57 protein-coding genes, 3 tRNA genes, 1 other RNA gene and 1 pseudogene (2 of these 62 cut by a window edge) are annotated in these 56,064 nt (G+C 70.4%); 23 read left to right on the top strand and 39 right to left on the bottom strand.

All coding sequences use genetic code 11. From position 1 onward, the window contains the following. Together serB and ctaD are read right to left on the bottom strand one after the other, a co-directional pair. On the bottom strand, positions 1–914 hold the 5' portion of the coding sequence (gene serB, locus G6038_RS01125) for a phosphoserine phosphatase SerB (RefSeq protein WP_206024118.1). Its footprint begins 301 nt before the window's first position; 914 of the gene's 1,215 nt are visible here — the first part of the coding sequence; it begins with the start codon at positions 912–914; the stop codon falls past the left edge of the window. A gap of 174 nt (positions 915–1,088) precedes the next feature. Next, on the bottom strand, positions 1,089–2,843 hold the full coding sequence (gene ctaD, locus G6038_RS01120) for a cytochrome c oxidase subunit I (protein ID WP_165035479.1): 1,755 nt from the start codon (positions 2,841–2,843) through the stop codon (positions 1,089–1,091). Positions 2,844–3,102: 259 nt separating this feature from the next. On the opposite strand from ctaD, the gene G6038_RS01115 reads away from it, so the two are divergent. Genes G6038_RS01115 through G6038_RS01105 form a run of 3 tightly spaced genes read left to right on the top strand, consistent with a single transcriptional unit; the run spans position 3,103 to position 5,694 of the window. Next, a complete protein-coding gene (locus G6038_RS01115) occupies positions 3,103–4,095 on the top strand; it encodes an iron-siderophore ABC transporter substrate-binding protein (RefSeq protein ID WP_165035478.1) in 993 nt (330 codons plus the stop codon). A 31-nt stretch (positions 4,096–4,126) separates the two neighbouring features. Further along, positions 4,127–5,188 carry an ABC transporter substrate-binding protein gene (locus tag G6038_RS01110; protein WP_165035477.1) on the top strand — a complete coding sequence of 354 codons (1,062 nt, stop codon included), beginning with the start codon at positions 4,127–4,129 and terminating at the stop codon, positions 5,186–5,188. A gap of 29 nt (positions 5,189–5,217) precedes the next feature. After that, the gene (locus tag G6038_RS01105; protein ID WP_165035476.1) at positions 5,218–5,694 is read left to right on the top strand and encodes an NUDIX domain-containing protein; all 477 of its coding nucleotides are present in this window, start codon (positions 5,218–5,220) and stop codon (positions 5,692–5,694) included. Positions 5,695–5,802: 108 nt separating this feature from the next. Here G6038_RS01105 and nrdF read toward each other — a convergent pair whose 3' ends face one another. The 9 genes from nrdF to G6038_RS01060 form a co-directional block, all read right to left on the bottom strand. Further along, complete coding sequence (gene nrdF / locus G6038_RS01100; RefSeq protein WP_165035475.1) at positions 5,803–6,777, bottom strand: class 1b ribonucleoside-diphosphate reductase subunit beta; 975 nt, start codon at positions 6,775–6,777, stop codon at positions 5,803–5,805. 17 nt (positions 6,778–6,794) lie between these two features. Continuing rightward, positions 6,795–7,514: an NUMOD3 domain-containing DNA-binding protein gene (locus tag G6038_RS01095; RefSeq protein ID WP_165035474.1), complete on the bottom strand. Its 720-nt coding sequence runs from the start codon at positions 7,512–7,514 to the stop codon at positions 6,795–6,797. A 78-nt stretch (positions 7,515–7,592) separates the two neighbouring features. Further along, complete coding sequence (nrdE, locus tag G6038_RS01090; RefSeq protein WP_346772717.1) at positions 7,593–9,719, bottom strand: class 1b ribonucleoside-diphosphate reductase subunit alpha; 2,127 nt, start codon at positions 9,717–9,719, stop codon at positions 7,593–7,595. 139 nt (positions 9,720–9,858) lie between these two features. Further along, positions 9,859–10,287, bottom strand: coding sequence for a class Ib ribonucleoside-diphosphate reductase assembly flavoprotein NrdI (nrdI, locus tag G6038_RS01085; protein WP_100056708.1), 429 nt, complete (start codon positions 10,285–10,287; stop codon positions 9,859–9,861). A 69-nt stretch (positions 10,288–10,356) separates the two neighbouring features. Beyond that, positions 10,357–10,587, bottom strand: coding sequence for a redoxin NrdH (locus G6038_RS01080; RefSeq protein WP_165035472.1), 231 nt, complete (start codon positions 10,585–10,587; stop codon positions 10,357–10,359). A gap of 197 nt (positions 10,588–10,784) precedes the next feature. Next, positions 10,785–12,896, bottom strand: coding sequence for a xanthine dehydrogenase family protein molybdopterin-binding subunit (locus G6038_RS01075; RefSeq protein WP_165035471.1), 2,112 nt, complete (start codon positions 12,894–12,896; stop codon positions 10,785–10,787). Continuing rightward, positions 12,893–13,882 carry a xanthine dehydrogenase family protein subunit M gene (locus tag G6038_RS01070; RefSeq protein ID WP_165035470.1) on the bottom strand — a complete coding sequence of 330 codons (990 nt, stop codon included), beginning with the start codon at positions 13,880–13,882 and terminating at the stop codon, positions 12,893–12,895. The genes G6038_RS01075 and G6038_RS01070 overlap by 4 nt, the downstream gene beginning before the upstream one ends. Next, positions 13,879–14,427 carry a 2Fe-2S iron-sulfur cluster-binding protein gene (locus tag G6038_RS01065; protein ID WP_165035469.1) on the bottom strand — a complete coding sequence of 183 codons (549 nt, stop codon included), beginning with the start codon at positions 14,425–14,427 and terminating at the stop codon, positions 13,879–13,881. Before G6038_RS01065 ends, G6038_RS01070 begins: the two co-directional genes overlap by 4 nt. Before the next feature lie 140 nt (positions 14,428–14,567). Next, positions 14,568–15,128 (bottom strand): NAD(P)H-dependent oxidoreductase, encoded by a 561-nt coding sequence (locus tag G6038_RS01060; protein WP_165035468.1) that lies wholly within the window; start codon positions 15,126–15,128, stop codon positions 14,568–14,570. 90 nt (positions 15,129–15,218) lie between these two features. On the opposite strand from G6038_RS01060, the gene G6038_RS01055 reads away from it, so the two are divergent. Then, positions 15,219–15,845: a TetR/AcrR family transcriptional regulator gene (locus G6038_RS01055; protein ID WP_165035467.1), complete on the top strand. Its 627-nt coding sequence runs from the start codon at positions 15,219–15,221 to the stop codon at positions 15,843–15,845. Positions 15,846–15,850: 5 nt separating this feature from the next. Then, positions 15,851–16,642 (top strand): META domain-containing protein, encoded by a 792-nt coding sequence (locus G6038_RS01050; RefSeq protein WP_165035466.1) that lies wholly within the window; start codon positions 15,851–15,853, stop codon positions 16,640–16,642. Between the two features lie 15 nt (positions 16,643–16,657). On the opposite strand, the gene G6038_RS01045 is transcribed toward G6038_RS01050, so the two are convergent. Together G6038_RS01045 and G6038_RS01040 are read right to left on the bottom strand one after the other, a co-directional pair. Further along, the gene (locus G6038_RS01045; protein ID WP_165035465.1) at positions 16,658–17,206 is read right to left on the bottom strand and encodes a nucleosidase; all 549 of its coding nucleotides are present in this window, start codon (positions 17,204–17,206) and stop codon (positions 16,658–16,660) included. Continuing rightward, entirely contained in the window at positions 17,203–17,976 is a 774-nt protein-coding gene (locus G6038_RS01040; protein ID WP_165035464.1) for a fructosamine kinase family protein, read from the bottom strand. Before G6038_RS01040 ends, G6038_RS01045 begins: the two co-directional genes overlap by 4 nt. Positions 17,977–18,051: 75 nt before the next feature. Between G6038_RS01040 and nadE the strand changes: the two genes are divergently transcribed. After that, positions 18,052–18,891, top strand: a complete 840-nt coding sequence (nadE, locus tag G6038_RS01035; protein ID WP_165035463.1) for an ammonia-dependent NAD(+) synthetase — start codon at positions 18,052–18,054, stop codon at positions 18,889–18,891. A gap of 28 nt (positions 18,892–18,919) precedes the next feature. On the opposite strand, the gene G6038_RS01030 is transcribed toward nadE, so the two are convergent. Both G6038_RS01030 and moaA read right to left on the bottom strand, forming a co-directional pair. Next, positions 18,920–19,177 (bottom strand): MoaD/ThiS family protein, encoded by a 258-nt coding sequence (locus tag G6038_RS01030; RefSeq protein ID WP_165035462.1) that lies wholly within the window; start codon positions 19,175–19,177, stop codon positions 18,920–18,922. Continuing rightward, on the bottom strand, positions 19,170–20,231 hold the full coding sequence (moaA, locus tag G6038_RS01025; RefSeq protein WP_165035461.1) for a GTP 3',8-cyclase MoaA: 1,062 nt from the start codon (positions 20,229–20,231) through the stop codon (positions 19,170–19,172). The genes G6038_RS01030 and moaA overlap by 8 nt, the downstream gene beginning before the upstream one ends. Positions 20,232–20,349: 118 nt before the next feature. On the opposite strand from moaA, the gene glp reads away from it, so the two are divergent. From glp to G6038_RS01005, 4 genes are all read left to right on the top strand, one after another. After that, positions 20,350–21,591: a gephyrin-like molybdotransferase Glp gene (glp, locus tag G6038_RS01020; RefSeq protein WP_165035460.1), complete on the top strand. Its 1,242-nt coding sequence runs from the start codon at positions 20,350–20,352 to the stop codon at positions 21,589–21,591. Next, positions 21,588–22,628: a bifunctional molybdenum cofactor biosynthesis protein MoaC/MoaB gene (moaCB, locus tag G6038_RS01015; RefSeq protein ID WP_165035459.1), complete on the top strand. Its 1,041-nt coding sequence runs from the start codon at positions 21,588–21,590 to the stop codon at positions 22,626–22,628. Before glp ends, moaCB begins: the two co-directional genes overlap by 4 nt. After that, the gene (locus G6038_RS01010) at positions 22,621–23,067 is read left to right on the top strand and encodes a molybdenum cofactor biosynthesis protein MoaE (RefSeq protein WP_165035458.1); all 447 of its coding nucleotides are present in this window, start codon (positions 22,621–22,623) and stop codon (positions 23,065–23,067) included. Before moaCB ends, G6038_RS01010 begins: the two co-directional genes overlap by 8 nt. 175 nt (positions 23,068–23,242) lie before the next feature. Further along, the gene (locus G6038_RS01005; RefSeq protein WP_165035457.1) at positions 23,243–24,670 is read left to right on the top strand and encodes a DEAD/DEAH box helicase; all 1,428 of its coding nucleotides are present in this window, start codon (positions 23,243–23,245) and stop codon (positions 24,668–24,670) included. A gap of 25 nt (positions 24,671–24,695) precedes the next feature. Here G6038_RS01005 and G6038_RS01000 read toward each other — a convergent pair whose 3' ends face one another. The 3 genes from G6038_RS01000 to G6038_RS00990 all read right to left on the bottom strand — a co-directional run bounded on the left by G6038_RS01000 (position 24,696) and on the right by G6038_RS00990 (position 27,528). Further along, a complete protein-coding gene (locus tag G6038_RS01000; protein WP_165035456.1) occupies positions 24,696–25,724 on the bottom strand; it encodes a GTP-binding protein in 1,029 nt (342 codons plus the stop codon). 62 nt (positions 25,725–25,786) lie between these two features. Continuing rightward, the gene (locus G6038_RS00995; RefSeq protein ID WP_165035455.1) at positions 25,787–26,446 is read right to left on the bottom strand and encodes an MBL fold metallo-hydrolase; all 660 of its coding nucleotides are present in this window, start codon (positions 26,444–26,446) and stop codon (positions 25,787–25,789) included. Further along, positions 26,443–27,528 (bottom strand): S-(hydroxymethyl)mycothiol dehydrogenase, encoded by a 1,086-nt coding sequence (locus tag G6038_RS00990; protein WP_165035454.1) that lies wholly within the window; start codon positions 27,526–27,528, stop codon positions 26,443–26,445. Before G6038_RS00990 ends, G6038_RS00995 begins: the two co-directional genes overlap by 4 nt. A 264-nt stretch (positions 27,529–27,792) precedes the next feature. Here G6038_RS00990 and G6038_RS00985 point away from each other — a divergent pair, with 264 nt between their 5' ends. Then, the gene (locus G6038_RS00985) at positions 27,793–28,107 is read left to right on the top strand and encodes a WhiB family transcriptional regulator (protein WP_165035453.1); all 315 of its coding nucleotides are present in this window, start codon (positions 27,793–27,795) and stop codon (positions 28,105–28,107) included. Between the two features lie 55 nt (positions 28,108–28,162). After that, on the top strand, positions 28,163–28,711 hold the full coding sequence (locus G6038_RS00980) for a gluconokinase (protein WP_165035452.1): 549 nt from the start codon (positions 28,163–28,165) through the stop codon (positions 28,709–28,711). Here the strand turns inward: G6038_RS00980 and G6038_RS00975 are convergent. Beyond that, positions 28,695–29,972: a LuxR C-terminal-related transcriptional regulator gene (locus tag G6038_RS00975; protein ID WP_165035451.1), complete on the bottom strand. Its 1,278-nt coding sequence runs from the start codon at positions 29,970–29,972 to the stop codon at positions 28,695–28,697. The genes G6038_RS00980 and G6038_RS00975 overlap by 17 nt on opposite strands. A gap of 44 nt (positions 29,973–30,016) precedes the next feature. After that, on the bottom strand, positions 30,017–31,378 hold the full coding sequence (locus G6038_RS00970; RefSeq protein WP_165035450.1) for an MFS transporter: 1,362 nt from the start codon (positions 31,376–31,378) through the stop codon (positions 30,017–30,019). 218 nt (positions 31,379–31,596) lie between these two features. On the opposite strand from G6038_RS00970, the gene G6038_RS00965 reads away from it, so the two are divergent. The 6 genes from G6038_RS00965 to G6038_RS00940 are packed head-to-tail and all read left to right on the top strand — an operon-like array spanning position 31,597 to position 37,405. Beyond that, a complete protein-coding gene (locus G6038_RS00965) occupies positions 31,597–32,658 on the top strand; it encodes an aromatic ring-hydroxylating dioxygenase subunit alpha (RefSeq protein ID WP_165035449.1) in 1,062 nt (353 codons plus the stop codon). A 3-nt stretch (positions 32,659–32,661) separates the two neighbouring features. Next, the gene (locus G6038_RS00960) at positions 32,662–32,880 is read left to right on the top strand and encodes a hypothetical protein (RefSeq protein WP_240918239.1); all 219 of its coding nucleotides are present in this window, start codon (positions 32,662–32,664) and stop codon (positions 32,878–32,880) included. Positions 32,881–32,890: 10 nt separating this feature from the next. Further along, a complete protein-coding gene (locus tag G6038_RS00955) occupies positions 32,891–33,868 on the top strand; it encodes a PDR/VanB family oxidoreductase (RefSeq protein ID WP_165035448.1) in 978 nt (325 codons plus the stop codon). Positions 33,869–33,893: 25 nt separating this feature from the next. After that, entirely contained in the window at positions 33,894–35,093 is a 1,200-nt protein-coding gene (locus G6038_RS00950) for a cytochrome P450 (RefSeq protein WP_346772714.1), read from the top strand. 34 nt (positions 35,094–35,127) lie between these two features. Further along, entirely contained in the window at positions 35,128–35,913 is a 786-nt protein-coding gene (locus G6038_RS32005; RefSeq protein WP_050035440.1) for an IclR family transcriptional regulator, read from the top strand. After that, positions 35,906–37,405: an AMP-binding protein gene (locus G6038_RS00940; RefSeq protein WP_165035447.1), complete on the top strand. Its 1,500-nt coding sequence runs from the start codon at positions 35,906–35,908 to the stop codon at positions 37,403–37,405. The genes G6038_RS32005 and G6038_RS00940 overlap by 8 nt, the downstream gene beginning before the upstream one ends. Here the strand turns inward: G6038_RS00940 and G6038_RS00935 are convergent, their stop codons facing one another. The 17 genes from G6038_RS00935 to prfB form a co-directional block, all read right to left on the bottom strand. Next, positions 37,406–37,822 carry a hypothetical protein gene (locus G6038_RS00935; protein WP_165035495.1) on the bottom strand — a complete coding sequence of 139 codons (417 nt, stop codon included), beginning with the start codon at positions 37,820–37,822 and terminating at the stop codon, positions 37,406–37,408. A 326-nt stretch (positions 37,823–38,148) separates the two neighbouring features. Next, a tRNA-Ala gene (locus tag G6038_RS00930) sits at positions 38,149–38,221 on the bottom strand. Between the two features lie 77 nt (positions 38,222–38,298). After that, positions 38,299–38,374 (bottom strand) — tRNA-Ala (locus G6038_RS00925). A gap of 140 nt (positions 38,375–38,514) precedes the next feature. After that, the gene (locus G6038_RS00920) at positions 38,515–39,261 is read right to left on the bottom strand and encodes a DsbA family protein (protein WP_165035446.1); all 747 of its coding nucleotides are present in this window, start codon (positions 39,259–39,261) and stop codon (positions 38,515–38,517) included. A 37-nt stretch (positions 39,262–39,298) separates the two neighbouring features. Continuing rightward, positions 39,299–39,787, bottom strand: coding sequence for a MauE/DoxX family redox-associated membrane protein (locus tag G6038_RS00915; protein WP_165035445.1), 489 nt, complete (start codon positions 39,785–39,787; stop codon positions 39,299–39,301). 26 nt (positions 39,788–39,813) lie between these two features. After that, positions 39,814–41,022 (bottom strand): MFS transporter, encoded by a 1,209-nt coding sequence (locus G6038_RS00910; RefSeq protein ID WP_165035444.1) that lies wholly within the window; start codon positions 41,020–41,022, stop codon positions 39,814–39,816. Between the two features lie 61 nt (positions 41,023–41,083). After that, entirely contained in the window at positions 41,084–42,718 is a 1,635-nt protein-coding gene (gene pgm / locus G6038_RS00905; protein ID WP_165035443.1) for a phosphoglucomutase (alpha-D-glucose-1,6-bisphosphate-dependent), read from the bottom strand. A gap of 78 nt (positions 42,719–42,796) precedes the next feature. Beyond that, entirely contained in the window at positions 42,797–43,141 is a 345-nt protein-coding gene (gene crcB, locus G6038_RS00900; RefSeq protein WP_165035442.1) for a fluoride efflux transporter CrcB, read from the bottom strand. Further along, positions 43,138–43,491 carry a CrcB family protein gene (locus G6038_RS00895; RefSeq protein ID WP_165035441.1) on the bottom strand — a complete coding sequence of 118 codons (354 nt, stop codon included), beginning with the start codon at positions 43,489–43,491 and terminating at the stop codon, positions 43,138–43,140. Before G6038_RS00895 ends, crcB begins: the two co-directional genes overlap by 4 nt. 68 nt (positions 43,492–43,559) lie before the next feature. Continuing rightward, positions 43,560–43,928: a transfer-messenger RNA gene (gene ssrA, locus G6038_RS00890) on the bottom strand. A gap of 101 nt (positions 43,929–44,029) precedes the next feature. After that, the gene (locus G6038_RS00885) at positions 44,030–44,872 is read right to left on the bottom strand and encodes a DMT family transporter (protein ID WP_165035440.1); all 843 of its coding nucleotides are present in this window, start codon (positions 44,870–44,872) and stop codon (positions 44,030–44,032) included. 8 nt (positions 44,873–44,880) lie between these two features. Continuing rightward, a complete protein-coding gene (gene smpB / locus G6038_RS00880; RefSeq protein WP_006940611.1) occupies positions 44,881–45,354 on the bottom strand; it encodes an SsrA-binding protein SmpB in 474 nt (157 codons plus the stop codon). A 93-nt stretch (positions 45,355–45,447) separates the two neighbouring features. Continuing rightward, complete coding sequence (gene ftsX, locus G6038_RS00875; protein ID WP_165035439.1) at positions 45,448–46,353, bottom strand: permease-like cell division protein FtsX; 906 nt, start codon at positions 46,351–46,353, stop codon at positions 45,448–45,450. Between the two features lie 60 nt (positions 46,354–46,413). Beyond that, on the bottom strand, positions 46,414–47,103 hold the full coding sequence (ftsE, locus tag G6038_RS00870; RefSeq protein ID WP_010594670.1) for a cell division ATP-binding protein FtsE: 690 nt from the start codon (positions 47,101–47,103) through the stop codon (positions 46,414–46,416). A gap of 31 nt (positions 47,104–47,134) precedes the next feature. Beyond that, on the bottom strand, positions 47,135–47,569 hold the full coding sequence (locus tag G6038_RS00865; RefSeq protein WP_165035438.1) for a hypothetical protein: 435 nt from the start codon (positions 47,567–47,569) through the stop codon (positions 47,135–47,137). Next, positions 47,566–48,387 carry a mechanosensitive ion channel family protein gene (locus tag G6038_RS00860; protein ID WP_346772713.1) on the bottom strand — a complete coding sequence of 274 codons (822 nt, stop codon included), beginning with the start codon at positions 48,385–48,387 and terminating at the stop codon, positions 47,566–47,568. The genes G6038_RS00865 and G6038_RS00860 overlap by 4 nt, the downstream gene beginning before the upstream one ends. 83 nt (positions 48,388–48,470) lie before the next feature. Further along, positions 48,471–49,595 carry a peptide chain release factor 2 gene (prfB, locus tag G6038_RS00855; RefSeq protein WP_165035437.1) on the bottom strand — a complete coding sequence of 375 codons (1,125 nt, stop codon included), beginning with the start codon at positions 49,593–49,595 and terminating at the stop codon, positions 48,471–48,473. Between the two features lie 79 nt (positions 49,596–49,674). On the opposite strand from prfB, the gene hisN reads away from it, so the two are divergent. The 4 genes from hisN to G6038_RS00835 all read left to right on the top strand — a co-directional run bounded on the left by hisN (position 49,675) and on the right by G6038_RS00835 (position 55,315). Beyond that, entirely contained in the window at positions 49,675–50,460 is a 786-nt protein-coding gene (hisN, locus tag G6038_RS00850; protein WP_165035436.1) for a histidinol-phosphatase, read from the top strand. A gap of 100 nt (positions 50,461–50,560) precedes the next feature. Beyond that, positions 50,561–51,952 (top strand): acyl-CoA dehydrogenase family protein, encoded by a 1,392-nt coding sequence (locus G6038_RS00845; protein WP_165035435.1) that lies wholly within the window; start codon positions 50,561–50,563, stop codon positions 51,950–51,952. Positions 51,953–51,996: 44 nt separating this feature from the next. Further along, on the top strand, positions 51,997–53,205 hold the full coding sequence (locus tag G6038_RS00840) for an acyl-CoA dehydrogenase family protein (RefSeq protein WP_165035434.1): 1,209 nt from the start codon (positions 51,997–51,999) through the stop codon (positions 53,203–53,205). Positions 53,206–53,671: 466 nt separating this feature from the next. Then, the gene (locus G6038_RS00835) at positions 53,672–55,315 is read left to right on the top strand and encodes an acyl-CoA synthetase (RefSeq protein WP_165035433.1); all 1,644 of its coding nucleotides are present in this window, start codon (positions 53,672–53,674) and stop codon (positions 55,313–55,315) included. A gap of 53 nt (positions 55,316–55,368) precedes the next feature. Here the strand turns inward: G6038_RS00835 and G6038_RS00830 are convergent. Continuing rightward, positions 55,369–55,445 (bottom strand) — tRNA-Met (locus G6038_RS00830). Positions 55,446–55,577: 132 nt separating this feature from the next. Here G6038_RS00830 and G6038_RS00825 point away from each other — a divergent pair. After that, a pseudogene (locus G6038_RS00825) lies at positions 55,578–55,652 on the top strand (resuscitation-promoting factor); the annotation flags it as partial. Between the two features lie 88 nt (positions 55,653–55,740). Here G6038_RS00825 and G6038_RS00820 read toward each other — a convergent pair. Continuing rightward, positions 55,741–56,064, bottom strand: partial view of a UPF0182 family protein gene (locus tag G6038_RS00820; protein WP_346772712.1) — the 3' portion only. Its footprint extends 2,664 nt past the window's final position; the window shows 324 of its 2,988 coding nt (coding positions 2,665–2,988); its start codon lies off the right edge, out of view; it ends in the stop codon at positions 55,741–55,743.

Genomic DNA, 56,064 nt, shown 5'->3' with positions numbered 1-56,064 from the left:
TCGCCGACGACGCGGCCGGTGAGCTTGCCGTCGATGATCTCGAGCGTGTTGGCCCGGACGAAGTCCAGTTCGAGTTCGTGGGCGAGGCCGTCGATGACCTGCCGGAACCCACCGGAGACGACGCCGCATCGGAAGCCGAGCCGGCGCAGCGTGCGGATGGTGGTCCGGGCACCGGGGGTGAGCTCGAGGTTCTCGGCGACCTCGTCGATCACCGACGCGGGCAACCCGGCGAGGGTCGCCACCCGCTGGTTCAGCGACTCGGTGAAGTCGATCTCCCCGCGCATCGCGGCCTCGGTGACGGCGCGGACCTTGTCCTCCACGCCGGCGTGCGCGGCAAGCATCTCGATGACCTCACCCTGGACGAGGGTGGAGTCGACGTCGAACACGATCAGCCGCTTCGAGCGGCGGGCGAGACCGGCGCGCTCGACGGCGATGTCGACATTGAGGCCCGCGGCGACCTCGGCGAGCCCGGTGCGCAACCGGACATCGGCGTCGGCGCCGGGGTCGGCCGCGGTCACCATGAGTTCGAGACCTGTCACCGGATAGTCGGCGAGCCCCCGGATCGAGTCGATGTTGGCGCCCTGCCGCGCGAGCTCACGACCCACCGAACGCAACGCCCGGGCGCTGACGGGACTGCCGAGGACGACGACGGCGTGGGTGGACACGGTCGAGCCGATACCCGGCTCGACACCGGTCTGCACCTGGGCGTGCATGCCGATGGTGGCCATGGCGGCCTCGATCTCGTCCTGCAGGGCATCGGGATCGGCGGGGCAGGAGACCAGCACGCCGAGGGTGAGCCGGCCACGGATCACGACCTGCTCGACGTCGAGCAGGTCGACCTCGTGCCGGGTGAGCGCCGCGAAGAGCACCGAGGTCACGCCGGGATGGTCCGGCCCCGTCACAGTCACCAGCATCGCGGTGTCAGACGCCACCTACGTCTCCGATCCTTCGTCCGTCGCGGCACATGCTCACTCATTGTGCCAGGTGAACGGGGTGCCGAACGAGCTGGGGTCCACCCCGGAAGAATGCGCGAGGCCCCGCCCGTCGGGACGGGCGGGGCCTCGGGAAGCGTCGATCCGGTGTGCGGATCAGCGGTCGGCGGGGGTCCTCTCGGCGCCCTCGCTCAGCGCCACATGGTTGTGCTTGTTGCTGCCCGGACCGACGTGCGCCTCGGCACGGATGCGGTCCACCATGTGCGGGTAGTGCAGCTCGAACGCCGGGCGCTCGGAGCGGATGCGCGGCAGCTCGTAGAAGTTGTGCCGCGGCGGCGGGCAGCTCGTCGCCCACTCGAGGGAGTTGCCGTAGCCCCACGGGTCGTCGACGGTCACGACCTGCCCGTACCGGTAGCTCTTGAACACGTTCCACAGGAACGGCAGGGTCGAGGCGCCGAGCACGAAGGCACCGATCGTCGAGATGACGTTCAGGGTGGTGAACCCGTCCGAGGGCAGGTAGTCGGCGTAGCGGCGCGGCATGCCCTCGTTGCCCAGCCAGTGCTGCACCAGGAACGTGGTGTGGAAGCCGAGGAAGGTCAGCCAGAAGTGCCACTTGGCGAGGCGCTCGTCGAGCATGCGCCCCGTCATCTTCGGGAACCAGAAGTAGATGCCGGCGTAGGTGGCGAACACGATGGTGCCGAAGAGCACGTAGTGGAAGTGCGCGATGACGAAGTAGGAGTCCGTCACGTGGAAATCGAGCGGCGGGCTGGCGAGGATGACGCCGGACAGGCCGCCGAACAGGAAGGTGACGATGAAGCCGACCGAGAACAGCATCGGCGACTCGAACGTCAGGTGGCCCTTCCACATGGTGCCGATCCAGTTGAAGAACTTCACGCCGGTGGGCACCGCGATCAGGAAGGTCATGAACGAGAAGTACGGCAGCAGCACGGCGCCGGTGGCGTACATGTGGTGCGCCCACACCGCGATCGAGAGCGCGGCGATGGCCAGGGTCGCGTAGACCAGGCCGGTGTAGCCGAAGATCGGCTTGCGCGAGAAGACCGGGAAGATCTCGGAGACGATGCCGAAGAACGGCAGCGCGATGATGTACACCTCGGGGTGACCGAAGAACCAGAACAGGTGCTGCCACAGCATGACGCCGCCGTTGGCGGGGTCGAAGATGTGCCCGCCCAGGTGGCGGTCGACGAAGAGGCCGAAGAACGCGGCGGTCAGCAGCGGGAACGCCAGGAGGATCAGCACGCTGGTGATGAGGATGTTCCAGGTGAAGATGGGCATCCGGAACATGGTCATGCCGGGGGCGCGCAGGCACACGACGGTAGTGATGAAGTTGACCGCACCGAGGATGGTGCCCAGACCCATCACGCCGAGGCCGAGGACCCAGAAGTCACCGCCGACGCCGGGCGAGTGCAGCTCGCTGGTGAGCGGGCTGTAGGCAGTCCAGCCGAAGTCGGCCGCACCACCGGGGGTGATGAAGCCGGCGGTCACGATCGTCGCGCCGAACAGGTACAGCCAGTAGCTGAACGAGTTCAGACGCGGGAACGCGACGTCGGGGGCGCCGATCTGCAGCGGCAGGATGTAGTTCGCGAAGGCGAACACGACCGGGGTCGCGTACATCAGCAGCATGATCGTGCCGTGCATCGTGAACAGCTGGTTGTACTGCTCGTTCGACAGGAACTGCAGACCCGGGACCGCGAGCTCGGTGCGGATGAGCAGAGCCATCACGCCGCCGATGAGGAAGAACGCGAACGAGGTGACCATGTACATGATCCCGAGCATCTTGGGATCCGTGGTCGTGATCATCTTGTAGAAGAACGAGCCCTTGGGTCCCTGCCGCGGCGGGTACGGCCTCGCTGCAGCTATCTCCGGGACTGGCTGGGGCGCTACGGCAGTCACTAATCCTCCTGATTGCGCGCTCGACTCGCAGTGCGAGGCGAACGTTCTCTGGCTTGCGCTGATCGAATCGTAGACGGTGCGACCACCGCACGCTCACCGGGTCCTACTCAGTGTCGTACTCGGCGGTCGAGCATACCGGCGGGGGTCTGTGACCCACGCAACCCGGGGCCGTGGCACACCCCACCGACCACACGCTTTCGCCCGCGCACTAAGGTAAGCGTTTCCTAACTGATTGTGATCCCGAGAGACGAGGTTCACCGTGCATCTCCTCCCCGTGCGCCGTGGCATCGCAGCCCTGGCGACGACCCTCACCGCGGCCGTGCTGCTCGCGGGCTGTTCCTCCGGCGCGACGGCCGAGCAGACCCCCGTCACCGCCGGCTTCCCACGCACCGTCGAGCACTTCCGCGGAACGACCACCCTCGACTCCCCGCCGCTGCGGGTCGTCGCGCTCGACACGAGCTACGCGGACGCGACGCTGCTGCTCGAGTCCGACCTCGTCGGCTACGTCGACTACCGCACCGAGGGACTACCCGACTACCTCGGCGACGGCCGCGGGCAGTTCGCCGCCGAGGCCACGTCGGTCGGCACGGTCTCCGACGCGAGCCTGGAGAAGATCGCCGCCCTGCAACCCGACCTGATCCTGTCCGCCGACGTGCGCGACGGCGAGAACTACGACAAGCTCTCCGCCATCGCGCCCACGGTCTTCTCCGAGAGCACCGGGCCGACGTGGAAGGACAACATCCGCCTCGCCGCGCGGGCCCTCGGCAAGGAGGACCTCGCCGAACAGAAGATCGCCGACTACGAGGCCCGGGCGAAGACCATCGGCGACGAGATCAACGCCACAGCCGGCAACCCCACCGTCTCGGTGGTCCGCTTCGCCGGCGAGCCCACCGCCCGCCTCTACCGCACCACGTCGTTCAGCGGCATCGTCCTCGAGGACGCCGGCCTGGCCCGGCCCGCGAGCCAGGGGCCCGACCCGGCCGATCCGAGCAGCATCATGAACGCGATCAGCCCCGAACTCATCGGTGAGGCGGACGCGGATGTGATCTTCGTCAGCATGTACCGCGACGGGGAGGGCAAGTCCGACGCGGCGGCGCAGCCGTTCCTGTCCAACCCGCTGTGGCAGAACCTGCGCGGCCGGAAGGTGGACGTGGACGACAGCCTGTGGATGACGCCGGTGTCCATCCAGGGCGCGCACGAGATCCTCGACGACCTCGCCGAGGCGTTCGGGGTCGATCCGCACACCAGTTAACCTGGACCGTCCCCTAGACAGGAGTGGTCGTATGCCCGCAGCGTCCCGGTCTCGCGCCGCCACGTGCACCGTCGTCCTCGCCGCCGTCGCGGCACTCGGGTTGGCGGGATGTGCGGACGCGACCGACGATCCGGCGAGCAGCATCGTGCGCACCACCACCCGCATCGCCGGGGCCGCCGTCGTCGGGATCGAACGGGACACGACGACCGCGTGCGCGCTGCCCAGTCCCCTGGACCCGGGGCAGCCCGGCGGCGGTACCCGGTCGGTGATCCACACCGGCGGCGTCTCCGAGGTGCCCGCCGACCCGCAGCGGATCGTCGTGCTCGACGCCGCCGCGATGGACGCGGTGTGCGCGCTGGGCCTGTGGGAGCGGGTGGTCGGCACGACCACCGACGTCGCCCGGGCCGAGTACCTGGGCACGGGGATCGCGACGCTGCCGTCGGTGGGCACCACGTCGGCGCCCGACGTCGCGCTCATCGACGGCGTGGAGCCGGACCTCATCCTCGGCTCCTCCGCCGACCCGGAGCTCTACCGCCGGCTCGGCACCGTCGCGCCGACGGTGCTCGTCGGCTCCGACCCGGTGTTCTGGCGGCAGCAGTTCCTCCGCGCCGGCGAAACACTCGGACGCTCGCAAGCGGCCGGCCGCGTGCTCGACGACTACCGCGCCACCGCGACGGACGTCGGCAAGGCGGTGACCGCGTCGCAGACGCAGGCGTCGATCGTGCGGTTCACCGGCGACGGCGCCGTCGTCGAGGGCACCGCCTCGTTCGCCGGACAGGTCCTCGCCGACACCGGCGCCGCGCGCCCGCCCGCACAGCGGTTCGGTGTGCAGGACGGGCGCGCGGACGCCCCGCTCGACGAGGCCGACCCGGCCGCCGCGGAGGGCGACCTGATCTACGTCCGCTTCGCCGGCGAGGACGGCGTCGCGCACGGCAGCGAGGTGATGGACTCCGAGGCGTGGCTCGAGCTCGGGGCGGTCACCGACAGCCGGCTGTTCGCGGTGGACGACCCGGTGTGGTCCACGCCCGGCCCGGTGGCCGCGAAGGCCGTCCTGACCGATGTGCGCAACACCCTCAACGGCTATTCCAACTGAGTCGACCTCGTCGAAAGGCGCCCGGGGACATGCCTATTCCGGAGTTCGTCGCGCAACTGCGCGCACAGGTCGGCGCCGCGCCGCTGTGGCTGCCCGGCGTCAGCGCCGTCGTCGTCGACCCCGACGGACGGGTGCTGCTGACCCGTCGCGCGGACAACGGCCTGTGGGCCGTGGTCTCGGGCATCCTCGAACCCGGCGAGGAACCCGCCGTCGCGGCCGTGCGCGAGGTGCGGGAGGAGACCGGAGTCGACGCCGAGATCGTCCGGCTCACGAGCGTGGACGTGACCGCTCCGATCACCTATCCCAACGGGGACGTCGCGCGGTACCTGGACGTGTGCTTCCTGATGCACCCGGCGGGTGGCGCGGCCCACGTCGCCGACGACGAGAACCTCGAGGTGGCCTGGTTCGCGCCGGATTCGTTGCCGCAGAACATGACCGCCACGTCGGTGCTGCGCCTGGAGAAGGCGCTGCGGGACGTGCCGGAGGCGTGGTTCCGCCGCCCCTGACGGTGCGCCGGACGGTGCGCCGGACGGTGCGCCGGACGACCGAATGTCACACGTGCTCGATCGGATCGAACGCGTGTGACATTCGGCCACAGCGGGTGGACCGTGGGGTCAGAAGTCCCAGTCGTCGTCTTCGGTGACGACGGCCTTGCCGATCACGTACGAGCTGCCCGAGCCGGAGAAGAAGTCGTGGTTCTCGTCGGCATTCGGGGACAGCGCGGACAGGATCGCCGGGTTCACGTCGGTCTCGTCCTTGGGGAACAGTGCCTCGTAGCCGAGGTTCATCAGGGCCTTGTTGGCGTTGTACCGCAGGAACTTCTTGACGTCCTCGGTGAGCCCGGCCTCGTCGTAGAGGTCCGCGGTGTAATGGGTTTCGTTGTCGTACAGCTCGAACAGCAGATCGAAGACCCAGTCCTTGAGCTCGTCTCGCTCGGCCTGGGTGACCTGCTCGAGACCGCGCTGGTACTTGTAGCCGATGTAGTAGCCGTGCACGGCCTCGTCGCGGATGATCAGCCGGATCATGTCCGCGGTGTTGGTCAGCTTCGCCCGCGAAGACCAGTACATCGGCAGGTAGAAGCCCGAGTAGAACAGGAACGACTCGAGCATCGTCGAGGCGGCCTTGCGCTTGAGCGGGTCATCGCCCTTGTAGTAGTCGAGGACGATCTGCGCCTTACGCTGCAGGTTCTCGTTCTCCTCCGACCAACGGAAGGCGTCGTCGATCTGACGGGTGGAGCACAGCGTCGAGAAGATCTGCGAGTAGCTCTTCGCGTGGACCGATTCCATGAACGCGATGTTGGTCAGTACCGCCTCCTCGTGCGGGGTCACCGCGTCGGGTATCAGCGACACCGCACCGACCGTGCCCTGGATGGTGTCGAGGAGCGTCAGGCCTGTGAAGACCCGCATCGTCAGCTCCTGCTCGTATTCGGTAAGGGTGCCCCACGACTGGATGTCGTTGGACACAGGCACCTTCTCCGGGAGCCAGAAGTTGCCGGTGAGACGATCCCAGACCTCGGAATCCTTCTCATCGGGAACGCGGTTCCAGTTGATCGCGGAGACGCGATCAATCAGTTTGGGCTTGTCACGCATAGCAACTGTCGCTTTCTTCACTCATCATTGGTTCCGGCTGCATCCTCGATGCAGTACTGGCACGTGTCCTTGAAGACACCCTTGTTCGTGTGATATCGCGTATGTGCGCTGCGCCTACTCGAGGGCATCGGCCGCCCCTTTCGAACTGCCGACATCTTTGCGCGGGTCTCTGCGCTTGCGCGTTTCCCGAAGTTCGGGTTTCCTGCGCCCCGCCTCTGTTCAGAAAGTCGCGAACGCAATTCCTCTGGCATGACGCGTCCGAAGCTCGGATGGGACTCGCCGAACTTTCCGAAGTTCGGGTTCGAAGCCCCGGTGTTTGTGCCCTTTCGGGTATCCGACCACTTCGCACGTTGATCCTCGGAATGCTCACGTCCGAAAAACGGATTCTCTTCAGCGAACCGACTGGTCCCTTCCCTGCCCGTGGAACGAGTTCGAGCAGCTTCCCGCATCTCGTCGGTCCATACAACACCGGTCGGCCCGAGTCCTCCCTGCGACAGGTTGAGAAGTGGCTGGTCCTCACGGCGAAGGAGTGCGATCCAGGCGATCTCGGCTTGACCAAGCTCCTCCAGCCCCTCCACCCAATCTAGTTCGTCGGCAACAACGTCATTTCGATCCTGCTTCCTGAGCCAGTCGTAGAATGGCGTCTTCCGACCACCATAAGCAGTTTTGAAGTGCTGACGTAAGCGAACATGCGCGGTCTTAGTGGTGAGACCGAGATAGCGGTATTCGAACTCCATTCGCAGCCGAACCCCGTAGATCAAACCACCTGTTGCCGGTGTCACATTCGCTCCCGCCCCCAAGAGTGATTGCTGATATCACAACATGCAGGAAACGCAGTTTTCCACCTCAGTGCCCTCGAGCGCGATCTGCCGCAGCCGGATGTAGTACAGCGTCTTGATCCCCTTGCGCCAGGCGTAGATCTGCGCCTTGTTCACGTCGCGGGTGGTGACGGTGTCCTTGAAGAACAACGTCAGCGACAGGCCCTGGTCGACGTGCTGGGTGGCCGCCGCGTACGTGTCGATGATCTTCTCGTACCCGATCTCGTACGCGTCCTGGAAGTACTCCAGGTTGTCGTTGGTCAGGTAGGGAGCGGGGTAGTAGACGCGGCCGATCTTGCCCTCCTTGCGGATCTCGATCTTCGACGCCACCGGGTGGATGGAACTGGTGGAGTTGTTGATGTACGAGATCGACCCGGTCGGCGGCACGGCCTGCAGGTTTTGATTGTAGATGCCGTGCTTCTGGACGGACGCCTTCAACGCGCGCCAGTCGTCCTGCGTGGGAATCGCCACGTCGGCGTCGGCGAACAGCTGCCGCACGCGGGCGGTGGCCGGCTCCCACACCTGGTCGGTGTACTTGTCGAAGAATTCGCCCGAGGCGTACTTCGACTCGGGGAAGCCCTTGAAGTACGTGCCCCGCTCGACGGCGAGCCGGTTCGATGCGCGCAGCGCGTGGAACAGCACGGTGTAGAAGTAGATGTTCGTGAAGTCGACGCCCTCGTCGGAGCCGTAGAAGATGCGCTCACGGGCGAGGTAGCCGTGCAGATTCATCTGCCCGAGGCCGATCGCGTGGGAGTCGTTGTTGCCCTGCTCGATCGACGGCACCGAGTAGATGTGGGTCTGGTCCGACACGGCGGTCAGCGCCCGGATCGCCACCTCGATGGTGTGTGCGAAGTCCGGCGAGTCCATCGCCTTGGCGATGTTCAGCGAGCCGAGATTGCACGAGATGTCCTTGCCCACATGGCTGTAGGACAGGTCCTCGTTGAACGTCGACGGCGTGGAGACCTGCAGGATCTCCGAGCACAGGTTCGAGTGGGTGATCTTGCCCTGAATGGGATTGGCCCGGTTGACGGTGTCCTCGAACATGATGTACGGGTAGCCGGACTCGAACTGCAGTTCCGCCACCGTCTGGAAGAACTCGCGCGCCTTGATCTTCGACTTACGGATGCGCTTGTCGTCGACCATCTCGTAGTACTTCTCGGTGACGTCGATGTCCGCGAACGGCACACCGTAGATGCGCTCGACGTCGTACGGCGAGAACAGGTACATGTCCTCGTTGCGCTTCGCCAGCTCGAACGTGATGTCGGGGATGACGATGCCCAGCGAGAGGGTCTTGATGCGGATCTTCTCGTCCGCGTTCTCGCGCTTGGTGTCGAGGAACCGGTAGATGTCGGGGTGGTGGGCGTGCAGGTACACCGCGCCGGCACCCTGGCGGGCCCCGAGCTGGTTGGCGTAGGAGAAGGAGTCCTCGAGCAGCTTCATGATCGGGATGACACCGGAGGACTGGTTCTCGATCTGCTTGATCGGCGCGCCGTGCTCTCGGATGTTGCTCAGCAGCAACGCAACCCCGCCTCCGCGCTTGGACAGCTGCAGTGCCGAGTTGATCGAGCGGCCGATGGACTCCATGTTGTCCTCGATGCGCAGCAGGAAGCAGGAGACGGGCTCGCCGCGCTGCTTCTTGCCGGAGTTGAGGAACGTCGGGGTCGCGGGCTGGAACCGGCCGGAGATGATCTCGTCGACGAGGTGGGTCGCGAGCTGCTCGTCGCCGGCGGCGAGGGTCAGCGCGACCATGCAGACGCGGTCCTCGAACCGCTCCAGGTAGCGCTTGCCGTCGAACGTCTTGAGCGTGTACGAGGTGTAGTACTTGAACGCGCCCAGGAACGTCGGGAAGCGGAACTTCTTCGAGTAGGCGTGCTCGAAGAGCTGCTTGACGAACGGGCGGGAGTACTGCTCGAGCACCTCGGGCTCGTAGTAGTTCTCCTCCACGAGGTAGTCGAGCTTCTCCTCGAGGTTGTGGAAGAACACCGTGTTCTGGTTGACGTGCTGCAGGAAGTACTGGCGCGCGGCGGCGACGTCCTTGTCGAACTGGATCTCGCCGTTGGGCCCGTACAGGTTCAACATCGCGTTGAGCGCGTGGTAGTCGAGTCCCTTGAGGGATTCGTCGATCTTGGCGCTCGCTGCCGGCGCGGCTTCGGTGACGGTCACGGTGCTTGCTCCCACTGTGAGTAGACGGGTTCGCCGCGCACCCGTATCCCCGACGGTGACGCAGCGTTGATGGAATGGACGAGTGTGGGTGAGGTCGCGGTTACGCCGACTGCAACGACTGCGCCCAGAACTGTGCCAGGCCCTCGCGGACACGCTCGACGTCCTCGGCGGTACCCATCAGCTCGAACCGGTAGAGGTACGGGACCTTGCACTTCTGGGAGACCACATCCCCGGCGTAACAATACGATTCGCCGAAGTTGGTGTTGCCGGCGGCGATGACCCCGCGAATCAGCGCACGGTTGCGCGGATTGTTGAGGAACCGGATGACCTGCTTGGGCACGAAGTTCGTGTCCCGGCCGGTCGCGGTGGTGCCGCCGCCGTAGGTCGGCAGGATCAGCACGTACGGCTCGTGCACCTCGAAGGTGCCGTCGCGGTCGTGCAGCGGAATCCGGGTGGCCGGCAACCCCAGTCGCCGGACGAATCGGTGCGTGTTCTCCGAGGTGCTCGAGAAATACACCAACGAGGTCATGGATGTCTCACATCACTTCGCTCGGGTCCGGCGACCGGCCGCAGGGGCGGCGGGTCGGCGCGCGACGGGTCAGGCGGCGACGGCGAGGGCCTTGATCCGGTCCGGGCGGAAGCCCGACCAGTGCTCGTCACCGGCGACCACCACGGGGGCCTGCAGGTAACCGAGGGCCATCACGTAGTCCCGCGCTTCCGGGTTCTCCGAGATGTCGACGACGGCGTACTCGATACCGGCCTTGTCGAGGGCACGGTAGGTGGCATTGCACTGAACGCAGGCAGGCTTGGTGTAGACGGTGATGTTCATGGTTTCCCCTTTTCGACAACCTGACGACTGACTGCACAGCAGCGCCTCGAGGCCCGTCGTACCAGCACGATCCCGCTTCCCCGAGGGACCGGAAACGATCAAGCCTTCCAGCGCTCTAGACACTACACCTAGTGGCCGACAGATTCATAGAACGCGAGATGTTGTGAGTTACAGCCGTGATATTCCCAGGTCATTACTCACCGCGGAGGGCTGTCGGGCAGGTACGGGAGCACATCCTCGAGGTGCACCGGAAGCCGGCGCACCCGCGTCCCGGTGGCGTGCCAGAGGGCGTTGACGACTGCCGCGGCGCTGCCGACGATGCCGATCTCCCCGACCCCGCGCGACCCCATGGGTGTGGCGTGCAGGTCGTCCTCGTCGAGCCAGGTCGCGTCCACGTCGCCGATGTCGGCATTGGTGGGGATGTGGTACTCCGCGAGGTCGTGGTTGACCACGTGGCCGGTGCGGGGATCGCGGATGCTCTCCTCGTGCAGGGCCATCGAGATGCCGAAGCACATCCCGCCGATCAGCTGCGAACGGGCGGTCCGGGGGTTGACCACCCGGCCCACGGAGAACACGCCGAGCATCCTGGGTACCCGGATCTCGCCCGTGTCGACATCCACCCGCACCTCGGCGAAATGCGCGCCGAACGACTGGATGCGGTAGTGCTCGAGCGCGGGATTCTCTTCGGCGGTCGCCGATGCCTCGGCACCCGGTTCCGGTCGATCCCCGTGCCGCTTGCGGAACGCGTGGGCCGCGGCGACGATCGCCGTGCCCCACGACGAGGTACCGGAGGATCCGCCGGCGACGGTGGCGTTCGGTAGGGCCGAGTCACCGATCTCGAGATGGATGTCCTCGGGCCGGCAGCCGAGCGCGTCGGCCGCGACGAGGGTGAGCGTGGTCCATGCTCCGGTGCCGATGTCCGCGGCGCCGGTGCGGACGGTGAAGCGGCCGTCGCCGTCGTGCCGGACCGCGACCTCGGTGCCGGGGTTGACCAGATGCGGGTAGCTCGCCGCGGCCACTCCGGTCCCTACCAGCCACCGGCCGTCGCGCCGGGTGCCGGGCGTGCGGTCGGCGGCGTCCCAGCCGAAACTGCGGCTCCCCTCCCGCAGGCACTCCACCAACCGGCGCGAGGACCAGGGCCGGCCGGACTCGGGGTCGGTGGGCGGGTCGTTGCGGACCCGAAGTTCGATCGGGTCCATGCCGCACGCCACCGCCAGTTCGTCCATCGCGACCTCGCCGGCGAACATCCCGGGGGCCTCCCCCGGCGCACGCATCCAGTAGGGCGCGGGCACGTCGAGCGGGACGATGCGGTGCGAGGTGCGTCGATACGGCGAGGCGTACATCCCCCGCGACGACACCGCCGTCTGCTCCGCGTACTCGCGCACGTGCGAGGACTGCGAGAAGGCCTCGTGCACCACCGCTTCGAGACGCCCTTCCCGGCTCGCGACCAGGCGGACGTGCGAGACGGTGGGCGGCCGGTAGCCGACGTACCCGAACATGTCCTGCCGGGACACGGCGAACTTGACGGCCCGGCCGGGCAGCAGGCGCGCCGCCATCGCCGCCACGACGTCGTGCGCGTGCGGCGCCCCCTTGGACCCGAAACCACCCCCGACGTAGGGACCGATCACCCGCATCTGTTCGGGGCGCAGACCGAGAACGGGAGCCAACGTGGACACGACGCCGTGGGCACTCTGCGTGGAGTCGTACAACGTCAACGACTCGCCGGACCACTCGGCCACGACGGTGTGCGGTTCGAGGGGGTTGTTGTGCTCCTCCGGGGTGGAATACCAGCCGTCGACCACGACGCCGTCGCGCTCCGCGGCCTCGGCCGCTGCGGCATCGCCCTGTTCCGTGTCGGTGGGATAGCCGCCGTTGGCCTGTTCCGGGGCATAGCTGCGCGGGTGGTCGTACCGGAACGCGACGTCGTGCGGCGCGGACTCGTACTCCACCCGGACCAGTTCGCTTGCGTGGCGCGCGATCTCGGGCGTCTCGGCCACCACGGCCGCGACGATCTGCCCTCGGAAGGCGACGTCCGGGCTCTGCAGGACCGCATACTCGGCCTCCGAGGTGTCCGCCAGGCGGGGGGCACTCCACGGGGTGAGAACGGCGAGGACGCCGGGCAGGGCCTCCGCCTCGGCGATCTCGATGCGGGTCACCGTTCCCCGCGCCACGGTTGCCGTGACGGGGGCGAGGTAGGCGGGGTCGTCGACCGGATGCTCGTACGCGTAGGGCGCGTCTCCGGCCACCTTCAGCGGGCCGTCCACCCGCGCCGTCGACGTGCCGATCGGGCGCTGGGCCGAGTGGGTCATGCGACTGCCTCCGAGGTGAGTTCCCGCAGTACCGAGACGAGGGTGCGGCGCAGCAGCGGCACCTTGAACTCGTTGCCGTCGAGGGGCCGGGCATCGGCGAGTTCCGCGTCGGCTGCCGCAGCGAAGACGCCGTCACCGGGAGTGCTGCCGAGCAGGACGTGCTCGGCGCGGTGGGCGCGCCACGGCCGGTGCGCGACGCCGCCGAGGGCGATGCGGCATCCGGTGATTACGCCGTCGGCGACCGTCAGGTCCGCCGCCACCGAGACGAGCGCGAACGCGTACGACGCCCGGTCGCGCACCTTGCGGTACGTCGAGGCGGCACCTTCGGGCGCCGGGATCTCGACGTCCAGGATCAGCTCGTCGCGCTCGAGCACCGTGTCGCGCTCGGGGCGTTCGCCGGGAAGCCGGTAGAGCTGCTCGACGGGGATGCACCGCTCCCCCTGCGATCCGAGCACCGTCACCTGGGCGTCGAGTGCGAGCAGCGCCACCGCCATGTCGGACGGGTGGGTGGCGACGCACTGTTCGGAGGCGCCGAGGATGGCGTGGTACCGGGTGTAGCCACCGATCGCGGTGCAGCCGCTGCCCGGGGTGCGCTTGTTGCACGGGGTCGACGGGTCCCGGAAGTACACGCAGCGGGTGCGCTGGAGCAGATTGCCGGCGGTGGTGGCCATGTTGCGCAGCTGCGGAGAGGCGCCGGCCAGCAGGGCCCGGGCCAGGACCGGGTACCGGCGGCGGACGATCGGGTGGGCGGCCAGGTCGCTGTTGCGCACGTTGGCGCCGACGCGCAGCCCGCCCTCGGCGGTCTCCTCGACGACGTCGAGCGGCAGACGGGAGACGTCGACGAGGACGTCGGGCGCGGTGACGCCGAGCTTGAGGTGGTCCACCAGGTTCGTGCCGCCGGCGAGGAAGGCGGCACCCGGGTGGCCGGCGACCGCGCCCACCGCGGCGGCGGGATCGGCAGGCGTCTCGTAGCGGAACGTCTTCACGAGCAGTGCCCCTCCCCGCGCGCGACGTGGCGGAGCGCTTCGACGATGTTGGGGTAGGCCGCGCAGCGGCACAGGTTTCCGCTCATGCGTTCGCGGATCTCGTCGTCGGTCAGTTCCGGGTCCTGTGTGAGGTCCGCGGTGACGTGGCTCGGGGAACCCTTGGCGGCCTCGTCGAACATGCCGACGGCGGAGCAGATCTGGCCCGGCGTGCAGTAGCCGCACTGGAAGGCGTCGCATTCGACGAACGCCTGGGGCAGGTGCAAGGGCCCGTCGTCCGCGATGCCGGCGGCGGTGACGACGTCGGCGCCGTCGTGGGCGACCGCGAGCGACAGGCAGCTCACGATGCGCCGGGAGTCGAGCAGGACCGTGCACGCGCCGCACTGGCCGTGGTCGCAGCCCTTCTTGGGGGAGTAGATCCCGAGCCGGTCGCGCAGGGCGTCGAGGAGCGTGGTGCGCACGTCGACGGTGCAGCGGCGCTCACGGCCGTCGACGCGCAGGGTGATCGTGTGCTCGTGTTCGCCGGGACTGTCGCTCTCGTGCGCCATGGGCACCTCCGTCGCGGTGGGGACTGGCCGAGTATTCCCCGCAGCATGCCCCGGCAATCACGGCTGCGGGCGCGAATGGGGTACGGACAGCGACGGCCCCGGACCGTGCGTGGTCCGGGGCCGGTCGGGGTACGCACGGCTCAGGCGTCGACGAGCTCCCGGCGGGCGTCGGCGAGCTGGGCGAGCAGCGCGGAGATCTGCTCGGCGACCTCGGCGTTCTCCTTGGGGTGGGCGTCGCCGAACTTGTCGATGGTGCCGCCGATGGACAGCTGCAGACCCGTCCGGCTGCCGGCGATGCCGACCGCCTTGACGGTCTCCTCGAGCGCCCACTTCGCGCCGTTGCCGCTGGGCGAGGCGCTGATGACGGCGACCGGCTTACCGGCCAGGGCGCCTGCGCCGTACGGGCGGGAGAGCCAGTCGATGGCGTTCTTGAGCACGGCGGGGATGGTGCCGTTGTACTCGGGGGTGACGAGCAGGAGGGCGTCGGCCTCGCTCGCCGCGACGCGCAGCGCCCCGGCGGCGACGGGCGCGCCGGTCTCGCCGTCGAGGTCCTCGTTGTAGAAGGGCACCTCGCCGAGGTCTTCGTACACGGAGACCTCGACGCCCTGCGGCGCGACGGCGGCCGCGGTCTCGGCGAGGCGGCGGTTGACGGAGGCGGAGCGCAGGCTGCCGACGAGAGCGAGAACGCGGGTCTGGGACATGGTGGTGATCCTTCGGTCTGGGTGTCCGGGTCTGACCCCACTCTAAACGGACCACGGTCCACTTAAATTCCCGGGCGGTACTGTGACGTGGTGAACATTCCGTTGCTGCCGCTGGTCGGGGACGAAAGTGTCGAACGGTGCGACGCCGCCCGCAACCGGCGCCGGCTCCTCGAGGCGGCCTCGCTCCTCGTGGCCGAACGCGGCGTCGACGCGGTCACGATGGACGCCGTCGCCGCGCGCGCCGGCGTCGGCAAGGGCACCGTCTTCCGCCGCTTCGGCTCCCGCGCGGGACTCATGCGCGCCCTGCTCGACCATTCCGAGCAGGCCCTGCAGCAGCAGTTCCTCACCGGTCCCCCGCCGCTCGGGCCCGGCGCCGATCCCGTCGACCGACTCGTCGCGTTCGGTCGTGCCCGCATCCGTCTCGTGGAGGTGCAGGGCGAGGTGCTCCGCGCCGCCGAGAGTTCCGCCGAGGCCCGGTTCACCGCCCCGGCACGGGCCGTCAGCCTGACCCACCTCGAAGTCCTGTTGCGTACCGCGGGCGTCGACGGTGACCTCCCGCTGCTGGCCCAGTCCCTGTTCGCCCCGCTCGAGGCCACCCTGGTCCTGCATCAGTGGCGCGATCTCGGGTTTTCGCTCGACCGGCTCGCCGACGGGTGGGCGGACCTGGCCCGCCGCGTCGTCACGGCGCCGCCCGCCGCCGGGCGGGCGGTACCGTGACCGGCATGCGGCGGACTCTCGGGCTCTCGATTCTCTTCGCGCTGGCCGCGACGACGGCCGCCTGCGCGAGCGACGGCGCCGCCGCCCCGCCCCAGGACCCAGCCGTGCTCGTGGGGCGGGCGTTCGTCTCCACCGCCGTGTCGGGCCCGCAGATTCCCGGCGGCGGCCCCCTGGTGGTGGAGTTCCCCGATGCGGGCCGGATCGCCGCCACCGCCGGCTGCAACCGTTCGTTCGGCTCGGTGGAACTCGGCGACGGCGTGCTGCGCGCCGATCGGCTCGGCAGCACTCTCATGTCGTGCCCGCCGCCGCTCGACCGCGCCGACACCTGGCTGTCCGATCTGCTGGCCTCGGAACCGCGCTGGCGCCTCGACGGCGACGTACTCACCCTCGACGGTGGCAACGTGTCCGTCTCACTGCTCGACCGGAAGGTCGCCGACCCCGACCGCCCCGTCGTGGACACGCACTGGGTGCTCACCGAACTCGTCACGGCCGACGCGGTGTCGACCTCCCGCGCCCTCGAGGACGCCGCGCCCACACTGACCGTCGCCGGCGACGGCACGGTCTCGGGCAGCACCGGCTGCAACCGGTTCACCGGCACCGCCACCGTCGCAGACACCGTGGTGACGTTCGGGCCGCTGGCCACCACCCGCGCGGCGTGCCCCGACCCGGAGCTCGCGCGGATCGAGTCGGCCGTCCTGGGCGTGCTGTCCGGCGAGGTGCGCTACGCGGTCGAGGGCGCGGCGATGCGGCTGACCGCCGCCGACGGTGTCACCGGCCTCGGGTACACCGCCCGCTGACGAGCCGGCTCCGGCTCAGTACCGCTCGACCAGCCACTGCGCGAGTTCGCGGGCGCTGGCGTCGACCTTGGCCGGCCAGTCCAGCGCGCTCTCGTCGGCGTGGTCACTCACGTGCTTGACGAGCCGGCACTGCGCGCCCATGCGGGACGCGGCGAACGCGATCGCGAAGCCTTCCATGTCGACGAGGTCGGCGCGGGCGGCGAGCGCGTCCCGCACCTGCGCGTCCGAGACGAAGGAATCGCCCGTGGCGAGCACCGTCCCGTCCCCGTCGTCGAGTTCGAGCACGTCCTCGACCGGATAGCCGAGGCTGCGCAGCACCTCGCTGCTGATGTCGTGATTGATCACCGCCGAGGGCACGTAGAGGCCGCCGTGGTGCAGGTGCAGCGCCCCGGCGGTCCCGATGTTGACCACCACCGGCGGGGTCCCGAGCCGGTGCCGCGCCAGCGCCTCGGTCACCGCGACGGCCGCGTGCACCTTGCCGATGCCGGTGATCACCGTCTCGTAGTGCGCCGGCACGTGCGCTGCCTCGGACTTCGTGGCGGCGACGACGAGGATCTCGGTCAACTCTTCTCTCCCAGCGCGAGGGTCGCGAGCGCCGCCCGGTGCAGCGCCCGCCCGTATCCCGCACCGTAGCCCGCCGCGTGCACCGCCAGCGGATGCAGCTGGTGCATCGGCACGCGCTCGCGCCATCCGGCACGCAGCGGGCACGTGGCGTCGTAGGCCGCGACGATCTCGTCGAGCCGGGGGCAGCCGAACAGTTCCAGCATCGCCAGGTCCGTCTCGCGATGACCACCGTGCGCCGCCGGGTCGATCAGCACCACCCCCGCCGCGGTCCACAGCACGTTGCCGTTCCACAGGTCGCCGTGCAGACGGGCGGGCGGCGCACCGTCGTCGAACTCGCCGGCGGCGACGCGCGCGCAGGCCCGCTCGACGTCGGGCAGCTGCGTGGCGGTGACGCTGCCGGCGTCCACCGCGATCCGCAGGAACGGCTCGACCCGTTCCACCACGTAGAACTCCCCCCAGCTCGCGTGGACCGTGCGACTCATCGGCCGCTTGCCGATGAACAGCTGGCCGTCGAATCCGTCCGGCGAACAACCGAATCCGGCGGCACCCGTGGCATGCATACGCGCCAGGCGAACGCCGAACTCCCGCGCCGCCGCGGCGGTGGGGGCCGTCTCGGTCAACCGCTCGAGGTCGATGTGGTCGGCCCCGACGTCGCGGACACCGACAACGGGCATGCCGGCGTCCGCGAGCCAGGCCAGCCCGGCGGCCTCGGCGCGGAAGAAGTCGGGGTGGGCCCCGGCCCGGTGCTTGCGGAAGACCTCGCTGCTCATTGCCACGAGTGTGCCCGCGGCGCGCCGCGCATGTCACCCGAGCAGACCGTCGGACCTCCCGCTAGGGTTCGGACTATGGCGAACCTTCGCGAGCAGATCATCGAGGAACTCGGCGTCCGGTCGACGATCGAACCCCGGGCGGAGATCCGGTCCCGGGTGCAGTTCCTGAAGGACTACGTCGTGTCGACCCCCAGCAAGGGGTTCGTTCTCGGCATCAGCGGCGGTCAGGACAGCACCCTCGCCGGCCGGCTCGCCCAGCTCGCGGCGGAGGAGCTGCGCGCCGAGGGGCGCGAGGCCGAGTTCGTCGCGGTGCGGCTGCCCTACGGCGAGCAGGCCGACGAGCACGACGCGCAGGTCGCGCTGGAGTTCATCGGTCCCGACCGTTCGTTGCGGATCAACGTCAAGCCCGGTGCCGACGCGTCCGCCGCCGAGGTCGGGCAGGCGATGCACGAGATCTACGGCAACGGATCGCAGCTGAGCGACTTCGTGCGGGGCAACATCAAGGCCCGCGAGCGGATGATCCTGCAGTACGCGATCGCCGGCGCGCTCGGCTACCTGGTGGTCGGGACGGATCACGCCGCCGAGGCGGTGACCGGGTTCTTCACCAAGCACGGTGACGGCGGGGTGGACCTGACCCCGCTCGCCGGGCTGACGAAGCGGCAGGGCGCAGCGCTGCTGCGCGAGCTCGGAGCTCCCGACAGCACCTGGCAGAAGGTGCCGACCGCGGATCTCGAGGAGGACCGGCCGGCCCTTCCGGACGAGGTGGCCCTGGGAATGACGTATGCGGAGATCGACGACTACCTCGAGGGCAAGGACGTCACCCCGGAGCTCGCCGGGAAGCTCGAGCGGACGTTCCTGAACACCCGGCACAAGCGGACGGTGCCGGTGTCGCCGCTCGACACCTGGTGGCGCTGACGGCCACACCACCGCCCGGGCCGATCTGTCAGCCGCCGGCGAACGGCGGGAGGACGTCGACCACCGGGCCGGCGGCGCGTCCGAGGTCACGGGTGAGTTCGGAGTCGATGAGGAACGCGGCCACCGACAGCACCCGCGCCATCTCGGCGCCGTGCCGGTCGATCAGCGCGGTCTTGAGGGTGCCCAGGTCCACCGACGGCGCCAGCGCCACCGTCTCCTTCTCCACTCCGGCCGCGTCCGCCGCCGCCGCGAAGTACCGCACCTCGATACCCGTCGTTTCAGCCACCGATTGCTCCCATGCTGCGCTGCGGCGGGGTGAAGTCCGCCGCGTCGATGCCGTGCCCGGCCCACTTGTTCCACATTGCACCGCGCCACAACGCGGCCAGTTCGTCGTCGCTCGCCCCGCCCCGCAGCGCCGCCCGCAGATCGGTCTCCCGATCGCTGAACAGGCACGAACGCACGGTGCCCTCCGACGTCAGGCGGGTGCGGTCGCAGTCCGAGCAGAACGACCGCGTCACCGACGCGATGATGCCGACCGTCGCGGGCCCGCCGTCGACCGCCCACCGCTCGGCCGGTGCGGACGGGTCCTCGCGGCCGACCTCGGTGAGCATGAAGCGGCCGCCGAGCACGTCGAGCAGCCGCTGCGCGGGCACCATGTTCGCCCGGGCCCACTCGTGGTCGGCGTCGAGCGGCATCTGCTCGATGAACCGCAGCTGCACGCCCTCGTCGAGGCACCAGGCCAGCAGGTCCGCGGCCCCGTCCAGGGTCTGCGGCATCAGCACCGCGTTGATCTTCACCGGCGCGAACCCGGCCGCCTTGGCCGCCCGGATCCCCTCCAGCACCGAATCGAGCCGATCGCGCCGGGTCAGCCGGGCGAACCGCGCGCGGTCGACCGAGTCCAGGGAGATGTTGACCCGGGTCAGGCCCGCCTCGGCCAGCGCCCGGGCACGATGGGCGAGACCCACCGCGTTGGTCGTCACCGCCAGCGGGATGCCGGGGACGGCGCGGGCACACCCGGTGACGATCTGCTCGAGGTCCCGCCGCATGAGCGGCTCCCCGCCGGTGAAGCGCACCTCCCGGACCCCGAGCCGGTGCACCGCGACGGCCACGAGACGCACGATCTCCTCGGCGCTGAGCAGCCGCTCGCGCGGGATCGCCGGCAGCCCCTCCTCGGGCATGCAGTACGTGCAGCGCAGCGAGCACTTCTCGGTGATCGACACCCGCAGGTCGCGCGCGACCCGCCCGAACCGGTCCAGCAGTACGGGGGTGTCGGGCCGGTCGGAGACGTCGTCGGCCGCGGCAGGGCGCACCGCCGGGATCCCCACGTGCACCGCGGTCATCGGGCCTCCGTCCTCATGACCCTCAGTATGCCGTCGCGGGCCCCGTCGCGCGGGAGGAGCAGGAACACGACCGGACGAGGCCGCACGGCGCCGCGAGCGATGTGCCTAGGATTGGCCCATGACGGGCGGCAGGCGGTCGGTGGAGGACCATGCGCGACACGTGGCGACGTTGCTCTCCCCGTTGCTGATCCGCGGTACCGAACCGGTGCCGCTGCTCGAGGCGCTGGGCCGGGTGCTGGCCGAGGACGTTGTCGCTCCGATCGACCTTCCCACCTTCCGCAATTCACAGATGGACGGCTACGCGGTCGACACGGCCTCGCTCACCGCCGTGCCCGCGACCCTGCCCGTGCGTGCGGTCCTCGCGGCCGGCGACGGGGTCGTCGAGCACGTGCCCGGGACCGCGACCAAGATCATGACCGGCGCGCCGCTGCCCACCGGTGCCGACGCCGTCGTTCCGGTCGAGGACACCGCCGTTCCGGCCGAGGACACCGCCGTTCCGGCCGAGGACACCGCCGTTCCGGCCGAGGGGCGGCGACACCGTGTCACGGTGCAGACGCTGCCCGAGCCGGGGGCATACGTGCGCGAGCGCGGCAGCGACATCCGCGGCGGTCGCACGCTGCTGCCCGCGGGCGCGGTCGTCGCGGCCCGGCACGTCGCGGCGCTCGCCGCCGTCGGCCTCACCCACGTGTCCGTCCGCACTCGGCCGCGCGTGGCGGTGATCTCGACCGGCAGCGAACTGGTGCCCGGTGGAAGCGTTCTCGCCCCAGGCAAGATCCACGACTCGAACGGGCCGGCCCTGGCCGCCAGCGCGGCCGCCAACGGGGCGCTGGTGATCTCGGTGGATCGCAGCGGCGACGATGCGGAGGTGTTCGCGGCGAAACTCGCTCACGCCGCCTCCGTCGCCGAGGTGGTGTTCACCTCGGGCGGGGTGTCGAAGGGCGACTTCGAGGTCGTCAAGGACGTGCTCGGCCCGCGAGGTGCCGAATTCGTGTCGGTGGCGATGCAGCCGGGTGGTCCGCAGGGCACGGCACTGGTGGATTCCGTGCCGGTGCTGACCTTTCCCGGCAATCCGGTCAGCGCGCTGGTCTCGTTCGAGGTGTTCGCCCGGGCGGTGCTGCGGGCCGCTGCGGGACTGCCCGCCGTCGAGCCCGAGACCCGGCCCCTGTCAACACGTCTCAGCTCCGTTCCGGGCAAACGCCAGTTCCTGCGCGGTCGCCGCGACGGCGGCGCCGTGGTGGCGATCCCCGGCGCCGGGTCCCACCTGATCGCCGCGATGGCCACCGCGGACGTGCTGCTCGACATCCCCGCCGACACCACGGACCTCGAAACCGGAGAACTCGTGAAGGTACTGCCGCTATGACCGAATCGCACGACCTCACCCCGCCCGACGGCGGGGTCCTGAGTCACCTCGACGACCGAGGCCGCGCCCGCATGGTCGACGTGTCCGGCAAGGCCGACACCGCCCGCGTCGCGGTCGCCGCCGGCGAACTCGTCACCACCGCGGAGGTCGTGTCGCTGGTGCGAGCCGACGACATGCCCAAGGCGGACGTGCTCGCCACCGCGCGGATCGCCGGGATCGCGGCGGCCAAGCGCACGTGGGAGCTGATTCCGCTGTGTCACCAGTTGGCGCTGTCGTCGGTGAAGGTGGCCTTCGGGTTCACCGACACCGCGATCACGATCGAGGCGACGGCAAAGACGAAGGGCCCCACGGGCGTCGAGATGGAGGCTCTCACCGCCGTCGCGGTGGCCGGGCTGACGTTGCACGACATGGTCAAGGCCGTCGACCCCGCCGCGGTGCTGAACGGAGTGCGGTTGGTCTCGAAGGACGGCGGGAAGCGGGGGCACTGGCAGCGCGACGAGGCGGAGACCGCCATACCGGCGAAGGACGAGACCGTCACGCCCAAGGAGATCGTCGCGCGGGCCGGCGTGACGGCGACGGTGCTCGTCGCGTCCACGGGTGTGGCTGCCGGTACGCGGGAGGACAGGACGGGCCCGCTGATCGCGGACTTTCTCGAGGCGCGCGGCTTCACGGTGCGTGGTCCGCTGGTGTACGCCGACGCGGACATCGCGTGGGGGCTCGAGGACGCACTCGCCGGCGACCCGGCCCTGGTGATCTCCACCGGCGGGACCGGCGCCTCCCCCACGGACGCGACCCCGGAGGCGACGCTGACGCTGCTGGACCGCGAGCTGCCGGGGGTCGCCGAGGCCATCCGCCTGCGTGGCCTGCAGGCCACCCCGCACGCCTCGCTGTCACGCGGCGTGGCCGGGCTGGTGGGCCGCACGGTGGTGGTCAATCTGCCCGGCTCACCGGGTGGCGTCAAGGACGGGCTGGCGGTGCTCGAGCCGATTCTCGGCCACCTGCTGGCCCAGGTCGCCGGAGGAGGCGCGCATGAATGAGCTGCTGGCACGGATCTCGGCCGAGCCGCTCGACCCGGCGTCGGTGGATGCCGCGGTCGCCGGCCCCGAGCACGGGGCGGTGGTGCTGTTCAGCGGGGTGGTGCGCAACCACGACGGCGGGCGCGCGGTGAGCGCGCTCGAGTACCGGGCGCACCCTGAGGCGGAGCGATTCCTGCGCCGCTGTTGCGAACAGGTGGCGGCGGAGTCGGGACTGCCGGTTGCCGCGGTCCACAGAGTGGGCGATCTCACCATCGGCGATCTCGCGCTGGTAGCGGCGGTGGCGGCACCGCACCGGGCCGAGGCCTTCGCTGTGTGCGCCGAACTGGTCGAACGCATCAAGCGCGAGGTCCCCATCTGGAAGCGGCAGCGATTCGAGGACGGTCTGTCCGAGTGGGTCGGCCTCGACGCGTGCGCCGACGAGCATCCCGGCGTGGGGTAGGCTGCGGTAGTTCGGGCATCACGACGATGCTCACCGTCGTGGGATACCGGCGGACCGGGATCGTGCCCGGTTCCGCATGCAATACCGGCATCGGCTTTCCTTGCGGCGATCCACTGCGCCCTCCGAGATCGTCTCGGGGTGCGTGCACGCTGCATCGAAAGGCAGTTCTGTACCTATGACCGTTTCCTTCTCCGACCTCGGCGTCCCCCGGACCCTGGTGGCCTCCCTGGGCGACAGCGGCATCACGAGCCCGTTCCCGATCCAGGTCGACACGCTGCCCGACACGCTGGCCGGCCGTGACGTGCTCGGCCGCGGCCGCACGGGCAGCGGCAAGACGTTGGCGTTCTCCATTCCGCTCACCGCGCGCCTGGCCGGCCGCGCCACCCGCGAGGCAGGCCGCCCGCGTGGGCTGGTGCTGGCCCCCACCCGCGAGCTGGCCACGCAGATCGCCGCGGTCGTCGAGCCCCTCGCGCGGGTCGCCGGGCTGCGGGTGACCACCATTTTCGGCGGAGTGTCGCAGAACCGGCAGGTCGACGCGCTGCGCCGCGGAGTGGACATCGTGATCGCCTGCCCGGGCCGACTCGAGGACCTGATGCGGCAGAAGTTCGTCACGCTCGACGCGGTGGAGATCACCGTGCTCGACGAGGCGGACCACATGGCCGATCTCGGCTTCCTGCCCGGCGTGACGCGGATCATGAACGCGACCCCGAAGGACGGTCAGCGCCTGCTGTTCTCGGCCACGCTGGACAACGGCGTCGACAAGCTCGTCAAGCGGTTCCTGCGCAACGAGGTGCTGCACTCGGTCGACGAGGCGCACTCCCCGGTGGCGGCGATGACCCATCACGTGTTCGACGTCGACAACGCCGACACGAAGAAGGACCTCGTGCGGACCCTGGCGTCCGGTACGGGCCGGCGAATCCTGTTCATGCGCACCAAGCATCAGGCCCGCAAGCTGGCCCGCCAGCTCACCGAGTCCGGCATCCCGGCGGTCGATCTGCACGGCAACCTGTCGCAGAACGCGCGCGACCGCAACCTCGCGGCATTCTCCTCCGGTGAGGCGCGCGTGCTCGTGGCCACCGACGTCGCGGCCCGCGGCGTCCACGTCGACGACGTGGAACTGGTGGTGCACGTCGACCCGCCGGCCGAGCACAAGGCGTACCTGCACCGTTCGGGCCGTACCGCCCGCGCCGGGAGCACCGGCGACGTCGTGACCGTGGTGCTGCCCGAGCAGCGCAAGGATCTGGCCGTCATCATGCGCAAGGCCGCGATCAAGGTCACTCCGGTGCGGGTGACGGCGAAGTCGGAACACGTGCTGGACCTGGTCGGCGAGATCGCCCCGCACGTGAGCCCGTCGGTCAAGCAGGCCGCACCGGCCCCGTCCGGCGGCGGATCGCGACGGCCGGCCCGGCGCAGCGGCAGCGGGGCTGCGGCGCAGCGCAGCGCCCGGCAACACGGCGGCGGGGCCGCCCGGCAGCACGGCGGCGGGGCCGCCCGGCAGCAGGGCGCGTCGCGGCAGGAGCAGCCGGCGGCCCGGCAGGAACGCGCCGGCCAGGCCGGCCGCCGTCGTCGCCCGAATCACACGTCGGCGACCGCCGCACGGTAGGTAGGGCCCGCTTCCGGGCCCGCGCTCAGCGCGGGGTGAACCGGTGCACGGCCAGCATCGCGTCTGCCGGCACCGGTTCGGTCGGGACACATTCGGCGAGCCGGGCGCGGACCGCATCGGGGTCCAGATCGGCGCCGATCACGACGAGCCGGGTGGTGGCAGGGACGTCGCCCGTGCGCCGGACGGGGTCGAAGCGAATGTGGTCGCCGACGGTGTGCAGCAGGTAGGTGCGTGTGCGTCCCCCGGCGACGACGTGGACGTACCCCTTGATGCGGAACACCCCGGCCGGCTGCTCCTCGAGGAAGTCGACGAGGGCACGGGGGTGCAGCGGGACGGGGGAGTCGAAGTCGACGGCCTCGTAGCCGTCGTGCAGGTGCGTGTGGCCGCCGTCCTCGTCGTGTTCCTCGTACAGCAACCGGTCGAGGCTGAGTTGTTCGCCTGGTTGCGGCTCGGGGCGTTCGGGGATGTCGAACAGCAACGCCGGGTCGATGCGCCCGTGCACGGTCGACACGATCGCGGCGCGGTCGTTGAGGCGGCACAGCAGTTCGAGCAACTCGTCGTGGGCGTCGCCGTCGATGCGGTCGGTCTTGTTGAGCAGCACGAGGTCCGCGAGCGCGACGTGCTGATCGAGTTCGGGATGCCGGTCCCGGACGGTGCCGAACTCGGCTGCGTCGACGACGAGGACGAGGCCGCCGTAACCCACGAATTCGTTGCCCGAGCCGACGACGAGCCGGATCATGTTGCGCGGCTCGGCGAGTCCGCTGGCCTCGACGACGATGACGTCGATGCCGGAGGTACGGTGAGCGAGCCGATCGAGCATCGCGTCCATGTCCGCGACGTCGACGGCGCAGCACAGGCAGCCGTTGCTCAGCGAGACCATGGAGTCGACCTGCCCGGCGACCATCATCGAGTCGATGTTGACCGAGCCGAAGTCGTTGACGATCACGCCGATTCGCGCGCCGCGGTTGTTGCGCAGCAGGTGATTGAGCAGGGTGGTCTTCCCGGAGCCCAGGAATCCTGCGACGATCACCACGGGGATCCGCTTGTTCGCCATGAGGCGAGCCTAGCGGTGCGTCCCACCGGCCGGTCCGGGGACGGGACGCACCGCGGGCCTCGTCAGTTGCCCCGGCGGATCCATTCCTCGAGATGTGGGGACTCGGTGCCGATCGTCGTGCCGTCGCCGTGACCGGTGTGCACCTTCGTCTCGGCGGGCAGCGCGAACAGCCTGTCGCGGATCGAGCCGATGATGGTCGGGAAGTCCGAATACGAGCGTCCCGTCGCCCCGGGCCCGCCGGAGAACAGGGTGTCCCCGGTGAACAGCTCGCCCGCCTCCGGCAGGTACAGACACGTCGAGCCGGGCGAGTGCCCCGGCGTGTGGATGACCTCGATGTCGGTGCCCGCCACCGCGATCCGATCTCCGTCCGCGAGCGGCCGGTGCGCGACGCCGGGGTGGGTCATCTCCCACAGCACGTCGTCGGCGGGGTTGAGCAGGATCGGCGCGTCGAGCCTGTCGGCCAGTTCCGGGGCGACGGTGACGTGGTCGTTGTGACCGTGCGTGCACACGATTGCCACCACCTTCCGGCCGCCGACCGCGTCGATGATCGGCTGCGCGGTGTGCGCGGCGTCGACGATCACGACCTCGTCGTCGTCGCCGACGAGCCAGATGTTGTTGTCGACCTCCCACTCGCCGCCGTCGAGGGCGAAGGTGCCGTGGGTGACGACCCGGTCGATGCGAATGCGGTGCCTATCCCCCGTCGCTTCGCTCGCCCCGGTCACAGGACCACCACCGAACGCAGCACCTCGCCGCGGTGCATCGTCTCGAACGCCTTCTCCACCTGGTCGAGGGCGATGCGCTCGGTGACGAACTTCTCGAGCGGCAGCCGGCCCTGCTGGTAGAGGTCGACCAGCATGGGGAAGTCCCGCTCGGGCAGGCAGTCGCCGTACCAGGACGACTTGAGGGACCCCCCACGGGAGAAGAAGTCGATCAACGGCATCTCGAGGGTCATCTCCGGGGTGGGCACCCCGACGAGGACGACGGTGCCGGCCAGGTCGCGGGCGTAGAACGCCTGCTTCCACGTCTCCGGGCGGCCGACCGCGTCGATGACCACGTCGGCACCGAAGCCGCCGGTCAGCTCCGCGATCGCCGCGACCGGGTCGGTCTCGGCGCCGTTGATCGTGTGGGTCGCCCCGAGGTCGGTGGCCCACTCGAGCTTCCTCGGGTCCCGGTCGACCGCGATGATCGTGTTGGCGCCGGCGAGGCGGGCACCCATGATCGCGGCGTCGCCGACGCCGCCGCAGCCGATCACCGCGACGGAGTCGCCGCGGGTCACCCCGCCGGTGTTCACCGCGGCACCGAGGCCGGCCATCACCCCGCAGCCGAGCAGGCCGACGACGGCCGGGTCGGCGCTGGGGTCGACCTTGGTGCACTGCCCGGCGTGCACGAGGGTCTTGTCCGCGAACGCGCCGATGCCCAGGGCCGGGGTCAGCTCGGTACCGTCCTCGAGGGTCATCTTCTGCGTCGCGTTGTGGGTGTCGAAGCAGTACTGCGGGCGGCCGCGCTTGCAGGCGCGGCACTGTCCACACACCGCCCGCCAGTTGAGGACGACGAAGTCGCCCACGGCGACCGAGTCGACGCCCGCACCGACGGACTCGACGACCCCGGCGGCCTCGTGCCCGAGCAGGAACGGGAACTCGTCGTTGATGCCGCCCTCCCGGTAGTGCAGGTCGGTGTGGCACACCCCGCACGCGGCGATCGCGACGACGACCTCCCCCGGCCCCGGGTCGGGGATGACGATCGGCACGACCTCGACGGGAGCGCCCTTCGCGCGGGCGACGACGCCCCGGACCTGCTGTGGCATGACGGTGACTCCTTCTTCTCGTGCGGTGCTCGCGCGACGTCGGCGACGTATCGCGATATGCGCACACGCTATCGGCGGCGAGGCGCCCCGGTACCTGATCGAAGGAGTGGATCCACCTGACCGAAAGACCAGTCCCTCACTTTCGACCCCAAAATGCCGAAGTGGCGTTGATCGGGTACGGAAGTCCGGCTAAGCTTCGGTATGACCGCCCTCACAGGGCGCAGCGTCCCAGCGAGGCGACCCCTCGCAGGCCCGAGGAGTGCAATGTCGATCGCCAACACGGTGACCCTCCCCCACCCCCGCAGCGAGAGCTGGGACTGGCAGCTGAACGCGGCGTGCCGGGGCCACGAGTCGTCGGCCTTCTTCCATCCCGAAGGGGAACGTGGCCGCGCCCGCGAACTGCGCGAGTACCGCGCCAAGCTCGTCTGCGCCCGATGCCCGGTCCTCGAGCGCTGCCGCACCCACGCCCTGGAAGTCGGTGAGCCGTACGGCATCTGGGGTGGCATGTCGGAGACCGAGCGCCGCTCGCGACGAGCCGCCGTGACTCGGTCGACCCGGTGGGGCATGCTGGGGCGCTGACACGCGTCCCGCCTCCGCCGCGAGGCGGCGCCAGGCGCCGACCAGGGAGGCACGAATGGACTCACCCGGCCACCCCGGCCCGCCGATTCTCGTCGTCATGGGGGTGTCCGGCTCCGGCAAATCGACCGTCGCGGCACTCGTCGCCGAGGCCACCGGGTGGGACCTGCTCGAGGGCGACGACCTGCATCCGCGTGCCAACGTCGAGAAGATGGCTGCCGGCCGGCCGCTCGGCGACGCCGACCGGGCGCCGTGGCTCGCGGCGGTCGGCGCATGGATCCGGGACCACACCGTCCGGGGCCGACCGGGGGTGGTGACGTGCTCGGCGCTGCGCCGCCGCTACCGGGATGCCCTCGCCGGCGAGAACGTGGTCTTCGTGCACCTGTCGGGCACGCGCGAGCAGATCCGGGAACGGCTCCGCACGCGGCGCGGCCACTACATGCCGGCCGACCTGCTGGACTCGCAGTTCGACACGCTCGAGCCGCTCGAGCCCGACGAGACGGCGATCGTCGTCGGCATCGACGCCGAGCCCGCCGACGTCGCCGCCGAGATCGTGGCGCGGGCGGCCGAGTGGACACGCGGGACGGACGTCAGCCCGCGGCCTTGATCCCCGCCTCGGCGCCGAGCGCGGCCGCCTCCCCGCGGGTGCTCACCCCGAGCTTGCGGAGCACCGAGGCCACGTGGAACTTGACCGTCGACTCGCTGACGCCGAGCCGCTCGGCGATCACCCGGTTCCGCCGGCCCGCGACGAGGTGCTCGAGCACCTCCACCTCGCGTGGCGCGAGGACCGCCAGCGCCTCGAGTGCGGGGCTGCCGGCCACGGGTGCGGGCATGTCGAGCGGCAGCCGGGCCGCGACCCGGCAACCCCAGCCGGGCGTGGACTCGGCCTCCACGGTGCCGCCGAGGGTTTCGGCCCGGTCCCGTAGCTGCCGCGCGAGGTCGGCGGCGTCGGCCTCGCCGTCACCGTCGTCCCGGATGTCGATCATCAGGTCGGTTCCGTCGCAGTTCCACGCGACCCGGACGCGGCCGAGGTCGGCCTGCGCGGACATCGCGAGGACCGCGCCCCGGGCGAGCGCGCGGGCCGCATGCGCGACCTCGCCCGGTAGCGCCCGCCCGTCCACCGGCGGGGCGACCATCTCGAGGACCACGTCGCGGTGCCGGAGCAGACCGCGCAGTTCGCCGTGCAGCCGGGCGAAGGCGGTGGTCACCGCCTCCTCGGCGAGTTCGCGGTGCCGGTCGACGGCCGAGCGCAGCCCGATGAGGGCATTGGTGGCGGTCTCGCGCGCGGTGATGCGGGCCCGGGTGTCGTCGAGGTCCCTCGACCGCAGCGTCGCGAGGATCGACTCGAGCGTCATGGCATGGGCCTCGGTGAGCTCGGCCACGGTCCGTGCGCGTTCGGAGGACGCGGCGCGGGATTCGGCGAGGTACGCCGGGCTGGCGTTGCGGACCTGCAGCTGGATGCCGGTTGCCACCACGGCGAACAGGGCCCGGACCAGCTCGAGGGGAATCGAGCCGGTGCGGGCACCGCCCGGGACGAGTACGAGCAGCGTGTCGGTGGCGTCGAGGATCGCCCACACGTCGCGGTCCCGGCCCGCGATCCGGGCCGGGCCGCGACGGATCTGTCCGGTCGCGAGTTCGCTTCGGACGCGGTCGAGTTCGGCGATGGTCACGCGGTCGACGATGGCCGGGTCGCCGGCCACCTTGCGGGGCCGGCCGGTGCATTCCCGCGTGAAGATCACCAGGGCGGTGTGCGGGACCAGGTCGGTGAGCAGCGCCGAGAAGCGCTGGCCGATCTCGGTGAGCGGCCCGACCAGGACGTCCCGCAGGTTCGTGATCAGCGTGTCGGGGGCCGGGATCGTGGTGCTCACTCCGGTCACGATAGCGCGAGCGCCCCGGCGGCCGGCCCCGCCGATCAGTGGGTGGCCACCGGGGCGGGCGCGTCGGCGGGCCGGATGTCGGCGGCAGGCTCCTCGAACCGCAGCCGCCCCACGGCGACGGCCGCGAGTACGAGGGCGCCGGCGACGAGCAGGTAGAGCTGGGCGGGCGACCAGTGCAGGTCGAGCAGCGCACCCGCGACGATCGGCGAGGCGATCGCCCCGAGCCGGCCGACGCCGATGCCCCAGCCGACGCCGGTCGCCCGCACCGACGGCGCATACACCGAGGGCGTGATCGCATACAGGCCTGCGATGCACCCGTTGACGAACACGCCGATGAGGGCGCCGAGCGCGAACGCGACGACCACCGCGACGGTGGCGGGGACGAAGACCACGAGCAGAGCGCCGGCGATCACCATGTACGACGCCAGGACCCGCTTCAGCGCGAATCGCGCGGACAGTGCGCCGAGGAGCGTCGCGCCGAAGATGCCGCCGAGGTTCAGCAGCACGCCGCCGGTGATGCCCTGGTCGGCCGACAGGCCCGCCTCGACCAGCAGCTTCGGCGTCCAGCTCGTCACGAAGTAGAAGGCGAACATGGTCAGGAAGAACGCGGCCCAGACGAGCAGCGTCGAGCGACGCTGCCGGGGTGCGAGGAGGCTGCCGATCCTGACGCCGGACCGCGCCCCGGACGCGTCGGTCTGTCGCGGCGCGGGCAGCGCGGCGAGCGGCTGGTGCCCGGCGCGGACCGCGAACGCGTTGATGCGGGCGAGGGCATGGGCAGGCCGGCGGGCGAGCAGGAAGTCGAGGGATTCGGGCAGGCGGAGGTACACGACCGGAATGATCACCGCCGTGCAGACGCCGCCGAACAGGAACACGGATCGCCATCCGTAGGAGTTCTGCAGCACGACGGCGATGATGCCGCCGGCGGTGGCACCGAGGGCGTAGCCGGTGGAGTTCAGGCTCACCGCCAGCCCGCGCCACCGGTTGGAGGCGTACTCGCTGGCGATGACGTTGCTGCTGGCGAGGATTCCGCCGATGCCGACGCCGGTGAGGGCACGCAGCAGTCCCAGCTGCAGGGCGCTCTGGCTGACCGCGGAGGCAAGCATGCCGATCGACGCGATCCCCAGGCAGAGCAGGATCATGCCGCGGCGGCCGATCGTGTCGGCCCACGGCGCGAGGAACAGCGAGCCCGCGGCCATGCCGAACAGGCCTGCGCTGAGCAGCAGGCCGAGCGCCGAACCGGACAGGCCCCACTCCTGGGACACCGCCTGGGCGGTGAAGGCCATGACGAGCACGTCGAAGCCGTCGAGGACGTTGAGCAGCACGCAGATCGCCACCGCGCCCCATTGGAAGCGCGTCATCGGGCTGGTGTCGATGCGTTCACGTAGATCGATTGCCATGTATCGGGCCCCTGTTCGAAGGATGTGAGGCGAGTCACCTGCGGGGAGCGTTGCGGATCGGATCACAGCGAATCCACCCTCCTTCCGGATGCCGGAAGGAGAGCCCTCGACTTTCCGGAATCCGGAAGGAGGGTGGCGCCCGTCACGTGTCGCCCGCCACGGTGGAGGCATCCGCCGGTCGCCCGGACCGGAACCATCCCCGTGGAGACGAGACAACCATGACGAAGATCGCCCGGAACCAGTGGTACGTGGCCGCCTACGGCCACGAGATCGACCGGGAACTGTTCGCCCGGACCATCTGCGACGAGCCGATCCTGTTCTGGCGCACCGAATCCGGTGAGGTCAGCGCAATGTCGGACCGGTGCGTGCACCGCCGCTTCCCGCTCTCGCAGGCGCCGAGCCGCCTCGAGGGCGACACGGTCGTGTGCGGCTACCACGGCTTCACCTACGGGTCCGACGGCGGCTGCGTGGCCGTGCCGGGCCAGAAGCGGGTGCCCCGCACCGCGCGACTGAAGTCCTACCCGGTGGTGGAGCAGGACTCGTTCGTGTGGATCTGGATCGCCGACCCGGATCGTCCGGCCGAGGCCGATCCGACCCGCATCCCCCGGGCGCCGTGGCTCGACTCGCCCGGCTACGCCGTGGTCTCGGGGATGGAGCCGCTGCAGGCGCGTTACAGCCTGCTCGTCGACAACCTGATGGACCTCTCCCACGAGACGTACCTGCACGGCGGCTACATCGGCACCCCCGAGGTGGCCGAGACCCCCATCACTACCGAGGTCGACGACGAGGCCGGGATCGTCTACGTCTCCCGGCACATCGCCGACGCGGAATGCCCGCCCTTCTACGCCGAATCGACCGGCCTCGACGGCCGCATCACCCGGTGGCAGGACATCGAGTACCACCCGCCGTGCCTGTACCTGCTGCACAGCCGGATCGCACCCGTCGGCGTGCTGCCGCCCGAGACCGGACCCGACAGCGACGCGTTCCACGTCGAGGTGGTCTACGCGATCACCCCGGAGACCGAACACTCCACGCACGATTTCTGGTCGGTGGCAAGGGATTTTGCGCTCGACGAGGAGGAGGTCACCGAGTTCCTGCGCGAGAACAACCGTACCGTCGTGCTGCAGGACGTCGTCGCGCTCGACCGGCTCGAACAGGTGCTCGCCACCGAGCCCGAGGGCTACCAGGAACTGAGCATCAACATCGACGCCGGCGCCCTGGCCGCGCGACGGATCCTGCAGGCGATGACGGCGGGCGGCGCCCTCGCCGAGACGAGATGACCGATGCCGTCGCAACCGAACCGGATGCTGCGCGGGCCGCATGTGATGCGCATCGTGTGGCTGCCCGGCTCCGACCGCCTCGAGGGCACGTGCCATTGCGGTGCCCGGCACGTCGCCGAGGATCCCGTCACGCTGTGGGACTGGCTGCTCGCCCATCCCGTCGGCCACGTCGCCGCCCTCCCCCAGTCACCCGAACCGACCCGCGAACTCGCCCACACGTGAGGACCCGACCATGATCTTCCCGGAAAAAGACTCCCCCGCAGCCGAGTTCGACACGGAGCTCGAGATCGTCGAGCGGACGGAACCCGCGGACGGCGTCGTCGCGCTGCGCCTGCGGCACCCGGACGGCGAGCCCCTGCCGCCGTGGAGTCCCGGCGCGCATATCGATCTCCTGCTCGACGACGACCTCGTCCGCCAGTACTCGCTGTGCGGCGACCCGGCCGACGCCGGGTCGTGGCGCATCGCCGTCCTGCGCGAGGCCGACGGCCGCGGTGGCTCGCAGTACGTGCACGACAAACTCTCCATTGGTGACCGCGTCCGCGTTCACGGACCCCGCAACAACTTCGACCTCGCCCCGGCGCCGCGCTACCTCTTCCTGGCCGGCGGGATCGGGATCACCCCGATCGTGCCGATGATCGCCGCGGCCGAAGCGGCCGGCGCCGACTGGTCCCTCGTCTACGGCGGCCGCCGCCGTGCCTCGATGGCGTTCGCCGACGACCTCGTCACCCGCTACCCGGGCCGGGTCACCCTCGTGCCGCAGGACGAACGGGGCCCGCTCGACCTGCCGTCGCTGCTCGGACACCCACGTCCCGGCACCCTCGTCTACTGCTGCGGCCCCGCCGGGCTGCTCGACGCCGTCACCACCGCCTGCGCCGACCGGCCCGCCGGGTCGCTGCGGATCGAACGGTTCGCCGCGAAGGAACGGTCGGCACCGGTGCGCTCGGACGGCTTCGAGGTGGAGCTGGCCCTGAGCGGCACCACCGTCACCGTCGCGTCCGACGAAAGCGTCCTGGACGCCGTCGCCGCCACGGGCGTCCAGGTGCTCTCGTCCTGCCGGGAAGGCACCTGCGGCACCTGCGAGACCCCCGTGCTCGCCGGCACGGTCGACCACCGCGACTCCCTGCTGACCCCCGAAGAACAGGCCGCGCACGACACCATGCTGATCTGCGTGTCCCGCGCCGCCTGCCCCCGCCTGGTTCTCGAACTCTGACTGCCCGACCCCCGAGGTGACCGCCGTGACCGTCGCAATGCAACCGCCCATCCTCGACGACGACCCGTTCGACGACGCCGTCCTCGCCGACCCCTACGAGTTCCACACCCGGCTGCGCGCCGCCGGACCGGTGGTGTTCCTGCCCCGCTACGACGTGTACGCGACGGGCAGGTTCGAGGAGGTTCACGCCTGCCTCACCGACTGGCGCACCTTCGTCTCCGGACGGGGGGTCGGCCTGGCCGACTTCGCCCACGAGACACCGTGGCGTCCCCCGAGCCTGCTGCTCGAGGCCGACCCGCCGGACCACACGGTCGTGCGGGCGGCCATGGGGGCCGTAGTCTCGCCGCGCACGGTGCGCGCGCTACGCGCCGGGTTCGAGGCCGAGGCCGACGCCCTGGCCGACGCGCTCGTGGCCCGCGGTGAGTTCGACGCCGTCACCGATCTCGCCGAGGTGTTCCCCCTGCGGGTGTTCCCGGACGCGGTGGGGATCCGGGAAGACGGCCGCGAGCATCTGTTGCCTTACGGCGCCACGGCGTTCAACGCGTTCGGCCCCCGCAACGATCGCGTGGAGAAGGCACTCGCCGCGTCCGGGCCGGCGCAGGCGTGGGTCGCGGAGTCGTGCCGGCGGGAGAATCTCGCGCCGGGCGGGTTCGGCGCGCAGATCTGGGCGGCCGCCGACCGTGGTGACATCACCGCCGAACAGGCGCCGATGCTCGTTCGATCCCTGCTCACCGCCGGCGTGGACACCACCGTTCACGGCATCGCCAACACCGTCTACGCCATGACGCGGTTCCCCGGGCAGTGGCAGGCGCTGCACGCCCGGCCGGCGCTTGCGAAGTTCGTGTTCGACGAGGCGCTGCGCTGGGAATCGCCCGTGCAGACCTTCTTCCGCACCACCTCCACCGACACCGAGGTGGCCGGCGTCCCCATCGGCGAGGGCCGCAAGGTCCTGCTGTTCCTCGGCGCCGCCAACCGCGACGAACGGCGATGGGGACCCGATGCGGACGTCGTCGACATCCACCGCTCCGCCGCCGGACACGTCGCGTTCGGCATGGGCATCCACCAGTGCGTCGGCCAGCCGATCGCGCGGCTCGAGGCCGAGGTGCTGCTCACCGCACTGGCACGGCGGATCCGGCGGATCGAACCGGCCGGGGATCCGGTGCCGCAACCGAACAACACGCTCAAGGGCTGGGCTAGCATTCCGCTCAGAGTCGAACCGGCCTGACCGGAGCAGTTCCCGAGGAAGGGGTGAGCACACCGTGACCCCCACCGGCGCCGCCCGCCCGGCCACCGGTTCCGTCACGGTACGCGCGCTCACCCTCCTGGAGGCGTTCACGCGCGAGCAACCCAACCTGACCCTGAGCGAGATTTCCCGGCGCACCGGCCTGCCGCTCACCACGGTGCACCGGCTCGCCGGGGATCTCACCGAATGGGGCGCGCTGGAACGCGACTCGTCCGGCCGCTTCAGCATCGGGCTCCGGCTGTGGCAGGTCGCGGCGCTCGCGCCACGCGGCACGCTGCTGCGGGAGCTGGCGCTGCCCGTGATGGAGGACCTGTCGCAGATCACCCAGGAGAACGTGCAGCTCGGTGTGCGGGAGGGCACCGAGGTGGTGTTCGTCGAACGCCTGCGCGGCCAGCGGGCGGTGAAGACCCTCACCCGGGTCGGCAGCCCCTTTCCCATCCACGCGTCCGGCCTGGGACTCGTGCTGCTCGCATTCGCACCGCGCTCCGTTCAGGAGGAGGTGCTGGCCCGGCCGCTGGAGCGGTTCACCGAACGCACCCTCACCTCCCCCGCCGAGCTGCGCCGGGTCCTGGCCGAGGTACGTCGCTCCGAGATCGCGGTGAGCGATCGGCAGGTGACGATGGAGGCGGTCTCCGTGGCCGCACCGATCTTCGAGCGGCCCGGCGTCGCCATCGCGGCGCTGTCGATCGTCGCCGCCGCCGACACCGCGCAGGTCACCGCCCTGTCCCAACTGGTCCGCACCGCGGCCCGCGCGATCGGCCGCTCCCTGCGGCCCGGCGGATTGACGAGCAGCGATGGGTGAATCCGCCCGCACCGTGCCGCGGCTGCTGCTCGACCGGGTGGCCCGCACGCCCCACGCGGAGGCGTTCCGGCACCCCAGCGGCGACGACTGGACGAGCGTGTCGTGGACCGAGGTGGCCAGCCGGGTCACCGCCCTGGCCGCCGGGTTGATCGGCCGTGGAATCCTCCCGGGCGCGCACGTCGCCGTCTGCGCAGCCACCAGCTACGAATGGATCCTCGCCGACCTCGCGATCGTGTGCGCGGGGGCGGTCACCGTGCCGGTCTATCCCGCCACCCCGCCGGCGGAGGTGGTGGCGCTGCTCCGGCATTCGGGCAGCGTGCTGACCTTCGCCGACCGGCCGCTGCCCACCGCGCCGGTGCTGCACCTGGACCGGCTCGGCGAACTCGAGGCCGAGGGCCGACGGCTCCTGGCCACCGATCCCGGGGCCGTCACGGCCCGCATCGCGGGCGTGGGGCCCGACCACCTCGCCACCCTGATCTACACCTCCTCCGACGGCACCGCCAAGGGCGCGTGCCTGCCGCACGCCGCCGTCACCTACGAGGCCCGGGCCATGGCCCGCCTGGGCATGCTCACGCCCTCGGACCTGCAACTGCTGTGGCTGCCGCTCTCCCACGTCTTCGGACGCGCGCTGCTGTTCGTGGGTGTGCACCTCGGTGTGCCGACGATCGTCGACGGCCGTGCCGATCGGGTCGTGCAGCACCTCGGCGAGGTCCGGCCGACATTCCTCGGGTCCGTTCCCCACGTGCTGGGTAAGATCCGCGCCGGCGTGGAGTCCGGTGCCGCGGAGCTGGGCCGGTTGCGGTTCGTGCTTTCCGGCTCGGCCCGGCTCGACCGTCCGCTGGCCGAGTGGTTCGAAGGGGCCGGCGTGCCGGCGCTCGAGGGATACGGCATCACCGAGACCGCGGGTCCGTGCTGCGTCAACCGGCCGGACAGCCGGCGTCCCGGTTCCGTGGGCCGGCCCCTGCCCGGCACGCAGGTGCGCATCGCCTCCGACGGGGAACTGCTCGTCCGCAGCCCCGCCGTCATGACCGGCTACCACGCCGACGCCGAGCGCACCGCGGCGGCCCTGGACCGCGACGGCTGGTTCCACACCGGCGATCGCGCCGTCGTCGACGACGACGGTTTCGTCACACTGCGCGGCCGCAAGAAGGAGGTGTTCAAGACCTCGACCGGCAAGTACGTCGCGCCGGTCGCCGTCGCACGCCGGTTCCGGGCCCTGTTGCCCGGCGCGGACCTCGTCGTGGTGGGCGAACTTCGCCCCTACTGCGTAGGACTTGTTGTCCCCACCTCGGGCCGGGCGATCCCACCGGCCGAGGCCGCGGCCGCCGTCGACCGCCTCAATGCGGAGCTCGGCCGCTGGGAACGCATCCGCCGGTTCACCGTGCTGCCCGCACCGCTGCCGCCCACGGAGGTCGACGCGCACGGACGCCCGCTGCGGGAGCGGGTGCTCGCGCGCTGCGCCGAGGTGGTGCAGCGGCTGTACGAGGGTTGATCAGGGGCGGTAGTCCGGCTCGGTGCGACCGGCATCCCAGGTGCGATCGGCATCCCAGGTGGACACCGCCCAGATCACCACCACGTCGATCGCGATGATCGCGAGCGACCACCCCGGGTAGTAGGGCAACCACAGGAAGTTCGCGATGATCGACAGCGCCGCGATGACGATCGCGGCGACGCGCGCCCACGTGGCCCCCGTGACGAGAGCGAGACCGATCACGGCGACGAGGATGCCCAGGATCAGATGCACCCAGCCCCATGCCGAGACGCTCCAGGCGAAGGTGTATTCCTGGCCGACGACGACGATGTCGTCCTTGGCGATCGCGGCGATGCCCTGCAGGACCTGCAGGACGCCGACCGTTGCGAGCAGGATGCCGGCCGCGATCGACGTGCCCGCGGCAAAGCCCTGCTTCAGACCGGACCCGGATGCAGGGCCGGTGCCGTGGCGGACCGCGGCGGCGGGACCGCCGGCCTCGTGGGCACCACCACCGTGGCGCGCGGACGCACCCGCCGCTGCGGTGGAACCTGCACCGGCGGTGGCACCCGCACCAGCAGGAGAACCCGGGGTAACGCTCGAACCTTCGGACACGACAGCTCACCTCTCCCGTTTTCGAAGCGATCCATCACAGTGTGCGCCGCCGGACGAGAGCGTGGAGCAGGTTCCGAAGTGAAAAATGTCGGCATTGCCCGGAGAGTGGCGCCGACACGGTGGGAGAAGGATCCGGAGAGTCCCGGAGGGAGTGGAGCTAAGGGGACTCGAACCCCTGACCCCCACACTGCCAGTGTGGTGCGCTACCAGCTGCGCCATAGCCCCGTGCAGAACAACCGGGCCACCCGCGGTGGCCTCTCACGACGAGAGGCGAGAGCATTCACTCTCGCCTCTCGCGGTGATGGTGGAGCTAAGGGGACTCGAACCCCTGACCCCCACACTGCCAGTGTGGTGCGCTACCAGCTGCGCCATAGCCCCGTACTCGGATCGTCACCCGGGATTCACTCCCCGGTGCGAAAAGAAAATTACACCATCGCCGTCAACGACAACAAATCGCCTGGTCAGTGACGACGGTGAGGGCGACGGTGGTCGAACGCCCGACCACCGTCGCCACCGCCTCAGCCGAGTTCGGCCACCCAGTTGTCGTTGCCGAGGGCGTCGATCACGGTGCCGTTGTGCACCACCGCGGGGGTGCCGGACGCGCCCGCCGCCGCGAGCGCCTGCCGTCCCGCCTCCGCGTCGACCGCAGCCTGCTCGACGCGCGCGCCGTCGGCGACGCACTGCGCCGCCTCGTCGGACGCCCCGGCGTCCCGAGCCATCTGTGCCAGCTCGGCGTTGGTGAGGTCGCTGTCGCTCCGCTCGGCGGGCTGGTTCTCCGGCGAGAGCAACGCGGCGTGGAACGCGGAGAACGCCGTCGCGTCCCCGGTCTGCGCAACGCACTGGCCGGCCGCGACCGCGCGGGTCGAGTAGTCGCCGCTCGCGGAGAGCTGATCGAGGAACGCGAGCATGTGGTACCGCACGGCGACGTCGCCGGCGTCGACCGCCTGCGCCAGTTCCTGGCCGTGCTTGTGCTCGAGTTCGGCGCAGTACGGACACAGCGGATCCTCGAACACGTCGATCGTGGTCGCGGCGTCGGGAAGACCGAGCACGATGACACCGTCGTCCTGCAGTTCCACCTGCACCGCGGCGTTCTGCACCGTCCCGTATCCCTCATTGCGCGCCTTGCCGCGGTTCGCCTGCCACAACACCCCCCCGATGACCAGCACCGCGATGACCAGGACCGCGATGCCGCCGAGGATGAAGGTGGACTTGCTCGACGTCGGCTCCGGCGTGTACTTGACCGGTTTGACCTTCTTCGCGCTCACGGAATCTGCCCTTCGCTGCTCGGGGATCGATGCGGGATCACTCTGCCATCACGGACTGAGTGCGTGCTGAGAGCCTCGCCCGTGAGCCGGGGCCGAGCGCGAACGGACTGCGAGGGAACACCGTCAGCCACCCGGCCAGGGCGAGGAAGCCGAGGTCTCGTGCGATCTCCCCGGCGTAGTCCCAGCCGTCCACGTCCGCCGCCCCACCGCCGCCGAAGCACCCGCAGTCGATGGACAGGCCGCGGGCCCATACCGAGGCGATCACCGCGATCAAGGTCAGCAGCGCAGCCGCGCCCGCGACCGCTGCGGCGCGCACCGCGAGTCCGATCAGCAGCAGCAGCCCGAGCACGAGTTCGAGGATCGGCAGACCGGCCGCAACGGGTCGCACGAGTGTCTCGGGCAACAACTGGTATGCGCGGACGGCCACGACGGTCTGCGACGGATCGGCGAACTTGATCCAGCCGGAGATCAGCCACACGGCAGCGAGACCGAGCCGGGCGAGCAGGCTGAACAGGGGAATCCACACCCCTTCGACAGTACCGACGACGGGGGTCAGATCTCCGTGGCCTCGGTCACTGCGGGTTCCCGGGCGGGCCGCGGCGCCAGCGCCCAGGGCACGGCGACGAGCAGCATGACGGCGCCGGTCACGGCGAAGGCGGCCCCGTACGACACCTGCTGAGCCAGGATTCCGGCAGCTACCGGTCCGATCACCGCTCCCACGTCGGCGGTCATCTGGAACGTCGCCAGCACCGGGCCCCCGCGCGCCTTGCTGCCGACCACGTCGGCGACGGACGCCTGCTGGGCCGGGTTCATCAGGCCGGACCCGACGCCGGCCAGCAGCGACGTCGCGAAGAACAGCGCGAGGTTCGTGGTGAGGCCCATCGCGATCGTGCTGGTCCCGCACACCACCAGTCCGAGCAGGACGAACGGGCGGCGGCCGAACCGGTCGGACAACCGCCCGGAGACCATCAGGACCAGGGCGTTGCCCACGGCGAACACCGTCAGCGCCACCCCGGCGAGGGCGGCGTCGCGCCCGAGGACCTCCACGACGAACAGCGGCACCATCGCCACCCGCACGCCGAAGACGACCCAGCCGTTGGCGAAGTTCGACCCGAGCGCGGCCCGGTACACCGGCGACCGCAGAGCCTCCCGCAACCGCATCACCGGCATGGCGCCGCCGGAGTCCGGCGCGGCAAGCGCGGAGTGACGCAGGCTCACGAACACGACCGCTGCGGCGACGAGCAGCGCCACCGCATAAATGAGGAACGGTGCCCGCAGTCCCAGTCCGACCAGGGCGCCACCGACCAGGGGGCCGCCGATGTTGCCGAGCAGGAAGCTCGTCGCGTAGAGCCCCGACACCCGGCCCCGCGCGTTCGGCGGGGAGATGCGGATCAGCAGCCCGAGCGCCGAGACGGTGAACATGGTGGAGCCGATGCCGCCGAGCGCCCGGAACAGCAGCAGCTGCCAGTAGTCCGTCGCGAAGGCGCAGGCGCCGGTGGACAGCGCCACGATGAGCACGCCGGCGGTGTACACCGGCCGCTCGCCCAGCCGCTGCACGAGGTTTCCGCTCGCGGGGGCGAACAGCAGGCGCATCGCCGCGAACGCCGAGATGACGACGGACGCCGCGGTGACCCCCACCCCGAAGCTGCGCGCGAACTGCGGCAGCGCGGGCGCGACGAGACCGAAACCGAGGGCGATGACGAAGGCCGCGCTGACCAGGACCCAGATCTCCCGCGGCAGGGCGGCGTCGCGTGTTCGCATGATGGCCTGATGTTAGCGACGCGCACGACCGGGCGGGCGGGCGCGTCCCGCCGGTGCGGGTTCAGCCGAGGACGTGGGACACCAGGTCCCGCGCCGCGTCCTGGACGCGGGCGAGATGCTCCGGACCGAGGAACGATTCGGCGTAGATCTTGTACACGTCCTCGGTGCCGGAGGGCCGGGCCGCGAACCACGCGTTCTCGGTCGTGACCTTCAGGCCTCCGAGCGCGGCACCGTTGCCCGGCGCAGCGGTGAGGGTCGCGGTGATCGGTTCGCCGGCGAGTTCGGTGGCGTCGACCTGCTCGGGCGAGAGCTTCGCCAGGACGGCCTTCTGCTCGCGCGTGGCGGGCGCGTCGACCCGGGCATACGACGGGTCGCCGTAGCGCTCGGCGAGTTCGGCGTAGCGCCGGGAGGGGGTCGTGCCGGTCACGGCGGTGATCTCGGACGCGAGCAGGGCCAGCAGGATGCCGTCCTTGTCGGTGGTCCACACCGAGCCGTCGCGCCGGAGGAACGAGGCGCCGGCGCTCTCCTCACCACCGAAGCCGAGGGTGCCGTCGAGCAGGCCGGGGACGAACCACTTGAAGCCCACCGGCACCTCGAGCAGACCCCGGCCCAGGCCCGCGGCCACCCGGTCGATCATCGACGAGCTCACGAGGGTCTTGCCGACCTTCGCTTCGGCCGACCATCCGGACCGGTGCCGGTACAGGTAGTCGATCGCGACCGCGAGATAGTGGTTCGGGTTCATCAGGCCCCCGTCGGGGGTGACGATGCCGTGCCGGTCGGCGTCGGCGTCGTTGCCGGTCGCCAGGTCGTAGCGATCGCGGACGCCGATCAACGACGCCATCGCGTTGGGCGACGAGCAGTCCATCCGGATCCTGCCGTCGGTGTCGAGGGTCATGAACCGCCAGGTGGCGTCGACGAGCGGGTTGACGACGGTCAGGTCCAGCCGGTGCCGCTCGGCGATCTCGCCCCAGTAGTCGACGCTGGCGCCGCCGAGCGGATCGGCGCCGACGCGCAACCCGGCGTCGCGGACGGCGTCGAGATCGAGGACATTCGGCAGGTCGTCGATGTAGGCGGCGAGGAAATCGTGCCGGCCGGCGTCGGCGAGCGCCTGGACGGCGGACACCCGGCGTACCCCGTTCAGCCCCGCGGCGAGCAGTTCGTTGGCGCGCGCCGCGATCGCCGACGTCGCATCGGTGTCGGCGGGCCCGCCGTGCGGCGGGTTGTACTTGAAGCCGCCGTCGCGGGGCGGATTGTGCGACGGGGTGACGACGATGCCGTCGGCGCGGGCCCCGGATCCACCCGCCGCGTTGTGCCGCAGGATCGCGTGGCTCACGGCCGGGGTCGGCGTGTAGCGGTCGCGCGCGTCGATCACCACGTCGACGCCGTTGGCGGCGAGCACCTCGAGCGCGCTCGTCCACGCAGGCTCCGACAACGCGTGGGTGTCGCGGCCGAGGAACAGCGGACCGGTGATCTGCTGCGCCGCCCGGTACTCGACGATCGCCTGGGTGGTGGCGAGGATGTGCTGCTCGTTGAAGGCGCCGTCGAGGCTGGAACCGCGGTGGCCGGAGGTGCCGAAGGCCACCTGCTGCAGCGGATCCTGTGAGTCCGGCGTCACCGTGTAGTACGCGGTGACCAGATGCGCGAGATCCTCCAGATCCTCGGCCGCCGCCGGTTGTCCCGCTCGTTCGTGCGCCATGTGACCTCCTCGTCCACCCGACCCTGCCCTGCTCATCTTGCCCGCCCGGCGTGCCCGGCGCGCGCCGATCACGGTCGGTCAGGACGTGAGGGCATACCCGGCCCACGCCGCGGCCGTGCCGGCGAGCACGCTCACCGCCGCGTACACCGTCGCGGTGACCGGGCGGCGCACCCGGACGAGGCCGACCGTCTCGACGGCGAATGTCGAATAGGTGGTCAGGCCCCCGCAGAACCCGGTGCCGAGCAGCGCGAACGCCGACGGCGCGAGCGCGGCCCCGGACAGCAGCCCCAGCAGCAGGCAACCGAGGACGTTGACGGTCAGGGTCGCCACCGGGACGCTGCGGTAGGAGCGGACGTGCCGGCCGGCGAGATAGCGCAGGACCGCCCCGGCACCGCCGCCGAGAGCGACGAGCAGGACGGTCATCGGGCCGTCCGGTGCCGCCACGCCTCGCCGGCCGCCATGCCGGCGCGCGCCGCCGCGAGTGCCCCCACGAGCGTCACGGTCACGTAGACGACGGCAGTCGCGGGGTGGCGGACCGTGTCGACGGCGAATGTGGAGAAGGTGGTGAAGCCGCCGAGCACACCGACGCCGAGGAACAGGCGCCACAGCCGGTCGGGACCGAGCATCGCTGCGACGACGCCGAGCAGCAGCGAACCGGCGACGTTGATCGCCGCGATCGTCCAGATGCCAGGGAACTGCACGGACAGCGCGTATCGGGTCACGGCGCCCACCGCGCCGCCCGCGGCGACGACGGCCGTCGGCTTGTACTCCATGCCGGTAACCGTAGAGGGCCGGCATACGCGAAGGACCCCGGCCGGGTGGCCGGGGTCCTTCGCGTTTCCGGTGGAGCTGCCGGGAATCGAACCCGGGTCCTCCGCCGCCTCGCCAGGGCTTCTCCGTGTGCAGTTCGCTATGTCTCTACTTGGATCTCCCGGTCCCGCGAACAAGCCGAGATGACGATCCCAGTCGCTGTTTGTTGTCCCGTCCGGCTCCGCGACCGAGCCGTACGGTGGAGCTCCCTAGTCGATGCCAGGATCCGGGGCGGGAGCGCACCCGGTCTGACAGAGACGCACTCGCTTAGGCAGCGAGGGCGTACTCGCGCTGAGTAGACTCGGCGCTTATTGGTTTGCAGCGACGCTTACGGTGGTCTCTTGCCTGCACCGACACGCTTCCCCTGACTCAACGTACGCAGTCGAAACCGTTCAGCCCCGTACGTACCTGCGGCTTTCGCAGGACTACCCACTCTAACGCGCGGACCGCCCTCCGTCATTCCCATTTCCGCCGCGACGCGAATGACGTGGCTCACAGCCCTCAGGCGGCTGCGGTGATCATGCCGACGGCGGTGAGGGCGAGCACCATGCCGGTCATCTGGCCGCGCCCGATCCGCTCGCCCAGCACGACCATCGCCAGCAGCACGGTCGCCGCCGGGTACAGCGCGCCGATGACGCTCACCAGCGACAGCATGCCGCCCTGGAAAGCGAACATCAGGGCACCGTTGGCGATCACGTCCAGCACCGCGACCGCGACGATGTGCGGATACACCCGGCTCGGCGGCCGGATCATCTGCCGCACCCCCAAGGCCACCGCCCACACGACGAGCGTCGCCGTGAGCCGGGACATGCCGAGGGGCCACAGGCCGGTGCCCTCGGGGACGCGGTGCAGCGCGACGAACATCAGCGCGAACGCGACTCCGGAGCCGACGGTCAGCCACGCGACGTTCGCGGTGAATCGGGGTTGCTCGTCCCCGGCGACGCCTTCCTTCGATTCGCGACTGACCAGCACGACGGCGACGAGGGCGATCGCGATGCCGGCGTAGGCGACCGGTCCGGGCCGCTCCCCTGTCGCGATCCCGACGAGCACCGGGATGCCGGCCACGAGCACGGCGGTGAGCGGGGACACCACCGACATCGGGCCCGCGGCGAGCGCGAGATAGAACCACCAGATCGCGAGCCCACCGGCGACACCGGCCGCCGCGCCCCAGCCGAGCGACTCGGGGGTGAGGTCGCCGCCCACGAGCGGTGCGACCGCGAGCACCAGCAGCAGCGACAGCGGGTACGAGACGATCACGAACCGCAGCGCCGCCACCCGGCGGGACGCGACCCCGCCGAGGAAGTCGCTCACCCCGTAGCCGACCGCGGCCACCAGGGCGAGCACGATCGCCGTCAGCGCATGCCCTTCACCCGCCGGCCGAGTTCGCGGGTCACCTCGCGCTCGGCGGTGCGACGGGCCAGGTCCTGCCGCTTGTCGTAGTCCTGCTTACCCTTGGCCAGTGCCAGTTCGACCTTCACCTTGCCGTCGGAGAAGTACATCGACAGCGGGACCAGGGTCTGATTGCCCTCACGGGTCTTGCCGACGAGGTTGTCGATCTCCCGGCGGTGCAGCAGCAGCTTGCGGGTGCGCCGGGGCGCGTGGTTGGTCCACGTTCCGTGCCCGTACTCGGGGATGTGCAGCCCGCGCAGCCACACCTCGCCGTCGTCGACGGTGGCGAACGCGTCGACGAGCGACGCCTTGCCCTCGCGCAGGCTCTTGACCTCGGTGCCCAGGAGCGCGACTCCGGCCTCGTACGTGTCGAGAATGGTGTAGTTGTGCCGCGCCTTGCGATTCGTGGCGATGACCTTGCGGCCCTTTTCCTTCACTTTCGGGCCCCTCCGGTCCTCGATGCGTCCGACAGATCTGTGTACAGCATAGGTAGCGGACACAACGAGATATTCCCGCGCACCGGTGCGGCCCTATTCACGCACGTACAGACGCAGGGTGACGTAGGCGGTCAGGGCCGCCATGCCGACGCCCACCAGCACCAGGATCGGCGAGACCAGCAGCACGTCGCTGTTGGAGATGCGGGCGACGATGTTGGCCTCGTAGACCTCCGAGAGCACCTCGTCGACGAAGGCGCCCTTCGCGACGAACAACCCCGCGATCGCCAGCGCCGCGCCGATCACGGCCGCCACGACGGCCTCGAGCAGGAACGGCAGCTGGGTGTACCAGCGGGTGGCGCCGACCAACCGCATGATGCCCACCTCGGCGCGGCGGGTGAACGCGGCGATCTGCACCATGTTCGCGATGAGCAGGATCGCAGCGACCGCCTGGACCGTGGCGATCGCGAAGGCGGCGTTGCGGACGCCGCCCAGCACGCTGAACAGCCGCTCGACGAGGTCCTTCTGGTTGAGCACGCTGTCGACGCCGGGACGGACGGCGAACTGGTCCTCGATCACCCCGAACCGGTCGGGGTCCGAGAGCTTGATCTTGAACGAGGCCGGGAAGCTCTCGGGGCTGACGAGCTCGGCGAGCTCCGGCTGGTCCTTGAAGACCCGCTCGGTCGCGTCGGCGACGGCGTCCTCGCGGTTGAGGTACTGCACCGACACCACCGCCGGGGTGTTCTCGAGGTCCGAACGTAGGGTGCGGCAGATGTCCTGTTCGCAGTCGGGGTCGAGGGTCGAGATGTCGTCGGTGAGGAACACCTGCACCTCGACCCGGTCGAGGAAGATCTGCTGCGTCTTGTCGGCCATCTGCACGACGAGCAGGCCCGCGCCGAACAGGCCGAGGGAGATCGCGGTGGTCAGGATCATCGCGACGGTCATGGTCAGGTTGCGGCGCAGGCCGGTGACGACCTCGCTCAGGATGAAGCTGGCACGCATGGAGTGTCGAAGTCCTTCGGTTGCCGGAGGGGCGAGAGCGTTGGGAGCGGAAGGGCGCGGTCAGCGGCCGACGCCGTAGACGCCGCGCGCCTCGTCGCGCACGACCCGACCGAGATCGAGCTCGACCACGCGGCGCCGCATGGAGTCGACGATGTGGTGGTCATGGGTGGCCATGAGCACGGTGGTGCCCGTGCGGTTGATGCGCTCGAGCAGCATCATGATGTCCTGGCTGGTGTCCGGGTCGAGATTGCCGGTGGGTTCGTCGGCCATGAGCACCAGGGGCCGGTTCACGAATGCCCGGGCGATCGCGACGCGCTGCTGTTCGCCGCCGGACAGCTCGGTGGGCAGGCGGTCGGCCTTGCCGGACAGGCCGACGAGGTCGAGCACCTCGGGCACGGTGCGAGCGATGACCGAGCGAGGCTTGCCGATCACCTCGAGCGCGAACGCGACGTTCTCGGCCACCGTCTTGCGCTGCAGCAGCCGGAAGTCCTGGAACACGCAGCCGAGGTTCTGCCGCAACCTGGGCACCCGGCGCGCCGACAGGCGGTTGACGTGGAAGTCCGCCACGTGGATATCACCGGAGGTGGGCGTGTCGTCACGCAGGAGCAGCCGCAGGAAGGTCGACTTCCCGGAACCGGACGGGCCGATGAGGAAGACGAACTCGCCCTTGTCGATCTCGACGCTCACCTTGTCGAGGGCGGGCCGGGTCGACGTCTTGTACGACTTGGACACATTCTCCAGGCGGATCACGCCGCCATGCTAGCCGTTATCGGACGGTGACCTAAGGAACCGACTCGCCGGTAGGTTCGGCGGGGGACGAATCGCCCAGGCCGGGAATCGGAATCTCGGGCAGCCGCAGACCGGGCTGAGTTGTCGTGGTCGTCGGGGCCGGGGACTCGGGAACGGTGCGCGAAGCCGCTCCGCCGGGCGTGGATCCGGTCCCGGTCGGCGCCGGCGTGGTCGTCGTCGGCTCCGTACCGGTAGGCGTGGGGCTCGGTGCGGCGGTGGTGGGCTCCGGCACGTACGGCACGTACGGCGTTTCGCTGACGACCACCGCGCCCGGAGGCGCCGTCGCCGTGCCCTGTTCCTCCTCCGGGTTGAGGTACAGGTAGAGCATCCACAGCCCCAGCCACACCAGGCACAGGGTCAGGGTGGTGGTACGCAGCCGGCCGCCCAAGACGTGATCCGGGATGTGGAACTTGCGACGCTCGCTCACCGCACCGCCTCGATCCCGTGGATCGGGGTGGACGTGTCGAGCTGCGGATGGACGGTGAGGCCCTGCCGGCGCAACGCGAGCGCGACCCGCACGCGCAGTTCCCGTCCCACCTGGAACTGCTTGCCCGGCAGGGTGCGCGCGACCATGCGAACGCTGACCTGGTCGACCTCGAGGCTCTCGACGCCCATCACGGTGGGCTCGTCGAGCAGCAGTTCCTTCAGCTTCTCGTCCTCGAAGGCCTTGACGCCTACCTCGTGCAGGATGTCGTTGACCTCCGCGATGTCGGCGGTGACCGGGATCGGCACGTCGACGACCGCACGGGCCCAGTCCTTGGAAAGGTTGACGGCCTTGTTGATCTGCCCGTTGGGCACGGTGATGACCTCGCCGGCCGCGTTGCGCAGCTTGGTCACGCGCAGGGTGACGTCCTCGACCGTGCCCACGGCGTCGGCGGAGGCCCCGGTCACCGAGATCTGGACCGTGTCACCGAACCCGTACTGCCGTTCGGTGATGATGAAGAATCCCGCGAGAATGTCCTGGACGATGCGCTGGGCGCCGAAGCCGAGCGCCGCGCCGAGGACGGTCGCGGGGGCCACCAGGCTGCCGATGGGCAGCGCGAGGTAGTCGAACACCTTCAGGGTGGCGACGATGTAGACGAACGTGATGACCACCCAGGTGATCACCTGCGCCACCGAGTGCCGGTGTTTCGTCACCTCCGAGCGCACCAGCGCGTCGGACTGCTGATACGTCTCGTCGATGCGGCGGGTGATGCGTCCGCCGATCCAGCTGACGAATCGCGCGACGAGCGCAGCGCCGAGCACGGTCAGGGCGATCTGCAGACCGCTGGTCGACAGCCAGTCGAGGAGCCTGGTACCGGGAAACAGGGGGATCCTCCGTAGCCGAGTTAGTGATTCTGCTTCTGGTTCTCGCGCATGCGCCACCGGATGCCCTCTTCGAGGAACCCGTCGATGTCGCCGTCGAGGACGACGGCCGGGTTGTTCACCTCGTACTCGGTGCGCAGGTCCTTGACCATCTGGTACGGGTGCAGGACGTAGGAGCGCATCTGGTTGCCCCACGAGCTGCCGCCGTCGCCCTTGAGCGCGTCCATCTCCGCGCGCTCCTCCTGCCGCTTACGTTCGAGCAGCTTGGCCTGCAGCACGCGCATGGCCGACACCTTGTTCTGCAACTGCGACTTCTCGTTCTGGCAGGTGACGACGATGCCCGTGGGGATGTGGGTCAGGCGCACCGCGGAGTCGGTGGTGTTGACGGACTGCCCGCCCGGGCCGGACGAACGGTACACGTCGACGCGGATGTCGTTCTCGTCGACGTCGATGTGGTCGGTGGTCTCGACGACCGGCAGCACCTCGACCTCGGCGAACGACGTCTGGCGGCGGCCCTGGTTGTCGAAGGGGCTGATCCGCACGAGCCGGTGGGTGCCCATCTCGACCGAAAGGGTGCCGTACGTGTAGGGCGCCTTGATCGCGAAGGTCGCGGACTTGATACCCGCCTCCTCCGCGTACGAGGTGTCGTACACCTCGACCGGGTAGCCGTGCTTGTCGGCCCACCGGATGTACATGCGCATGAGCATCTCGGCCCAGTCCGCGGCGTCGACACCGCCGGCGCCGGCGCGGATGTTGACCAGCGCGTCGCGCTGGTCGTACTCGCCGGAGAGGAGCGTGCGCACCTCCATCGCCTCGATGTCGGTGCGCAGGCCGGCGCGCTCGGCATCGGCGTCGGCCAGGGCGGTGGCGCGGTCCTCGCCCTCCTCGCCCTCGGCGAGCTCGTAGAGCACCGGCAGGTCGTCGAGCCGCGAGCGCAGCTCCTCGACGCGGCGCAGTTCGCCCTGGGCGTGCGAGAGCTGGCTGGTGACCTGCTGCGCGTGCTCCTGGTCGTTCCACAGCTCCGGGTCGGCGGCCTGGTGCTCGAGCTCGTCGATACGCCGGCGCAGCTCCTCCACGTCGAGAACCGCCTCGACGGTCTCGAGGGTAGTCGCCAGTTCGGCCAGGTCTGCGGAAACATCGGGATGCACGATTCCCAAGGCTACCGGGTGTGCGACGGTGGCTCGCCACCGCTCGGGGCCCGGTGGGCCCTCGGCTAGCGTCTGAGGCATGAGCACCGACCTCTCGGCCGATCTGGACCTCGCCCTGCGCCTCGCCGACGAGGCGGACGCCATCACGCGCGCCCGGTTCGGCGCCCTCGACCTGACCGTCACCGACAAGCCGGACCTGACACCGGTGTCGGATGCCGATCTCGGGGTCGAACGGGCCGTGCGCGGCACCCTCGGCACAGCGCGCCCGGGAGACGCGATCCTCGGCGAAGAGTTCGGCGGCGACGCGGTGTTCACCGGCCGGCAGTGGGTGGTCGATCCGATCGACGGGACGAAGAACTTCGTGCGTGGCGTGCCGGTGTGGGCCAGCCTGATCGCCCTGCTCGAGGACGGCGTGCCCGTGGTGGGCGTGGTGAGCGCCCCCGCGCTGAACCGTCGCTGGTGGGCCGCGGCGGGTGCGGGCGCGTGGATGGCGTACGACGGCGCGGAGCCGCGCCGCATCGCCGTCTCGCAGGTCACCGACCTGTCCGCGGCGTCGCTGAGCTTCTCGAGCCTGTCCGGCTGGCGCGAGCGCGGCCGGCGCGACGAGTTCGTCGCGCTCACCGACGAGGTGTGGCGGGTGCGGGCCTACGGCGACTTCTATTCGTACTGCCTGCTTGCGGAGGGTGCGGTCGACGTCGCACTGGAGCCCGAGGTGTCCCTGTGGGACCTGGCCGCGCTCGACGTGCTGGTCCGGGAGGCGGGGGGCCGGTTCACGAATCTGGAAGGTGCGGCCGGCCCGCACGGCGGCAGCGCGGTAGCCACCAACGGGGCGCTGCACGAGGGCGTGCTCAGGCACCTGCGGTGACCCGCGCGGGTCACGCCCCGCCCGAACTTACTCGATAGTAGACACCTACCTTACTCCGGAGTAAGGTAGTGGTGTCCGTCCCCACATCGAGAAACTTCTGGTGATCATGAGCAAGCAAGAGAGTGTGGCCCGGAACACCCCTCGCGACACGTCCGCGGTGGGCCTGAACCCCCTCCGACGAGACGCCATGGGCGCCGCGATGCGCGTGCTCACGCGGATCACCGGTTCGGAGCTCGCGGACCGGTACAACCTCCGGCAGGCCATCGACCGGGTGACATACCAGTCCACCAAGACCGGCTTCAAGACACTCGGCGCCGCCACCCGCACCTTCAAGAAGGTCACCGGCGGCAACGCACCGCAGCGCCTCGACACCGCCGTCCGCACCGACCTGTTCGACCTGACCCCCACCGACGATCAACAGATGATTGCCGAGACCGTCCGCGAGTTCGCCGCCGAGATCCTGCGGCCCGCCGCGCACGACGCCGACGAGGCGGCCGCCGCTCCCACCGACCTCCTCGCCCGGGCCGCCGAACTCGGCATCACCCTCGTCAACGTGCCCGAGGCGTTCGAGGGGGCCGCCACCGAGCGGGGCGCCGTCACCAACGCGCTCGTCGCCGAGGCGCTCGCCCACGGCGACATGGGCCTGGCCCTGCCGATCCTCGCGCCGAGCGGCGTCGCGGTCGCCCTCACCCAGTGGGGCACCGAGGAGCAGCAGCGGACCTACCTGCCCGCGTTCGCCGGGGACGACGTCCCGCAGGCCTGCGTCGTGATCACCGAGCCGCGCGCCCTGTTCGACCCGTTCGCGCTGCAGACCAAGGCGGTGCGCTCCCCCAGCGGTTACCGGCTCAACGGCGTCAAGTCCCTCGTGCCGGCCGCCGGCAGCGCCGAACTGTTCGTCGTCGCCGCCGAGCTCGACGGCAAGCCGTCGCTGTTCCTGGTCGAGTCCGACAGCAAGGGCGTCGCGATCGAGGCCGACCCGTCGATGGGCCTGCGTGCCGCCGGGCTGGGCCGGCTGCATCTGACCGACGTCGCCGTCCCGCAGGCCGCCCTGCTCGGCGACGCGGACGCCGACGCGCGCGCCGAGCAGTACGCGGACGCGGTCCGCCTCGCCCGCCTGGGCTGGGCCTCCCTCGCCATGGGCACCGGGCAGGCCGTGCTCGACTACGTGGTCCCCTACGTCAACGAACGGGAGGCGTTCGGCGAACCGATCAGCCACCGGCAGGCCGTCGCCTTCATGGTCGCCGACATCAAGATCGAACTCGACGGGATCCGGCTCGTGACGCTGCGCGGCGCGGCCCGCGCCGAGCAGGGCCTGTCCTTCGCCCGCGAGGCGGCCTTGGCCCGCAAGCTCGCCACCGACAAGGGCATGCGGATCGGACTCGACGGCGTCCAGCTGCTCGGTGGCCACGGCTTCACCAAGGAACACCCCGTCGAACGCTGGTACCGCGACCTGCGCGCCGTGGGCGTCGCCGAGGGCATCGTCCTCGTCTGAGTTCGCCCGATCCGGCAGCGTCACCTCACACCTAGGAATCTGTGATGATCAATCTCGAACTTCCCAAGAGGCTCAAGGCGTCGGCGAACCAGGCGCACCAGGTCGCCGCGCAGATCTTCCGTCCCGTCTCACGCAAGTACGACCTCGCCGAGCACGTGTACCCGGTCGAGCTCGACACGATGGCCGCGATGGTCGAGGGGTTGAACGACTCCGGTCAGGGTGCCTCCGGCGCGGCGCTCGGCCGCGGCGACGAGCCGAAGAAGCAGGCCGGCAACGTCAACGGCGGCAACATGGCGTCGCTGCTCAATGTGATCGAAACCTGCTGGGGCGACGTGGGTCTCACCCTGTCGATCCCCTATCAGGGTCTCGGCAACTCGGCGATCGCCGCCGTCGCCACCGACGAGCAACTCGAACGCTTCGGCAAGGTGTGGGCGTCGATGGCGATCACCGAGCCGAGCTTCGGCTCCGATTCCGCCGCCGTGACCACCACCGCCGTCCTCGACGGCGACGAGTGGGTCCTCAACGGCGAGAAGATCTTCGTCACCGCCGGCGAGCGCTCGACCCATGTGGTGGTGTGGGCGAGCCTCGACAGGTCGAAGGGGCGCGCGGCGATCAAGTCGTTCGTCGTCCCGCGGGACGCCCCCGGCCTGAGCGTGGCGCGCCTCGAGCACAAGCTCGGCATCAAGGCCTCCGACACCGCCGTCCTCGTGCTCGACAACTGCCGGATTCCGAAGGACAACCTGCTCGGCAGCCCCGAGGTGAACGTCGAGAAGGGGTTCGCGGGGGTCATGCAGACCTTCGACAACACCCGCCCGATCGTCGCCGGCATGGCCGTCGGCGTCGCCCGCGCGGCGCTCGAGGAACTGCGCGGCATCCTTGCCGAGGCCGGCGTCGAGATCTCCTACGACATCCCGGCCTGCAACCAGCACGCCGCGGCCGCCGAGTTCCTCGCGCTCGAGGCCGACTGGGAGGCGGCCTACCTGCAGGCGCTGCGGGCCGCGTGGATGGCCGACAACAAGCATCCCAACTCGCTCGAGGCCTCGATCTCCAAGGCGAAAGCCGGCCGCACCGGCACCGCGGTCACCCTCAAGGCCGTCGAGCTGGCCGGCACCTACGGCTACTCCGAGCGTCCGCTACTCGAGAAATGGGCGCGCGACTCGAAGATCCTCGACATCTTCGAGGGCACGCAGCAGATCCAGCAGCTCATCATCGCGCGACGGTTGCTGGGCCTGTCGAGCGCCGAGCTGAAGTAGCAGATCCAGACCACTTCTCCGAGGGGTCGGGCCCCCGCCGTACGCACCGACGGCGGGGGCCTGTCGGGCTCCCGATCCGGTCCGCTACACGCGAGAGCCGGCGGGCTCGTCCTCACGTGCGCGGCGGCGAACGCCACCCGGGTGAGCACCATCACCGCCTCGCCGACCCGCGCTGTGCCGTCCGCCGGCTGGGCGAGCACCAGCCATGCGTACGCGGCCAGGAACATCCCCGCTGCCGTGGCCATCGGCCATTCGGACAGGCGGCGCCACCGTTCCTCGGTTACGCGAACACCCCGGCCGCTGCATGTCGGATCACGAACGGATCCTGCAATCACCGCCGCGCGGGCCGGAATCGCCTCCCGTCCCGGGTGCCCGCCGGCAATTCGGACGAATGTCCATGACTGTGAGGCGCGTCACCACTAGGGTTGCGGTGACGCGAATCCGGCACGAGCTCGAAGGGGTCAGCATGCCCGGGCAGGACATCATCGACAGGATCACCGGTGCCGCCGGGGGGGTGACCGACACGCTGGGCGCCGTACGGGTGCTCGCCCGCTCCGGGCTGCTGCACTTCCCCCGGGTGGACCACGGGATCGGCACCCTCGTGGCGGTGAGCCGCTACGGTCCGTTCGCCGGACCGGTGCACGCCCACGCCGCGCGCGGCTTCGACGCCGTCGCCCTGGTCGACGAGCGCGGCCGGCTGAGCTACCAGGAACTCGAGGGGCAGTCGAACGCGCTCGTGCGGGCGCTGCAGGCCGACGGCGTCGCGGCGGGGGACGTGATGGGCCTGATGGCCCGCAACCACCGCGGACTCGTTCTCACCATGCTCGCCGCCGCCAAGCTCGGCGCGAAGCTGGTCATGATGAATACCGGGTTCGCACCGCGGCAGCTCGCGGACGTCGCCGCGCGCGAAGGCGTCGGCACCTTCGTCTACGACGCCGAGTTCGCGGCGGTGGCGGCCGCCCTGCCGCCGGACGTGCGAACCTACAGCTCGTGGCCCGAGGGCGACGAGCCGGGTCCACCCGGCATCGAATCCGTGCTCGCGCAGTTCGATGGGTCCGCCGTGCCGGCGCCGAGCACGCTGGGCGGCTTCGTGCTGCTCACCAGCGGCACCACCGGCACACCCAAGGGCGCCCCACGCGAGCGCACGTCGCCGCTCGCCTCGGCACAGTTCCTGGACCGAGTGCCGCTGCGGCCGGGACAGACGATGCTGATGGCGGCGCCGGCGTTCCACGGGACCGGAATCTCGCAGTTCGGGCTCGCCCTGGCGCTGGGGCAGACGGTGGTGATGGAGCGACGGTTCGACCCGCTCGAGACGGTTCGCCTGATCGAACGGCACCGGGCCAACGTGCTGGTCGTCGTGCCGACCATGTTGCAGCGGATCCTGGACCTCGGCGGCGAGACGATCGGGCGGTACGACACGTCGAGCCTGCAGATCATCTTCTCCGCCGGGTCCGCGCTGTCGCCGGACGTGTGCCGGCGTACGCGCGAATACTTCGGCGACGTGCTGCACAACCTGTACGGCTCCACCGAATGCGCGGTGGCCACGGTCGCCACACCCGAGGACATCCGCCGGGCGCCGGGCACGGCCGGACGGCCGCCGGTGACGTGCCGGGTCGAACTGTACGACGAGGCCGGCAACCGGATCACGGAGCCCGGCGAGGTGGGCCGGATCTTCGTCGCGAGCGGGCTGAGCTTCGACGGCTACACCGACGGCCGGGACAAGGAGCGCATCAACGGTCTGCTCTCGACCGGCGACGTGGGGCACTTCGACGAGGACGGACTGCTGTTCGTCGACGGCCGGGACGACGACATGATCGTCTCCGGCGGCGAGAACGTGTACCCGCTCGAGGTGGAGAACCTCCTCGTCGAGCGGGACGACGTGTTCGACGCCGCGGTGGTCGGCGTCGAGGATCCGGACTTCGGTCACCGGTTGCGCGCCTTCGTGGTGCCGGCGGAGGGCTCCGAGCGCGACGCCGAGGAGATCAGGGAGTACGTCAAGGCGAACCTGGCCCGCTACAAGGTCCCGCGCGACGTCGTCTTCCTCGACGAACTGCCGCGCAACGCGACGGGAAAGCTGCTGCGACGCGTGCTCGTCGACATGAAGCCCTGATCACATGCGGAAGGGCCCGGCACCGGATGATCCGGTGCCGGGCCCTTCCACTTTGGTAGCGGGGACAGGATTTGAACCTGCGACCTCTGGGTTATGAGCCCAGCGAGCTACCGAGCTGCTCCACCCCGCGTTGCAAGAACGAAGTTACACGGCCCGAGGAACGGAATGCAAATCGCCTGGGCGAAGGCCGTTTTCGCGCCCCGCAATGTGCCCTGGGCCACACTCGCGCCATGATCCGCTCACATAACGGTGGAATAACAATTCGAAGGCCGGGCAGATCCGCGTCGCGGAGAACACGCTGCAGACCCACGGTCCGGGTGCATGGCCGCTCTGTGGGACGCTGCCCTGGCCGGACGCTGAGTCGTCCTCGAACCGACGGGGCCCCGCGCACATCGTGCGCGGGGCCCCGTTTCGTCGCGGAGGGATCAGCCGCCGGTGGACTGGTACGCGTCCACGGCCGCCTGCACCCGTTGCAGTGCCCGGCCGTAGGCGGCGAAGTCGCCCGTGCTCTGGGCCGCGCTGAGCTCGGCCAGCGCCGCGTCGAGTTCGGCGACCGCGGCCACCCGGTCCGCGGGTACCGGGGCGGGAGCGGGGTTCGGCGCCGGAGCGGGCGCCGGGGCCGCTGCCTGACCCTCCTGCTCCGCCCCCTCGACCGGCGCGGTGGGCGCCGACTCGCCACCCGGCGCAGTGGCCGCACTGCCGACACCGGCTCCGAAGACCTGGTCCAGCGCCGCGGCGAGGGTGGGGGC

Source organism: Rhodococcus sp. 14C212, from assembly GCF_011058195.1.
In the GTDB taxonomy this organism is placed as follows: domain Bacteria; phylum Actinomycetota; class Actinomycetes; order Mycobacteriales; family Mycobacteriaceae; genus Rhodococcus; species Rhodococcus aetherivorans.
This window is presented reverse-complemented; position numbering and strand designations above follow the sequence as displayed.

What these genes read in the sequence shown, in the direction of transcription:
- G6038_RS01080 (WP_165035472.1), bottom strand. Translation starts at nt 10,587, where the DNA reads ATGAACATCACCGTCTACACCAAGCCTGCCTGCGTTCAGTGCAATGCC.
- G6038_RS01075 (WP_165035471.1), bottom strand. Translation starts at nt 12,896, where the DNA reads ATGACCCACTCGGCCCAGCGCCCGATCGGCACGTCGACGGCGCGGGTG.
- G6038_RS00895 (WP_165035441.1), bottom strand. Translation starts at nt 43,491, where the DNA reads ATGGAGTACAAGCCGACGGCCGTCGTCGCCGCGGGCGGCGCGGTGGGC.
- G6038_RS00960 (WP_240918239.1), top strand. Translation starts at nt 32,662, where the DNA reads ATGCCGTCGCAACCGAACCGGATGCTGCGCGGGCCGCATGTGATGCGC.
- G6038_RS01065 (WP_165035469.1), bottom strand. Translation starts at nt 14,427, where the DNA reads ATGGCGCACGAGAGCGACAGTCCCGGCGAACACGAGCACACGATCACC.
- G6038_RS00980 (WP_165035452.1), top strand. Translation starts at nt 28,163, where the DNA reads ATGGACTCACCCGGCCACCCCGGCCCGCCGATTCTCGTCGTCATGGGG.
- moaA (WP_165035461.1), bottom strand. Translation starts at nt 20,231, where the DNA reads ATGACCGCGGTGCACGTGGGGATCCCGGCGGTGCGCCCTGCCGCGGCC.
- G6038_RS01060 (WP_165035468.1), bottom strand. Translation starts at nt 15,128, where the DNA reads ATGTCCCAGACCCGCGTTCTCGCTCTCGTCGGCAGCCTGCGCTCCGCC.
- G6038_RS00835 (WP_165035433.1), top strand. Translation starts at nt 53,672, where the DNA reads ATGCCCGGGCAGGACATCATCGACAGGATCACCGGTGCCGCCGGGGGG.
- G6038_RS00840 (WP_165035434.1), top strand. Translation starts at nt 51,997, where the DNA reads ATGATCAATCTCGAACTTCCCAAGAGGCTCAAGGCGTCGGCGAACCAG.
- G6038_RS01050 (WP_165035466.1), top strand. Translation starts at nt 15,851, where the DNA reads ATGCGGCGGACTCTCGGGCTCTCGATTCTCTTCGCGCTGGCCGCGACG.
- pgm (WP_165035443.1), bottom strand. Translation starts at nt 42,718, where the DNA reads ATGGCGCACGAACGAGCGGGACAACCGGCGGCGGCCGAGGATCTGGAG.
- G6038_RS00990 (WP_165035454.1), bottom strand. Translation starts at nt 27,528, where the DNA reads ATGCCACAGCAGGTCCGGGGCGTCGTCGCCCGCGCGAAGGGCGCTCCC.
- G6038_RS01110 (WP_165035477.1), top strand. Translation starts at nt 4,127, where the DNA reads ATGCCCGCAGCGTCCCGGTCTCGCGCCGCCACGTGCACCGTCGTCCTC.
- G6038_RS00965 (WP_165035449.1), top strand. Translation starts at nt 31,597, where the DNA reads ATGACGAAGATCGCCCGGAACCAGTGGTACGTGGCCGCCTACGGCCAC.
- moaCB (WP_165035459.1), top strand. Translation starts at nt 21,588, where the DNA reads ATGACCGAATCGCACGACCTCACCCCGCCCGACGGCGGGGTCCTGAGT.
- G6038_RS00910 (WP_165035444.1), bottom strand. Translation starts at nt 41,022, where the DNA reads ATGCGAACACGCGACGCCGCCCTGCCGCGGGAGATCTGGGTCCTGGTC.
- nrdI (WP_100056708.1), bottom strand. Translation starts at nt 10,287, where the DNA reads ATGACCTCGTTGGTGTATTTCTCGAGCACCTCGGAGAACACGCACCGA.
- G6038_RS00985 (WP_165035453.1), top strand. Translation starts at nt 27,793, where the DNA reads ATGTCGATCGCCAACACGGTGACCCTCCCCCACCCCCGCAGCGAGAGC.
- G6038_RS00940 (WP_165035447.1), top strand. Translation starts at nt 35,906, where the DNA reads ATGGGTGAATCCGCCCGCACCGTGCCGCGGCTGCTGCTCGACCGGGTG.
- hisN (WP_165035436.1), top strand. Translation starts at nt 49,675, where the DNA reads ATGAGCACCGACCTCTCGGCCGATCTGGACCTCGCCCTGCGCCTCGCC.
- nadE (WP_165035463.1), top strand. Translation starts at nt 18,052, where the DNA reads ATGGCGAACCTTCGCGAGCAGATCATCGAGGAACTCGGCGTCCGGTCG.
- G6038_RS01105 (WP_165035476.1), top strand. Translation starts at nt 5,218, where the DNA reads ATGCCTATTCCGGAGTTCGTCGCGCAACTGCGCGCACAGGTCGGCGCC.
- nrdF (WP_165035475.1), bottom strand. Translation starts at nt 6,777, where the DNA reads ATGCGTGACAAGCCCAAACTGATTGATCGCGTCTCCGCGATCAACTGG.
- G6038_RS01005 (WP_165035457.1), top strand. Translation starts at nt 23,243, where the DNA reads ATGACCGTTTCCTTCTCCGACCTCGGCGTCCCCCGGACCCTGGTGGCC.
- G6038_RS00970 (WP_165035450.1), bottom strand. Translation starts at nt 31,378, where the DNA reads ATGGCAATCGATCTACGTGAACGCATCGACACCAGCCCGATGACGCGC.
- ftsX (WP_165035439.1), bottom strand. Translation starts at nt 46,353, where the DNA reads ATGCGTGCCAGCTTCATCCTGAGCGAGGTCGTCACCGGCCTGCGCCGC.
- G6038_RS01000 (WP_165035456.1), bottom strand. Translation starts at nt 25,724, where the DNA reads ATGGCGAACAAGCGGATCCCCGTGGTGATCGTCGCAGGATTCCTGGGC.
- crcB (WP_165035442.1), bottom strand. Translation starts at nt 43,141, where the DNA reads ATGACCGTCCTGCTCGTCGCTCTCGGCGGCGGTGCCGGGGCGGTCCTG.
- G6038_RS01040 (WP_165035464.1), bottom strand. Translation starts at nt 17,976, where the DNA reads ATGAGCAGCGAGGTCTTCCGCAAGCACCGGGCCGGGGCCCACCCCGAC.
- G6038_RS00955 (WP_165035448.1), top strand. Translation starts at nt 32,891, where the DNA reads ATGATCTTCCCGGAAAAAGACTCCCCCGCAGCCGAGTTCGACACGGAG.
- G6038_RS01095 (WP_165035474.1), bottom strand. Translation starts at nt 7,514, where the DNA reads ATGGAGTTCGAATACCGCTATCTCGGTCTCACCACTAAGACCGCGCAT.
- glp (WP_165035460.1), top strand. Translation starts at nt 20,350, where the DNA reads ATGACGGGCGGCAGGCGGTCGGTGGAGGACCATGCGCGACACGTGGCG.
- G6038_RS01010 (WP_165035458.1), top strand. Translation starts at nt 22,621, where the DNA reads ATGAATGAGCTGCTGGCACGGATCTCGGCCGAGCCGCTCGACCCGGCG.